Annotated in this window: 48 protein-coding genes (2 of these 48 cut by a window edge); 28 read left to right on the top strand and 20 right to left on the bottom strand. The window is 61.3% G+C overall.

Annotated features, from left to right (window positions below; genetic code table 11):
- From flgG to AC3IP0_RS07935, 3 genes are all read right to left on the bottom strand, one after another.
- Nucleotides 1-280, bottom strand: the start of a protein-coding gene (gene flgG, locus AC3IP0_RS07945) for a flagellar basal-body rod protein FlgG (protein WP_095945460.1). The gene continues 506 nt to the left of window position 1, outside the view; the window shows 280 of its 786 coding nt (coding positions 1-280); its start codon is at nucleotides 278-280; its stop codon lies off the left edge, out of view.
- A 45-nt stretch (nucleotides 281-325) separates the two neighbouring features.
- Nucleotides 326-1,066, bottom strand: a complete 741-nt coding sequence (locus tag AC3IP0_RS07940; protein ID WP_489318838.1) for a flagellar basal body rod protein FlgF — start codon at nucleotides 1,064-1,066, stop codon at nucleotides 326-328.
- A gap of 320 nt (nucleotides 1,067-1,386) precedes the next feature.
- The gene (locus AC3IP0_RS07935) at nucleotides 1,387-2,946 is read right to left on the bottom strand and encodes a sigma-54-dependent transcriptional regulator (protein ID WP_057398327.1); all 1,560 of its coding nucleotides are present in this window, start codon (nucleotides 2,944-2,946) and stop codon (nucleotides 1,387-1,389) included.
- Nucleotides 2,947-3,224: 278 nt separating this feature from the next.
- Between AC3IP0_RS07935 and phhA the strand changes: the two genes are divergently transcribed.
- From phhA to AC3IP0_RS07910, 5 genes are all read left to right on the top strand, one after another.
- Complete coding sequence (gene phhA, locus AC3IP0_RS07930) at nucleotides 3,225-4,016, top strand: phenylalanine 4-monooxygenase (RefSeq protein ID WP_223547430.1); 792 nt, start codon at nucleotides 3,225-3,227, stop codon at nucleotides 4,014-4,016.
- 104 nt (nucleotides 4,017-4,120) lie between these two features.
- Nucleotides 4,121-4,477, top strand: a complete 357-nt coding sequence (locus tag AC3IP0_RS07925) for a 4a-hydroxytetrahydrobiopterin dehydratase (RefSeq protein ID WP_046037728.1) — start codon at nucleotides 4,121-4,123, stop codon at nucleotides 4,475-4,477.
- Nucleotides 4,477-5,670: an amino acid aminotransferase gene (locus tag AC3IP0_RS07920; protein WP_489327126.1), complete on the top strand. Its 1,194-nt coding sequence runs from the start codon at nucleotides 4,477-4,479 to the stop codon at nucleotides 5,668-5,670. Before AC3IP0_RS07925 ends, AC3IP0_RS07920 begins: the two co-directional genes overlap by 1 nt.
- A 478-nt stretch (nucleotides 5,671-6,148) precedes the next feature.
- On the top strand, nucleotides 6,149-6,334 hold the full coding sequence (locus tag AC3IP0_RS07915) for a hypothetical protein (RefSeq protein ID WP_150724427.1): 186 nt from the start codon (nucleotides 6,149-6,151) through the stop codon (nucleotides 6,332-6,334).
- 99 nt (nucleotides 6,335-6,433) lie between these two features.
- Complete coding sequence (locus tag AC3IP0_RS07910; protein WP_489327124.1) at nucleotides 6,434-7,633, top strand: MFS transporter; 1,200 nt, start codon at nucleotides 6,434-6,436, stop codon at nucleotides 7,631-7,633.
- On the opposite strand, the gene arfB is transcribed toward AC3IP0_RS07910, so the two are convergent.
- The 7 genes from arfB to AC3IP0_RS07875 form a co-directional block, all read right to left on the bottom strand.
- Nucleotides 7,630-8,043: an alternative ribosome rescue aminoacyl-tRNA hydrolase ArfB gene (gene arfB / locus AC3IP0_RS07905; protein WP_057715927.1), complete on the bottom strand. Its 414-nt coding sequence runs from the start codon at nucleotides 8,041-8,043 to the stop codon at nucleotides 7,630-7,632. The genes AC3IP0_RS07910 and arfB overlap by 4 nt on opposite strands.
- Nucleotides 8,044-8,259: 216 nt before the next feature.
- The gene (locus AC3IP0_RS07900) at nucleotides 8,260-9,681 is read right to left on the bottom strand and encodes an amino acid permease (protein ID WP_489318834.1); all 1,422 of its coding nucleotides are present in this window, start codon (nucleotides 9,679-9,681) and stop codon (nucleotides 8,260-8,262) included.
- An 831-nt stretch (nucleotides 9,682-10,512) separates the two neighbouring features.
- The gene (gene rluB / locus AC3IP0_RS07895) at nucleotides 10,513-11,733 is read right to left on the bottom strand and encodes a 23S rRNA pseudouridine(2605) synthase RluB (protein ID WP_489318833.1); all 1,221 of its coding nucleotides are present in this window, start codon (nucleotides 11,731-11,733) and stop codon (nucleotides 10,513-10,515) included.
- A 295-nt stretch (nucleotides 11,734-12,028) separates the two neighbouring features.
- Nucleotides 12,029-13,018: an SMC-Scp complex subunit ScpB gene (gene scpB, locus AC3IP0_RS07890; RefSeq protein WP_489327123.1), complete on the bottom strand. Its 990-nt coding sequence runs from the start codon at nucleotides 13,016-13,018 to the stop codon at nucleotides 12,029-12,031.
- Nucleotides 13,019-13,029: 11 nt separating this feature from the next.
- Nucleotides 13,030-13,848, bottom strand: coding sequence for a segregation and condensation protein A (locus AC3IP0_RS07885; RefSeq protein WP_489327121.1), 819 nt, complete (start codon nucleotides 13,846-13,848; stop codon nucleotides 13,030-13,032).
- Entirely contained in the window at nucleotides 13,849-14,478 is a 630-nt protein-coding gene (locus AC3IP0_RS07880; protein ID WP_032829738.1) for an L-threonylcarbamoyladenylate synthase, read from the bottom strand.
- Nucleotides 14,479-14,491: 13 nt separating this feature from the next.
- Nucleotides 14,492-15,355, bottom strand: a complete 864-nt coding sequence (locus tag AC3IP0_RS07875) for a PHP domain-containing protein (protein WP_008051175.1) — start codon at nucleotides 15,353-15,355, stop codon at nucleotides 14,492-14,494.
- Nucleotides 15,356-15,442: 87 nt separating this feature from the next.
- Between AC3IP0_RS07875 and AC3IP0_RS07870 the strand changes: the two genes are divergently transcribed.
- The 6 genes from AC3IP0_RS07870 to AC3IP0_RS07845 all read left to right on the top strand — a co-directional run bounded on the left by AC3IP0_RS07870 (nucleotide 15,443) and on the right by AC3IP0_RS07845 (nucleotide 19,786).
- Nucleotides 15,443-16,039, top strand: a complete 597-nt coding sequence (locus tag AC3IP0_RS07870) for a septation protein A (protein WP_489327119.1) — start codon at nucleotides 15,443-15,445, stop codon at nucleotides 16,037-16,039.
- 1 nt (nucleotide 16,040) lies between these two features.
- Nucleotides 16,041-16,340 carry a YciI family protein gene (locus AC3IP0_RS07865; protein ID WP_057715934.1) on the top strand — a complete coding sequence of 100 codons (300 nt, stop codon included), beginning with the start codon at nucleotides 16,041-16,043 and terminating at the stop codon, nucleotides 16,338-16,340.
- Between the two features lie 122 nt (nucleotides 16,341-16,462).
- A complete protein-coding gene (locus tag AC3IP0_RS07860) occupies nucleotides 16,463-16,876 on the top strand; it encodes an SH3 domain-containing protein (RefSeq protein ID WP_489327117.1) in 414 nt (137 codons plus the stop codon).
- Nucleotides 16,877-16,883: 7 nt separating this feature from the next.
- Complete coding sequence (locus tag AC3IP0_RS07855) at nucleotides 16,884-17,561, top strand: response regulator transcription factor (protein ID WP_160388210.1); 678 nt, start codon at nucleotides 16,884-16,886, stop codon at nucleotides 17,559-17,561.
- Nucleotides 17,562-17,816: 255 nt separating this feature from the next.
- Nucleotides 17,817-18,266 (top strand): Spy/CpxP family protein refolding chaperone, encoded by a 450-nt coding sequence (locus AC3IP0_RS07850; RefSeq protein WP_458370839.1) that lies wholly within the window; start codon nucleotides 17,817-17,819, stop codon nucleotides 18,264-18,266.
- Between the two features lie 176 nt (nucleotides 18,267-18,442).
- Nucleotides 18,443-19,786, top strand: coding sequence for a sensor histidine kinase (locus AC3IP0_RS07845; RefSeq protein ID WP_489327114.1), 1,344 nt, complete (start codon nucleotides 18,443-18,445; stop codon nucleotides 19,784-19,786).
- Nucleotides 19,787-19,899: 113 nt separating this feature from the next.
- On the opposite strand, the gene AC3IP0_RS07840 is transcribed toward AC3IP0_RS07845, so the two are convergent.
- Nucleotides 19,900-20,466, bottom strand: a complete 567-nt coding sequence (locus AC3IP0_RS07840; protein ID WP_489327113.1) for an NAD(P)H nitroreductase — start codon at nucleotides 20,464-20,466, stop codon at nucleotides 19,900-19,902.
- Between the two features lie 121 nt (nucleotides 20,467-20,587).
- Here AC3IP0_RS07840 and AC3IP0_RS07835 point away from each other — a divergent pair, with 121 nt between their 5' ends.
- Nucleotides 20,588-22,042, top strand: coding sequence for a TrkH family potassium uptake protein (locus tag AC3IP0_RS07835; RefSeq protein ID WP_489318824.1), 1,455 nt, complete (start codon nucleotides 20,588-20,590; stop codon nucleotides 22,040-22,042).
- On the opposite strand, the gene AC3IP0_RS07830 is transcribed toward AC3IP0_RS07835, so the two are convergent.
- Nucleotides 21,999-23,060: an AraC family transcriptional regulator gene (locus AC3IP0_RS07830; RefSeq protein WP_489318823.1), complete on the bottom strand. Its 1,062-nt coding sequence runs from the start codon at nucleotides 23,058-23,060 to the stop codon at nucleotides 21,999-22,001. The genes AC3IP0_RS07835 and AC3IP0_RS07830 overlap by 44 nt on opposite strands.
- 159 nt (nucleotides 23,061-23,219) lie before the next feature.
- On the opposite strand from AC3IP0_RS07830, the gene AC3IP0_RS07825 reads away from it, so the two are divergent.
- Together AC3IP0_RS07825 and AC3IP0_RS07820 are read left to right on the top strand one after the other, a co-directional pair.
- Entirely contained in the window at nucleotides 23,220-23,531 is a 312-nt protein-coding gene (locus tag AC3IP0_RS07825; protein ID WP_489327112.1) for an Mpo1-like protein, read from the top strand.
- Between the two features lie 27 nt (nucleotides 23,532-23,558).
- Complete coding sequence (locus tag AC3IP0_RS07820; protein WP_489318821.1) at nucleotides 23,559-24,149, top strand: HD domain-containing protein; 591 nt, start codon at nucleotides 23,559-23,561, stop codon at nucleotides 24,147-24,149.
- Between the two features lie 133 nt (nucleotides 24,150-24,282).
- Here the strand turns inward: AC3IP0_RS07820 and AC3IP0_RS07815 are convergent, their stop codons facing one another.
- The gene (locus tag AC3IP0_RS07815; protein ID WP_085719080.1) at nucleotides 24,283-25,098 is read right to left on the bottom strand and encodes a UDP-2,3-diacylglucosamine diphosphatase; all 816 of its coding nucleotides are present in this window, start codon (nucleotides 25,096-25,098) and stop codon (nucleotides 24,283-24,285) included.
- 134 nt (nucleotides 25,099-25,232) lie between these two features.
- Here AC3IP0_RS07815 and AC3IP0_RS07810 point away from each other — a divergent pair, with 134 nt between their 5' ends.
- Together AC3IP0_RS07810 and AC3IP0_RS07805 are read left to right on the top strand one after the other, a co-directional pair.
- Complete coding sequence (locus tag AC3IP0_RS07810; RefSeq protein WP_489327111.1) at nucleotides 25,233-25,991, top strand: helix-turn-helix transcriptional regulator; 759 nt, start codon at nucleotides 25,233-25,235, stop codon at nucleotides 25,989-25,991.
- 77 nt (nucleotides 25,992-26,068) lie between these two features.
- Nucleotides 26,069-26,962: a DMT family transporter gene (locus tag AC3IP0_RS07805; protein WP_489318819.1), complete on the top strand. Its 894-nt coding sequence runs from the start codon at nucleotides 26,069-26,071 to the stop codon at nucleotides 26,960-26,962.
- Here the strand turns inward: AC3IP0_RS07805 and AC3IP0_RS07800 are convergent.
- The 4 genes from AC3IP0_RS07800 to recQ all read right to left on the bottom strand — a co-directional run bounded on the left by AC3IP0_RS07800 (nucleotide 26,956) and on the right by recQ (nucleotide 31,323).
- The gene (locus AC3IP0_RS07800) at nucleotides 26,956-27,243 is read right to left on the bottom strand and encodes an Rdx family protein (RefSeq protein WP_489318818.1); all 288 of its coding nucleotides are present in this window, start codon (nucleotides 27,241-27,243) and stop codon (nucleotides 26,956-26,958) included. The genes AC3IP0_RS07805 and AC3IP0_RS07800 overlap by 7 nt on opposite strands.
- 33 nt (nucleotides 27,244-27,276) lie before the next feature.
- Nucleotides 27,277-28,515 carry a type IV pilus assembly protein FimV gene (locus tag AC3IP0_RS07795; protein WP_489327109.1) on the bottom strand — a complete coding sequence of 413 codons (1,239 nt, stop codon included), beginning with the start codon at nucleotides 28,513-28,515 and terminating at the stop codon, nucleotides 27,277-27,279.
- A gap of 127 nt (nucleotides 28,516-28,642) precedes the next feature.
- A complete protein-coding gene (locus tag AC3IP0_RS07790) occupies nucleotides 28,643-29,077 on the bottom strand; it encodes a MarR family transcriptional regulator (RefSeq protein ID WP_007984163.1) in 435 nt (144 codons plus the stop codon).
- A 119-nt stretch (nucleotides 29,078-29,196) separates the two neighbouring features.
- Nucleotides 29,197-31,323: a DNA helicase RecQ gene (gene recQ, locus AC3IP0_RS07785; protein WP_056721452.1), complete on the bottom strand. Its 2,127-nt coding sequence runs from the start codon at nucleotides 31,321-31,323 to the stop codon at nucleotides 29,197-29,199.
- 372 nt (nucleotides 31,324-31,695) lie between these two features.
- Between recQ and AC3IP0_RS07780 the strand changes: the two genes are divergently transcribed.
- From AC3IP0_RS07780 to lapD, 4 genes are all read left to right on the top strand, one after another.
- The gene (locus AC3IP0_RS07780) at nucleotides 31,696-32,283 is read left to right on the top strand and encodes a UPF0149 family protein (RefSeq protein WP_007975277.1); all 588 of its coding nucleotides are present in this window, start codon (nucleotides 31,696-31,698) and stop codon (nucleotides 32,281-32,283) included.
- 10 nt (nucleotides 32,284-32,293) lie between these two features.
- A complete protein-coding gene (locus AC3IP0_RS07775) occupies nucleotides 32,294-32,689 on the top strand; it encodes a YbaN family protein (RefSeq protein WP_489327108.1) in 396 nt (131 codons plus the stop codon).
- A gap of 101 nt (nucleotides 32,690-32,790) precedes the next feature.
- Entirely contained in the window at nucleotides 32,791-33,498 is a 708-nt protein-coding gene (gene lapG, locus AC3IP0_RS07770; protein WP_489327107.1) for a cysteine protease LapG, read from the top strand.
- A gap of 22 nt (nucleotides 33,499-33,520) precedes the next feature.
- Nucleotides 33,521-35,461 (top strand): cyclic di-GMP receptor LapD, encoded by a 1,941-nt coding sequence (gene lapD, locus AC3IP0_RS07765; RefSeq protein ID WP_489327106.1) that lies wholly within the window; start codon nucleotides 33,521-33,523, stop codon nucleotides 35,459-35,461.
- A gap of 114 nt (nucleotides 35,462-35,575) precedes the next feature.
- On the opposite strand, the gene AC3IP0_RS07760 is transcribed toward lapD, so the two are convergent.
- Entirely contained in the window at nucleotides 35,576-44,989 is a 9,414-nt protein-coding gene (locus AC3IP0_RS07760) for a retention module-containing protein (protein WP_489327105.1), read from the bottom strand.
- A gap of 587 nt (nucleotides 44,990-45,576) precedes the next feature.
- Between AC3IP0_RS07760 and AC3IP0_RS07755 the strand changes: the two genes are divergently transcribed.
- The 3 genes from AC3IP0_RS07755 to AC3IP0_RS07745 are packed head-to-tail and all read left to right on the top strand — an operon-like array spanning nucleotide 45,577 to nucleotide 50,476.
- Entirely contained in the window at nucleotides 45,577-46,935 is a 1,359-nt protein-coding gene (locus tag AC3IP0_RS07755; RefSeq protein WP_489318812.1) for a TolC family outer membrane protein, read from the top strand.
- 16 nt (nucleotides 46,936-46,951) lie between these two features.
- Complete coding sequence (locus tag AC3IP0_RS07750) at nucleotides 46,952-49,111, top strand: type I secretion system permease/ATPase (protein ID WP_489318811.1); 2,160 nt, start codon at nucleotides 46,952-46,954, stop codon at nucleotides 49,109-49,111.
- A 9-nt stretch (nucleotides 49,112-49,120) separates the two neighbouring features.
- On the top strand, nucleotides 49,121-50,476 hold the full coding sequence (locus tag AC3IP0_RS07745; RefSeq protein ID WP_489318810.1) for an HlyD family type I secretion periplasmic adaptor subunit: 1,356 nt from the start codon (nucleotides 49,121-49,123) through the stop codon (nucleotides 50,474-50,476).
- A gap of 126 nt (nucleotides 50,477-50,602) precedes the next feature.
- Here AC3IP0_RS07745 and AC3IP0_RS07740 read toward each other — a convergent pair whose 3' ends face one another.
- Both AC3IP0_RS07740 and AC3IP0_RS07735 read right to left on the bottom strand, forming a co-directional pair.
- Nucleotides 50,603-51,199, bottom strand: a complete 597-nt coding sequence (locus AC3IP0_RS07740; RefSeq protein WP_489327104.1) for a tRNA-uridine aminocarboxypropyltransferase — start codon at nucleotides 51,197-51,199, stop codon at nucleotides 50,603-50,605.
- A gap of 5 nt (nucleotides 51,200-51,204) precedes the next feature.
- Nucleotides 51,205-52,098, bottom strand: a complete 894-nt coding sequence (locus tag AC3IP0_RS07735) for a LysR family transcriptional regulator (RefSeq protein ID WP_007972518.1) — start codon at nucleotides 52,096-52,098, stop codon at nucleotides 51,205-51,207.
- Nucleotides 52,099-52,463: 365 nt separating this feature from the next.
- On the opposite strand from AC3IP0_RS07735, the gene speB reads away from it, so the two are divergent.
- The 5 genes from speB to AC3IP0_RS07710 form a co-directional block, all read left to right on the top strand.
- The gene (speB, locus tag AC3IP0_RS07730; RefSeq protein WP_007984912.1) at nucleotides 52,464-53,414 is read left to right on the top strand and encodes an agmatinase; all 951 of its coding nucleotides are present in this window, start codon (nucleotides 52,464-52,466) and stop codon (nucleotides 53,412-53,414) included.
- A 9-nt stretch (nucleotides 53,415-53,423) separates the two neighbouring features.
- Nucleotides 53,424-53,846: a YybH family protein gene (locus AC3IP0_RS07725; RefSeq protein ID WP_489318808.1), complete on the top strand. Its 423-nt coding sequence runs from the start codon at nucleotides 53,424-53,426 to the stop codon at nucleotides 53,844-53,846.
- Nucleotides 53,847-53,901: 55 nt separating this feature from the next.
- Nucleotides 53,902-55,413: a purine-cytosine permease family protein gene (locus tag AC3IP0_RS07720; RefSeq protein ID WP_489327102.1), complete on the top strand. Its 1,512-nt coding sequence runs from the start codon at nucleotides 53,902-53,904 to the stop codon at nucleotides 55,411-55,413.
- Nucleotides 55,414-55,562: 149 nt separating this feature from the next.
- The gene (locus AC3IP0_RS07715; protein WP_489327101.1) at nucleotides 55,563-56,942 is read left to right on the top strand and encodes a sodium:solute symporter family protein; all 1,380 of its coding nucleotides are present in this window, start codon (nucleotides 55,563-55,565) and stop codon (nucleotides 56,940-56,942) included.
- Nucleotides 56,943-57,027: 85 nt separating this feature from the next.
- Nucleotides 57,028-57,671, top strand: partial view of an MBL fold metallo-hydrolase gene (locus AC3IP0_RS07710; protein ID WP_489318805.1) — the 5' portion only. The gene runs 82 nt beyond the window's last position; only the first 644 of its 726 coding nucleotides appear in the window; its start codon is at nucleotides 57,028-57,030; its stop codon lies beyond the right edge, outside the window.

Raw genomic sequence — 57,671 nt, 5'->3', positions numbered from 1 at the left:
CCAGTGGCTGCTCGGTGGTTTGCAGGCTGCCGGCGGTGAAGTTTTTCTGGGTGCCGACGATGCGCACACCGGTACCCAGTTGCAGACCCGACGGCAGTTCGCTGTCCTGGGTCGACTGGGCGCCTGGCTGGCGCTTGATCTGGTAGAGCAGGTCCTGGAACTCGGCGCGGTCACGCTTGAAACCCGTGGTCGACACGTTGGCCAGGTTGTTGGAAATGGTGGTCAGGTTGGTGTCCTGGGCGGACAGACCTGTCTTGGCAACCCATAGAGCCGGAAGCATTCGATTCTCCTCGTGCGCCTGTTTTACGGCGCGACGTTCTGGTAATTAGCTGATCTGCAAGACCCGAGCCATGGCCTGGTCATCGTCTTTGGCGGTGTTCATCATCTTGATGTGCAGCTCGAACTGCTTGGACAAGGCCAGCACCGAGGTCATCTCTTCCACGGCATTGACGTTGCTCGACTCGAGGAACCCGGACACCAGCTTGACGTTGGCATCGGCCTGCGCCGGCTGACCGTCCTTGGTGTGGATCGAACCATCCAGGCCCTTGGTCATGTTCTTGAGGTCCGGGTTGACCAGCTTGATGCGGTCGACTTCAGCCATCACCCGGGGACCTTCGCCCATCGCGCGGATGCTGATGGTGCCGTCCTCGCCGACTTCGATCTGCTGCTCCGGCGGCACGGCAATCGGCCCGCCATTGCCCATGACCGGCATGCCGTTGCCGGCACGCAACACACCCAGGGCGTCAACGTTCAGGCTGCCGGTGCGCACGTAGCTTTCTCCGCCATCGGGCGTCTGTACGGCAATCCAGCCGCCGCCTTGCACGGCAACGTCGAGGTCGCGGCCGGTTTCCACCAGTGAGCCAGGGGAGAAATCCGTGGCCGGGCGTTCGGACATGGCAAACGCACGCGCCGGAAAGCTGTCACCGAACACCGGTATCGAACGGGCCTGCTCCAGGTCTTTCTGGAAGCCGTTGGTGGAGATGTTCGCGAGGTTGTTGGCATGAGCCTTTTGCGCCAGTGCATTCTGGCTGGCGCCGGTCATTGCCACATAAAGGTACTTGTCCACACTCTTTCCTCTGCCTGCCGGACGTTTGCCGTCCATTGCTGTACTGCTGAGCCATAAGCAATTTGCAGACCAACTTGTTTTCGCCGGCGCGGAGCCCGGCAAACAGGGGACTTTGGGGATTCAGAGGGGATTTGTGATTTGTGTCAGAGACGAAAAACCGGCGGTGTCATGCCGGTGGGTGGCAAGTCTTGACCTTGGGCCATGGCCACAACCGCCATCGCGAGCAGGCTCGCTCCCACAGGAATCTTCAGTGAGGCACCGATCCAGTGTGGGAGCGAGCTTGCTCGCGATGAGGCCAGCACAAACGCAGCAGGCCTCAGCTATGACTCAGTCTTTCCCACCTCATACTCGCGCAACTTGTTGGCAATGGTGGTGTGCGAAACCCCGAGCCGCTTGCCCAGTTGCCGACTGCTCGGATGCTCGGAATACAGCCGTTCCAGCACCGCCTTCTCGAAACGCCCGACGATCTCGTCCAGCCCCCCCTCCAGCGAAAAATCGCCAAGGGGCTGACGCACACCATAATCCGGCAGGCGAATGTGCTCGGCCTTGACCGTGCCGCCGTCGCACAGGGAAACCGCCTGGAACAGCACGTTCTCCAGTTGCCGCACGTTGCCCGGCCAATGGTAGTGACTGAGCCGCTCCATGGCCGCCGGGGCGAGCTTGGGCAACGAGCAACCAATCTGCCGGCTGGCCTGGTCGAGGAAGTGCTCCACCAGCGGCGTCAAACCGTCGAGGCATTCGCGCAACGGCGGGATGTGCAGCGACAACACATTCAAGCGGTGATAGAGGTCCTGGCGGAACTCGCCGCGAGCGCACAATTCGGACAGATCGACCTGGGTCGCGCAGATCACTCGCACGTCGAGGTAAACCTCTTCGTCACTGCCTACACGGCGGAAGCAACCGTCCTGCAGGAAGCGCAGCAACTTCACCTGCAAGCGCGGGCTCATTTCCCCGACGCCATCGAGAAACAGCGTACCGCCCGCCGTCAGCTCCAGCAGCCCGAGCTTGCCTTCGGCCCGCGCTCCTTCAAAGGCACCTGGGCCGTAACCGAACAATTCCGTCTCCGCCATGGACTCCGGCAGACCGGCGCAATTGAGCGCCATCAATGGCGACTGCCCTCGAGGACTGGCCAAGTGGCAGGCCCGCGCCAGCAACTCTTTGCCGGTACCGGTTTCCCCTTCGATCAACAGCGGCGCATCCAGCGGCGCCATGCGCCGCGCTTCGCGCACCACAGCGGCCATGACTTTCGAGCTTTGGAAGATGCTGTCGAAGCCACGCAATTCCTGCTTGCGCACGTTGTAGATGCGCTCGCCCACCCGGTCGGCGCGATGCAACGTCAGCACCGCACCGGCCATGGCCTCGCTGTCGTCGTGCTCCGATTGCAGCGGCGCGATGTCGGCCAGGAACACATCACCCTTGACCTTGACCCGCAGCCCGTTGATCCGCGACTTGTTGGCGCGCACCAGTTCCGGCAAATCGAAATCCTCGGCGTAGCGTGACAGGGGAATCCCTGGCACCTCGTCGACCCGCACCCCGAGCAACTGCGCCGCCGCCCGGTTGGCCGCGACGATGGAACCGCCCATGTCGATCGACAGCACCGGAAACTCCAGCGCACCGAGCAGTGCATTGAGCTCCATGTGCCGACGCTCGCTGGGCATCAGCCCTACACGCTTGACGCCAAAGACCCCGGCAATCGCTTCGAATTTCGGACGCAAGGCCTGGAACTGAATATTGATCAGGTTCGGGCAATGCAGGTAGATGGCATTGCCATGCTCACCCCCCACCTCACCGCGGGCCACGTTGATCCCGTACTCCACCAACAGATTGAGAATGTCGCGCAGGATGCCGATGCGGTTCTGGCAGTGGACTTTGATACGCATATAAAGACCCAAAAAAACGGTGAGTAAGGTGCGCAGGGATAATTTCTGCTGAGGCGCTCAGATAGTCGTCAAGATTATGTGACAGGTGGAGGACTTTTCCCACCCGCCAATCTCAACATTTGCGCACCGACGCCCAATACGTAACGAAAACTTTACGAATATCGAGGAATTTTCCTACCCGTGACGCCGGGCACCTGCTGCAACAGTGCAATCCTTGGGGTATTTCTAGGTCCATAGCAGTACATAACAAGAACGAAATCCCCTAGCAGGAGAGCAGCATGAAGCAGACGCAATACGTGGCTCGCGAGCCCGATGCGCAAGGTTTTATCGACTACCCCGCCGAAGAACACGCGGTGTGGAACACGCTGATCACTCGTCAACTGAAGGTGATCGAAGGGCGTGCGTGCCAGGAGTACCTGGACGGTATCGAAAAACTCGGTCTGCCCCACGACCGCATTCCGCAACTGGGCGAGATCAACAAGGTCCTCGGTGAAACCACCGGCTGGCAGGTTGCCCGGGTTCCCGCACTGATTCCCTTCCAGACCTTTTTCGAATTGCTGGCCAGCAAGCAGTTTCCGGTGGCGACCTTCATTCGTACCCGCGAAGAACTGGACTACCTGCAAGAGCCGGACATTTTCCACGAGATCTTCGGTCACTGCCCGCTGCTGACCAACCCGTGGTTCGCCGAGTTCACCCACACCTACGGCAAACTTGGCCTCAAGGCGACCAAGGAAGAACGCGTGTACCTGGCGCGCCTGTACTGGATGACCATCGAGTTCGGCCTGGTCGACACCCCGCAAGGCCAACGCATCTACGGCGGCGGCATCCTGTCCTCACCGAAAGAGACCGTGTATTGCCTGTCGGACGAGCCTGAGCATCAGGCGTTCGATCCGCTGGAATGCATGCGCACGCCCTACCGCATCGACATCTTGCAGCCACTGTACTTCGCGCTGCCAAATCTCAAGCGTCTGTTCGACCTCGCTCACGAAGACATCATGGGCATGGTCAAGCAAGCGATGCAGATGGGTCTGCACGCACCGAAATTTCCGCCAAAACCAAAAGCCGCGTGATCCGCCGCTTTTAGAATCAAGTGAGCCTGTCAGAAACCATCGCTTTGGATTAGCGTGGTAGCACTGAGGGCCGATTTCCCAACATTCGATTTCAGGAACACATCATGACCGCATTAACTCAAGCCCATTGCGAAGCCTGCCGCGCCGACGCCCCACAAGTCAGCGACGAAGAACTGCCGATCCTGATCAAGCAGATCCCGGACTGGAACATCGAAGTACGTGACAGCATCATGCAGCTGGAAAAGGTCTTCCTGTTCAAGAACTTCAAGCACGCCCTGGCGTTCACCAACGCCGTCGGTGAAATCTCCGAGGCCGAAGGCCACCATCCGGGCCTGCTGACCGAGTGGGGCAAAGTGACCGTGACCTGGTGGAGCCACTCGATCAAGGGCCTGCACCGCAACGACTTCATCATGGCCGCGCGCACTGACGAAGTGGCGAAGGATGCCGAGGGGCGCAAGTAATGCATTTCGACGCCATCGGTCGAGTGCCTGGCGACCCGATCCTGGGCCTGATGGAGGCCTACGCGCAGGACCCGAATCCGCGCAAGTTCGATCTGGGCGTGGGTGTCTACAAGGACGCCCAGGGCCTGACGCCGATTCTCCAGTCGGTGAAGCTTGCCGAGCAACGTCTGGTGGATCGCCAGTCCACCAAGACCTACATCGGTGGTCACGGCGAACCGGCGTTCGGCAAGGCGATCAATGAGCTGGTGCTGGGCGCCGACTCGAAGCTGATCAGCGCACAACGCGCCGGCGCCACCCAGACGCCGGGCGGCACCGGGGCCTTGCGCCTGAGCGCGGACTTCATCGCCCAGTGCCTGCCGGGGCGCGGCGTGTGGTTGAGCAACCCGACCTGGCCGATCCACGAAACGATTTTTGCGACAGCCAAGGTCAAGGTCAGCCACTACCCGTACGTGGGCAGTGACAACCGTCTCGATGTCGACGGCATGCTGGCGGCGCTCAATGAAGCGCCCAAGGGTGACGTGGTGTTGCTGCACGCCTGCTGCCACAACCCGACCGGTTTCGACCTGTCCCAGGATGACTGGCAGAGGGTGCTGGAGGTAGTACGCAAGCGCGAACTTCTGCCACTGATCGACTTCGCGTATCAAGGATTCGGCGATGGCCTGGAACAGGATGCCTGGTCGACCCGGCTGTTCGCCGCCGAGTTGCCGGAACTGCTGATCACCAGTTCCTGCTCGAAGAACTTCGGCCTGTACCGCGACCGCACCGGCGCGCTGATTGTCTGCGCGAAAACCGCCGACAAGCTCACCGACATCCGCAGCCAGCTGGCCAACATCGCCCGCAACCTGTGGTCGACGCCGCCGGATCACGGTGCGGCCGTGGTCGCGACCATCCTCGGCGACCCGGAGCTGAAAAACCTCTGGGCTGACGAAGTGGAAGCCATGCGCCTGCGTATCGCCCAACTGCGCAGCGGTCTGGTGGAAGCGCTGGCGCCTCACGGTTTGCGCGAGCGCTTTGCACACATTGGCGTGCAACGCGGGATGTTCTCCTACACCGGCCTGTCGCCTGAACAAGTGAAAAACCTGCGGGATCATCACAGCGTGTACATGGTCAGCTCGGGCCGGGCCAACGTAGCGGGGATTGATGCCACGCGCCTGGATCTGCTGGCCGAGGCGATTGCCAAGGTTTGCGAGTAACCTCCCAAACTCTGCAAATCCCCTGTGGGAGCGAGCTTGCTCGCGATAGCGGTCTATCAGTCAACATCACCGTTGAATGACACTCCGCTATCGCGAGCAGGCTTGCTCCCACATTTGTTTTGTGTCGCTCCTCCAGTCATGTCTAGACAATCCCATCCGTCGAAACAAATGGATATAAAAGTCCGTTTGTCATTTTCAGTGCTGTATCCTGCCCAGGCTTTTTTAAAGCGCGGATCTACCAGATCTATCAACAGACTTAGCGAGGAGCGCAACCATGCACGAGATTCCTAATCTCCCCTTCCCAAGCCTGCACGTACCTGAGCAGACGACCACGCAGCAAGCCGGAGCCCAACAGCCCGAGCCGAAAGAAGTCACTGACAGCCGCCAGGCTGACAGAGAAGACTGAAACACCCGCCGTACAGACCGTGTGGAAAGCGCTAACATGCGCTTTCCACACTGCCTGAAAGAGCCTTTACCCATGACCGATGAATTCAGCGAAGCGCAGGCCAGCGTCCTGATCGGCACCGCCGAGAAAATGATCGGGATCTGGAATCGCCTCTCCCCCGAGAAACAAGCCGCCTTGCTCGCCCGCTTCGGCACCCAGGAAAATGCGCTGGCCGCCCTGGTCACCACGCAACTGGTCGCTCCCGCCAAACCTGAATGACGCCGCCCGGCAAATAGTTTTACTTTTTCACAACCTGTGACTGTCCACACCGCTATCATAAGCAGCCTATCTATCCTGCTTTACCGTGGACCTTTACCCATGCCTGAAAACCAGCGCCCCCTGGCGGTCACGCTGCAAGTTGTCTCCATCGTCCTTTTCACCTTCATCGGCTACCTGAACATCGGCATCCCCCTGGCCGTATTGCCCGGTTACGTCCACAGCGACCTGGGCTTCGGCGCGGTGATCGCGGGCCTGGTGATCAGCGTGCAATACCTGGCCACCCTGCTCAGCCGCCCTTATGCCGGAAAGATCATCGACAACAAGGGCAGCAAACTGGCAGTGATGTATGGCCTGGCCGGTTGCGGCTTGAGCGGTGTGTTCATGCTGGTCTCGGCCTGGACCCAGAGCCTGCCGACCTTGAGCCTGATCAGCCTGTTGATCGGCCGCCTGGTGCTCGGCAGCGCCGAAAGCCTGGTGGGCTCGGGCTCGATTGGCTGGGGCATCGGCCGCGTCGGCGCGGCGAATACGGCCAAAGTCATCTCGTGGAACGGTATCGCCAGCTATGGCGCACTGGCTGTCGGCGCGCCCTTGGGTGTTTTACTCGTCCATCAACTGGGCTTGTGGAGCATGGGGGTGAGCATTGTTTTGCTGGCCGTGCTCGGCCTGCTGCTGGCCTGGCCGAAAACCGCCGCGCCGATCGTTGCCGGTGAGCGCCTGCCGTTCATGCATGTACTCGGGCGAGTCTTCCCCCACGGCTGCGGACTGGCCCTGGGCTCCATCGGTTTTGGCACCATCGCCACCTTCATCACCCTGTATTACGCCACGCAACACTGGGACAACGCGGTGCTGTGCCTGAGCCTGTTCGGCGCCAGCTTCATCGGCGCGCGCTTGCTGTTCGGCAACCTGATCAACCGCCTCGGCGGCTTTCGCGTGGCCATTGCCTGCCTGTCAGTGGAAACCCTGGGATTGCTGCTGCTGTGGCTGGCGCCGGATGCCCATTGGGCACTGGCGGGTGCGGCGCTGAGCGGATTCGGCTTCTCGCTGGTGTTTCCGGCACTGGGGGTTGAGGCAGTCAACCTGGTCCCGGCCTCAAGCCGTGGCGCAGCCGTCGGCGCCTATTCGCTGTTCATCGATTTGTCGCTGGGCATTACCGGACCATTGGCCGGTGCGATTGCGGCAGGATTTGGTTTTGCTTCGATTTTCCTGTTCGCTGCCCTTGCTGCGCTCAGCGGTTTGATGCTGAGCCTTTACCTGTACCGACAGGCGCCGAAGCAACGCGAAGCGCGGGACACTCCTTAGAAGTCGACCTTGCCGCGCCCGGCCTTGATGTTGCCGCGCTTGCTCTTGGACTCGAGGCGACGGGTCTTCGAGCCGAGGGTCGGCTTGGTCGGACGGCGCTTTTTCTCGACCTTGGTGGCACTGAGGATCAACTCGGTCAGCCGCAACAGCGCATCGGCGCGGTTCTGCTCCTGCGTCCGATACTGCTGGGCCTTGATGATCAACACACCGTCACTGGTGATGCGGCTGTCGCGCAGCGCCAGCAGCCGTTCCTTGTAGAACTCGGGCAAGGACGACGCAGGTATGTCGAAACGCAGGTGCACGGCACTGGAGACCTTGTTGACGTTCTGCCCACCCGCGCCCTGGGCGCGAATGGCCGTCAACTCGATCTCGGCATCCGGCAACTGCACGTTGTTGGAAATCACCAGCATGGAAAAGCGTCCGTATTCAGAACGTGCAGGATACCGCGAATGATGGACTGACTGCCGATCGAACCCTGTAGGAGCTGCCGAAGGCTGCGATCTTTTGATCTTGGCTTTGAAATGAAAAGTCAAAAGATCGCAGCCTTCGGCAGCTCCTACGTTGCGCATGACTCAGAAACAACAAACCCGGCACATGGCCGGGTTTGTTGTTTCTGCGCTCTGCGTTTACTTCGCCGCAGAGCCGGCAGCCTGCAGTGCATGTTGCGCACTGCGCTTGTTCTTGATGCCGTAGCAGACCCACATGAACACCAGCCACACCGGAATCGCATACACCGATGTCTGAATCCCCGGAATCAGCAGCATCACGCCAAGGACGAACACCACGAACGCCAGGCAGATGTAGTTGCCGTACGGGTACCACAGGGCCTTGAACAGCGGCGTCTGTTTGGTCTTGTTCATGTGCTGGCGGAACTTGAAGTGCGAGTAGCTGATCATCGCCCAGTTGATCACCAGGGTGGCCACCACCAGCGACATCAGCAGTTCCAGCGCGTTTTGCGGGATCAGGTAGTTCAGCAGTACCGCGATCAGAGTCACGGCGGCCGAGGCCAGGATCGAACGCACTGGCACGCCGCGCTTGTCGATCTTCGCCAGACCCTTCGGCGCATCGCCCTGCTCGGCCATGCCCAGCAGCATGCGGCTGTTGCAGTAGGTGCCGCTGTTGTACACCGACAGCGCCGCGGTCAGGACCACGAAGTTGAGGATGTGCGCGGCGGTGTTGCTGCCCAGCATCGAGAACACTTGCACGAACGGGCTGCCGCTATAGGAATCACCGGAGGCGTTCAGGGTGGTCAGCAAGCTGTCCCATGGCGTCAACGACAGCAGAATGACCAGGGCACCGATGTAGAAAATCAGGATCCGGTAGATCACCTGGTTGATGGCTTTCGGGATCACGGTTTTCGGCTTGTCGGCTTCGGCTGCGGTGAAACCGAGCATTTCCAGGCCACCGAAGGAAAACATGATGAAAGCCATGGCCATCACCAGACCGCTGACGCCGTTCGGGAAGAAGCCACCGTGGGACCACAGGTTGCTGACCGCCGCTTGCGGGCCGCCATTGCCGCTGACCAGCAGGTAGCTGCCCAGGGCAATCATGCCGACGATCGCCACGACCTTGATGATCGCAAACCAGAACTCGGCCTCGCCGAACACTTTGACGTTGGCCAGGTTGATCGCGTTGATCAGCACGAAGAAGGCAGCTGCGGAGACCCAGGTCGGGATGTCCGGCGCCCAGTAGTGGATGTATTTGCCGACCGCAGTCAACTCGGACATGCCCACCAGAATGTACAGAATCCAGCAGTTCCAGCCCGACAGGAAGCCGGCAAAGCCGCCCCAGTACTTGTGCGCGAAGTGGCTGAAGGAACCGGCCACCGGATCTTCGACGATCATTTCGCCCAGTTGGCGCATGATCATGAAGGCGATGAAGCCGCAGATGGCGTAGCCGAGGATCATCGACGGGCCGGCGGATTTCAGTACCCCGGCCGAGCCGAGGAACAAGCCGGTACCGATCGCGCCACCGAGGGCGATCAGTTGAATGTGGCGATTTTTCAGGCCGCGTTTCAGCTCGCCTGATTGCGGGTTTTGTCCACTCATGAAAAGGGTCTCACGCAAGGTTTGATGATGTTCAGTAGACGTTGCTGCTCAAGAAAGGCGTTAAGCGGCACCGATCAAACCCCAGCGCAGGCACCAGGAGTTCAGCGTAATTACAACGGTCATGCGTCACCTGTTTGTTTTTATCTGTGACGAAATCGAACCCGACACGCTCGTGACGCGACGGAGTGAACAAGGCGGATAGCCTTGAGGTTTGCGCAGATGCGCAGGAGGTCACAGGTAAAACGCGGCGCATTGTACACCCGTAACCCCCTGCTGCCAGACCCGCTGGACAAGCGTGTCTATGGCCGGGATTGCCTGTGTCCGCCCCGAGAGGCTCGGGCGGCTGCAAAAAATGGGTCAGACCCTTGCGGATCATCGACGGGAAAGGCAGGAAAACCGCCCCTCGCAGAGAGATGGAGATGGAATACGGCGTTCATTGCGCCTCCTTTTTGTTATGCACCTGCACGACAGGCATGGCGCGCATAACACCCTGCATGGAGCGGTGAAACAAGCGGGCCAGCGGGCTGGAAGGAGGGAGGAAGGCGCTGATTCGTAAGCGTTTTCTTACGGCATCCAGGGAATGGCGATTCCACGGGGTTAATCGGTGGATTTCGTCAGGATTTCTTTACAGCGCGTAAATTCGGGTTTCCACACTGACGCCTTCGCGAGCAAGCCCGCTCCCACAATGGATCGCATTTCGACCAAACAACTCCGTCCCCTGTGGGAGCGGGCTTGCCCGCGAAGGCGGCCTCGAAAACAACACAGAATTAAAGCCAGTCCAAAAAAAACGCCAACCCGAAGGTTGGCGTTTTTTATGAAGCGCTCTGCCGATTACTCCGGCTTACGACGACCAAAGCCCGGACGCTGGCCGGAACCGGCCGGTGCGCCGCGGCGCTTGCCCGATGGCGCATCACCGTCGACCAGTTTGATCCCCGGACGCTTCGGCGCTGGCTTGGCCGGGCGCTTGGTGTCGGCCGGGCGATCGGCTACTGGCGTACCACGACCTTCGCCACGCTCGGTACGGCCATTGGCCGGACGTGGCGTGCGCGGACCGCGTTCGCCGTCCTGACGGGCAACTGGCTTGCGCCCTGGACGCTCGCCTTCGATCTGCGGCTCGCGGCTGGCACGAGGTGCGGCAGGTGCGGCGGCTGCGCCAGTGGCCGGACGCAGGGTACGCACGCGCTCGGTCTTGGCCATCGGACGCGACGACTTGCGCTGCATCCGGTCAAGCTTGTCTTTGCTCTTGGCGTTCATCTGCGGCATCGCGACCGGCGTCAGGCCGACCTCGGCACTCAGGATGTCGACTTCGTACTGGCTCATTTCGCGCCAGCGGCCCATCGGCAGGTCGGAGTTGAGGAACACCGGGCCGAAACGCACGCGCTTCAGACGGCTGACCACCAGGCCCTGGGATTCCCACAAGCGACGAACTTCGCGGTTACGACCTTCCATCACCACGCAGTGGTACCAGTGGTTGAAACCTTCACCGCCTGGTGCCTGCTTGATGTCGGTGAACTTGGCCGGGCCATCTTCAAGGACAACGCCAGCCTTCAGACGCTCGATCATCTCGTCATCGACTTCGCCACGCACACGTACCGCGTATTCACGGTCCATTTCGTAGGAAGGGTGCATCAGGCGGTTGGCCAGCTCACCGTCGGTGGTGAACATCAGCAGACCGGTGGTGTTGATGTCCAGGCGACCGATGTTGATCCAGCGACCCTCTTTAGGGCGCGGCATCTTGTCGAACACGGTCGGACGGCCTTCCGGGTCGACACGGGTGCAGATCTCGCCGTCGGGCTTGTTGTACATGATCACGCGGCGCACCGACTCGGCGGCCTCTTCGCGCTTGATCACCTTGCCATCGATGGTGATGGCGTCGTGCATGTCGACGCGCTGGCCAAGGGTGGCGTCTTTGCCGTTGACCTTGATGCGGCCGTGGCTGATCCAGGCTTCCACGTCACGGCGCGAGCCGACGCCGATACGGGCGAGGACTTTCTGCAGTTTTTCGCCTGCTGGGCCGATTGGCTGGTCGTCTTGCTGGTCTTTGATACTCATCTGGGCACCTCCCGGTGTGGTCTGAAAACTGGGTACTTGGGCGAAGGGATCGCCGAAGGGTCGCGAATCATACGCGCATGAGGGCGTTTGCGCATCAGAGACTAGCTGATCAAGGCAGGGTTATTTGTTTTTCCGCTGGCCGGTGGCTCGCAGCTTTGCAGTGAACACAATTCCCCTGTGGGAGCGGGCTTGCTCGCGAATGCGTCAGGTCAGCCAACAAAGATGTCGCCTGACACGCCCTCTTCGCGAGCAAGCCCGCTCCCACAATGGATCTCCACAGTTCTCAAGAATCGTATCAATCTTCGAACTCGCGGCGTTCTGCTTCGATGGCTTCGGCCAGGGCCTGGGCTTCGGCTTCTTCGTCCGAAAGCTCCGGCTCGGGTTTCGGCTGTTCGAGAGCGGCAACGGCGGCCAAGAGTTTTTCCCGGGCTTCGGCAACGCCGAGGATGTCGTCGTCCTGCTCCGGTTCAATGTCCGGTTCAGGCTCGCCTTCCGGTTCAGGCTCGGGCTGTACCGCTTCGACTTCTGGTTCGCTAACAGACTGTTCCGGATCGAACTCAGGTGCCGCACCATCACGCAGCAAATCGTCGAAGTCGGTCTTGATCCCCTCCTCCATGCTGTCCAGTTCCAGCAACAGCGTGTGGAAACTGGTCTCTTCCTTGGGCTCTTCCGGCTCGGCGCTGGCATCGGCCAACTCTTGCAACCCGGCGGGGACGGGGGCATCGTCGAAGTCGAGCACCGGATCCGGTTCCAGCTCGCGCAGTTCCGCCAGCGGCGGCAGGTCGTCGAGGTTCTTCAGGTTGAAGTGATCGAGGAACGCCTTGGTGGTAGCGAACATCGCCGGTTTGCCGGGCACGTCGCGGTAGCCGACGATGCGGATCCACTCGCGCTCCATCAAGGTCTTGACGATATTGCTGTTGACCGCCACGCCCCGCACGTCTTCGATTTCGCCGCGGGTGATCGGCTGGCGATAGGCAATCAGCGCCATGGTTTCCAGCATGGCCCGGGAGTAACGCTGTGGGCGCTCTTCCCACAGACGCCCGACCCACGGCGCAAACTTCTCGCGAATTTGCAGGCGATACCCCGAGGCCACTTCCTTGAGTTCAAACGCGCGGCCATCGCAGGACTTGGCGAGAATCGTCAGGGCCTTCTTGAAGACCGGCGGTTCCGGGCGCTCGCCTTCCTCGAAGAGTTCGAACAGGCTTTCCAAAGATTGCGGCTTTCCCGAGGCCAACAGAAAGGCTTCAAGCAAGGGTGCCAGATCACGGGGTTCAGTCAGGTTCATGTTTCGACTCGTTATTCGGCTCGGGCTCGCACGTGGATCGCGGCAAATGGCTCATTCTGCACCAGCTCGACCAGTGATTCCTTGACCAATTCAAGGATCGCCATAAAGGTCACCACCACCCCCAGACGCCCTTCTTCAGCGGTGAACAGCTCGACAAACGGCACGAAACCGCCGCCCTTGAGGCGCTCCAGCACATCGCTCATGCGTTCGCGGGTCGACAGCGCCTCGCGGCTGACCTGATGGCTTTCGAACATGTCGCCACGGCGCAACACCTCGGCCATGGACAACAGCAGCTCTGACAAGCGCACGTCCGGCAACAGCTTGCGCGCCCGAGCTTCTGGGGCGTCAAGCTTGGGCACCACCACATCACGGCCAACGCGACTCAGGCCATCGATGCCTTCGGCGGCAGCCTTGAAGCGTTCATATTCCTGCAAGCGGCGGATCAGTTCGGCGCGCGGGTCTTCCTCTTCGTTTTCGACGGTTTCGGCCCGTGGCAGCAGCATCCGCGACTTGATCTCGGCCAGCATCGCGGCCATCACCAGGTATTCGGCGGCCAGCTCCAGGCGCACAGACTGCATCAATTCGACGTAGCCCATGTACTGGCGAGTGATTTCCGCCACCGGGATGTCGAGGATGTTGATGTTCTGTTTGCGGATCAGGTACAGCAGCAAGTCGAGGGGCCCTTCGAACGCCTCGAGAAAGACTTCAAGGGCATCCGGCGGGATGTACAGGTCCAGCGGCATTTCCATGACCGCCTGGCCATAGACCATGGCGAAGGGCAGCTCCTGCTGGGCTCCGGCCTGACTGTCGACGGGTTCTACTGCGGACATCTAGGCCTCGACCATGAACGGCGCAGGGTCGCCGCAACCAACGCGAATGACTTCCGGCTCGCCGTCGGCGAGGCTGATCACGGTGGACGCCTTGATCCCGCCGAAACCGCCGTCGATGATCAGATCAACCTGGTGTTCGAGCAACTGGCGCATTTCGTGCGGGTCGCTCAACGGATCTTCATCGCCAGGCATGATCAGGGTCACGCTCATCAAGGGTTCGCCCAGTTCAGCCAGCAGCGCCAGGGCAATCGGGTGGCTCGGCACACGCAGGCCGATGGTGCGTTTCTTCGGGTGCAACAACAGCCGTGGCACTTCGCGGGTGGCGTTGAGAATGAAGGTATACGGTCCCGGCAGATGGGCCTTGAGGATACGGAACGTGCCGGTGTCGATCTTGGCGAACAGGCCCAGTTGCGACAGGTCGCTGCAGATCAGCGCGAAGTTGTGTTTTTCATCCAGCTGTCGCAGGCGCCGAACGCGCTCCACGGCCACCTTGTCACCGATCTGGCAACCTATGGCGTAGGAAGAGTCCGTGGGATAAATCACCACCCCGCCCTTGCGGATGATTTCGACTGCCTGTTTGATCAGGCGCGCTTGCGGGTTTTCCGGATGAATCTGGAAAAATTGACTCACATTCTCTACCTGTTCAGACGGCGGCAATAACTGGGTCATGTTTGAATCGACACCATAGCGGCGGCAGATCCTCCGGGAGTGGCCGGTATTCACCGATCTCCGACCAGCCTCCAGGGCCATGAAAATCACTGCCGGCGCTGACCAGCAGACCGAACTCGCGGGCCAGAATGGCCAGGCTGCCCACTTGCTCGGCAGGCTGGTAACCATTGACCACTTCGATGGCGTGGCCCCCCGCTTGAATATAGTCGGCAATCAGACGACGGCGCTTGCTTCGGGTGAATTCGTAGTGCCAAGGGTGTGCCAGGCTGACCCAGGCCTTGGCTGCGCGCAGGGTTTCGACGGTTTCTTCCAGGGTCGGCCAGTGTTGCTTGACGTCGCCCAGCTTGCCGGCGCCCAGCCATTTGCGAAACGCCTCGGCGCGATCCTTGACGAAACCTTCACGCACCATCCAGTCGGCGAAATGCGGGCGGGCCGGCGCGTTACCGCTGTCGCCCAGTTCCTGCTGGATCTCCCGGGCGCCCTCCAGCGCCCCGGGCATGCCTTTCAATGCCAGTTTGCGGCTGATTTCCTCGGAGCGTAGCCAGCGGCCATCATGCAATCTGGCGATGGCCTCGACCAACGGCGCGGCGTTCACGTCAAAACCGTAGCCCAGGACATGAATGGTCGCGCCGCCCCAGGTGCAGGACAATTCGACGCCATTGACCAGTTGCATCCCCAGCGCGGTAGCCGCGTGCCGGGCCTCGTCGAGGCCCTCGAGGGTGTCGTGATCGGTCAAGGCCAAGACTCGCACGCCTTTCTCGAACGCCCGCGCCACCAGAACCGCAGGCGCCAGGGCGCCATCGGAGGCCGTGCTATGGCAGTGCAAATCAACATTCACAGGGCTTTGTAACCTCAAATCAGCTGGCGCTATCGCGCGCCCATATGTTTGTTATTATGCCGCCACATCCTGCTTCTGGCTGCCACTGTGAAACAATTCATCGATTTCATCCCGCTCCTGCTGTTTTTCATCGTCTTCAAAATCGACCCACGGGTCGTCGACATCGCCGGTCATGAGGTCACTGTAGGCGGTATCTACAGCGCCACCGCGATGCTGATCGTCAGTTCCCTGGCGGTCTACGGCACACTGTTCATCAAGCAGCGCAAGCTGGAGAAGAGCCAGTGGCTGACCCTGATCGCCTGCCTGGTCTTCGGCAGCCTGACCCTGGCGTTCCACAGCGAGACGTTCCTGAAGTGGAAAGCCCCGGTGGTCAACTGGCTGTTTGCCCTGGCATTCATCGGCAGCCACTTCGTCGGTGACAGCCTGCTGATCAAACGCATCATGGGCCACGCGCTGACCCTGCCGGAGCCGGTCTGGACGCGCCTGAACATCGCCTGGGTCGCCTTCTTCCTGTTTTGCGGTGCCGCCAACCTGTTTGTCGCGTTCACCTTCCAGAGCTACTGGGTCGACTTCAAGGTCTTCGGCAGCCTGGGCATGACCTTGCTGTTCCTGGTCGGCCAGGGCATCTACCTGTCCCGCCATCTGCACGACGCCGATACCACATCGCCTAAAACCGAGGACTGACATGCTTTACGCAATCATTGCCACAGACGTCGCCAACTCCCTGGAAGCCCGCCTGGCCGCACGGCCTGCACACCTCGAGCGCCTGCAAGTGCTCAAGGGCGAAGGTCGCATCGTATTGGCCGGCCCACACCCGGCGATCGACAGCAATGATCCGGGCGCGGCGGGTTTCACCGGCAGCCTGATCGTCGCCGAATTCGATTCCCTGAGCGCCGCCCAGGCCTGGGCCGACGCCGATCCGTACATCGCCGCAGGCGTCTACGCCAACGTTCTGGTCAAGCCGTTCAAGCAAGTCCTTCCGTAACTTTCTTCTTTCAACTGACCCAAGCGGTGAACCATATCGGTTCATCGCGTTCTCAATCGCTCATTATTCTCGTTTGCCGGCCGACAACTTTCCCAATACTCGTATTGGAACCAGGAGTCGCCATGCGCAAGGGTCCGTTGTGCCTGATGTTGGTCACGTTGTCGATCGTGGCGCCCGCCCACGGTGAGGAAAGTGTCGAGAGCGGTAATTCGACGCCGCTTTCCTTGAGCGCCGGCAGCCAGATCACCGAATTGCAGCAACGCTTGAAAGAAAGCGAACGGCAACGGGAAGATCTGAACAAACAATTGCAAACTGCCGATAGCGAACGCGAAAGCCCGCTGCTGGCCCGGTTGCGCCAGGAGAACCAGCGTTTGAAGCTGCAACTCAAGGAAGCCCAGGCCAGCAGTCCGCTGCCGCGCCTGCTGACCGACCAGCAACAATGGTTCGTCATTGGCGCCGGGGTAGCGCTATTGGCTCTGCTCTGCGGTATCTTCGCCAGTGGAGCAAGTCGAAAACGTCGACAATGGCTAAATTGAGTGAGTCATGAGCGAGCTGTTACTTATTGATGATGATCAGGAGCTGTGTGAGCTCCTGAGCAGTTGGCTGAGCCAGGAAGGGTTTCAGGTACGTGCCTGTCACGACGGCCAGAGCGCACGCCGCGCGCTGGCCGAAACCGCCCCGGCGGCCGTGGTGCTGGATGTGATGCTGCCCGACGGTAGCGGCCTGGAACTGCTCAAGCAGTTGCGCAACGATCACCCGGATTTGCCGGTGCTGATGCTCTCGGCCCGGGGCGAGCCCCTGGACCGTATCCTCGGCCTGGAACTTGGCGCCGACGATTACCTGGCCAAGCCCTGCGACCCACGGGAACTGACCGCCCGCCTGCGCGCAGTCCTGCGTCGTAGCCACCCGGCGGCGGTGTCCAGCCAGATGGAACTGGGCGACCTGTGTTTCAGTCCGGTGCGCGGCGTGGTCAGCATCGACGAACAGGAATTCACCCTCACTGTCTCCGAAAGCCGCCTGCTGGAAGCCTTGCTCAAGCAACCCGGCGAGCCCCTGGACAAACAGGAACTGGCGCAGATCGCCCTCGGCCGCAAGCTGACCCTGTACGACCGCAGCCTGGACATGCACGTCAGCAACCTGCGAAAGAAGATCGGCCCACACCCCGATGGTCGACCGCGCATCGTCGCCCTGCGTAGTCGCGGTTACTACTACAGCCTCTGAATCCAAGCACGATCTGCAATCCCCCCTGTAGGAGCTGCCGCAGGCTGCGATCTTTTGATCTTTAGCGTCATCACTCACGCCGAAAATCAAAAGATCGCAGCCTGCGGCAGCTCCTACAGGGGAATCGGAAGTTTTGTCAGGTCAGCCGAAAATCATGTTTACCAAAGCTTTACCCTCCGCTGACCGCCGCTGACCTTGATCTGCGTAATCTGTACTCATCCGGAACGTACCGGGAACGAGACAAGGAGATACACCATGCGCAAGACTCTTATCGCTCTGATGTTCGCTGCTGCCCTGCCGACCGTAGCCATGGCCATGCCTGAAGGCGCAGGCCCCATGGATGGGTCGATGGACGGTTCGCGCCACGGCGGTCAGATGCACGGCATGCACGGCAAAGGCCCTTACAGTGAACTGGACCTGAGCCGCGAACAGCGCGAGCAGATCCGCAAGATCATGGGCGAGCAGATGCACGAGCGTAAGCAACTGGTCGACAAGTACCTGGAGAAGCTCTCGCCAGCCGACCAGAAAGCCATGAAGGACGAGATGGCCGCCAACCACAAGAAGGCTGAAGCGGACGTGCGCGCCTTGCTGAAACCGGATCAACAGAAGAAATTCGACGAGATCCAGAAAAAACAGGCTGAACGCCGCGCCGAGTGGACCGAGTTCAAGGCCTGGAAAGCGCAACAACCGCAAAAGGCGCAATAATGCGCTAACCCCGGACCCAGCGGCCAAGCACCGTTGGGTCTGACACCACGCAACTTAAATGTGGGAGCGGGCTTGCTCGCGAAGGCGGAGTATCAGTCACCATATTCTTGGCTGACAAATCGCTTTCGCGAGCAAGCCCGCTCCCACATGGATTGACGTTTGTTTGAGGATTTTCCGTGCGTTCATTGTTCTGGCGTATCCTGGCCAGCTTCTGGCTGGCCATCACTTTGGTTGCAGGGCTTTCCATCCTGCTCGGGCACATGCTCAACCAGGACGCCTGGATTCTCAGCCGCCACCCGGGCCTCAACACGCTGGCCGAAGAGTGGACGCAAACCTACGAAAGCCAGGGCGAAGACGCCGCCCAGGACATTCTCCAGCAACGCAAACGCCAGTATCACATCGACGTTCAGGTGCTAAACGAAAGCGGCGATCCGGTGGTGCGCGGCACCTTCCCAAAACGTGCGGCGGCCTTTGAGGCGCGACAGAACAATGAGGACCGGCGTCTGCCGTGGCGGCGTCTGACCGATGAGTTCACCAGCAAAAAAACCGGTGACACCTTTCTGTTCATCTACCGCATTCCGCACCCGGAACTGGACGCCTGGCACCGCGAGAGCCTGCTCTGGCCGCTGAGTGCGCTGGGAATCGCCCTGGTGGTGCTGACCCTGTTCAGCCTGCTGGTGACCTTTTCCATCACTCGCCCGCTCAGCCGTCTGCGCGGAGCGGTGCATGACCTGGGACAAACCACCTATCAACAGAACAGCCTGGTCAAGCTGGCCAACCGTCGCGACGAATTCGGGGTACTGGCCAACGATTTCAACCGCATGGGCGCCCGCCTGCAAAGCCTGATTGGCAGTCAACGGCAACTGCTGCGCGATGTGTCCCACGAACTGCGCTCGCCCCTCGCCCGCCTGCGTATCGCGCTGGCACTGGCCGAACGGGCCACCCCGCAGGAACGGGAACAGCTGTGGCCGCGCCTGACCCGCGAGTGCGACCGACTGGAAGCGCTGATCAGCGAAATCCTGGTATTGGCGCGGGTCGACTCCGATAACGCCAGTGCGGAAGAGGTGGACCTGAACGCCTTGCTCAATACCCTGCAAAAGGATGCGCAACTAGGCTCGCCCGAGCAGCTCGTCCACCTCGAAGCCGAATCGCAACTGAATCTGAAGGGATGGCCGACCATGATCGAACGGGCCGTGGACAACCTGCTGCGCAATGCCCAGCGCTTCAATCCGGTGGGTGGCCTGCCGATCGAAATGCAGGCGCTGCGTCAGGGGGAGCGGATCGTCGTGACCGTGCGCGATCACGGACCGGGGGTCAGTGCCGAATATTTGAGCCAGCTCGGTGAGCCGTTCTATCGGGCCCCGGGGCAGACCGCGGCCGGACACGGCCTGGGCCTGGCCATCGCCCGGCGCGCGGCGGAGCGACATGGCGGCAGCCTGGTGCTGGCCAATCACCCGGAAGGCGGGTTCATTGCCAGCCTGGAATTGCCGTTGGTGCCGGGGGCTGTCGTACAACCTTAAGAGTAGTGATGATGTAAAAAGATCGCAGCCTCGTTGCACTCGACAGCTCCTACAGGTGTACGCATAACCCTGTAGGAGCTGTCGAGTGCAACGAGGCTGCGATCTGTTGATCTTCAGGCTTTGCCAGGCCAGGCGCTGACGAATTCGGCCAGGTCGACTTTCTCGGCCACTCGCGGGTCTTTCTGCGGCGTGCCCAGATACAGGAAAGCAATCACCTCTTCCCCCTCCGCCAAACCCAACCCCTTGGCCACATGGGCCGAGTAAGCCAGGTCACCGGTACGCCACACCGCGCCAATGCCCTGCGCATAGGCCGCGAGCAAAATCCCGTGGGCCGCACAGCCTGCCGCCAGCAACTGCTCGGACTTCGGATACTTGACGTGATCCTGCACGCGAGCGATCACAACTACCACCAACGGTGCCCGCAGCGGACCATTGCGCGCCTTGTCGATGGCCGCTTCGCCGACTTCGCTGTCTTGCAGTTTCGCTGCTTCGGCCAGCAACTCGCCCATTTGCTCACGCGCCGTGCCTTCCACCGTCAGGAAACGCCAAGGCTGCAAGTGACCGTGATCCGGGGCGCGCATGGCGGCGCCAAACAGCACCTCGCGCTGCTCGGCAGTGGGTGCAGGGTCAATCAGTCGTGGAACGGAAACACGGTTGAGCAAAGCGTCGAGAGCCTGCATCGGCCACCTCCTGAAAAATTTGTGCGGCTATTCTAGCTGTAACTGTCGCAGCAGTGCCGGTTTACATGCCCTGCCCCGCAGGTAGAATGGCGCCCTTTCCACTATCAGCCGAGCGGACCTCATGGCGTTGCCGACCTTACGGATCATTGGTTTCATCATCGGCATCTTCCTGATCACGCTGGCGATCTCAATGGTCGTGCCCATGGCCACGCTGGTCATTTTCGACCGAACCAGCGATCTGCCGTCGTTCCTCTGGGCCAGCATGATCACCTTTGTCGCCGGTTTGGCGCTGGTCATTCCGGGGCGCCCCGAACACATTCACCTGCGCCCCCGGGACATGTACCTGCTGACCGTCAGCAGTTGGCTGGTGGTGTGCATCTTCGCCGCGCTGCCGTTCCTGCTGACCCAGCACATCAGCTACACCGATTCATTCTTCGAAAGCATGTCCGGCATCACCGCCACTGGCGCAACCGTACTCAGTGGCCTGGACACCATGTCCCCCGGCATCCTGATGTGGCGCTCCCTGCTGCACTGGCTTGGCGGCATCGGCTTCATCGGCATGGCGGTGGCGATCCTGCCGCTGTTGCGCATCGGTGGCATGCGGCTGTTCCAGACCGAATCGTCGGACCGCTCGGAAAAAGTCATGCCCCGCTCGCACATGGTGGCGCGCCTGATCGTGGCGGCCTACGTCGGCATCACCATTGTCGGCAGCCTGGCGTTCTGGTGGGCCGGGATGAGCCTGTTCGATGCCATCAACCATGCGATGTCGGCGATTTCCACCGGCGGCTTCTCCACCTCCGACCAGTCTTTGGCCAAGTGGCCGCAACCGGCGGTGCATTGGGTCGCGATCGTCATCATGATTCTCGGTGCCCTGCCGTTCACCCTGTATGTCGCCACGTTGCGTGGTAACCGTCGGGCGCTGATCAAGGATGAACAGGTTCAAGGCCTGCTCGGCATGCTGCTGGTGACCTGGCTGGTGCTCGGCACCTGGTATTGGTGGACTACCCAGCTGCATTGGCTGGAGGCGTTGCGGCATGTGGCGCTGAACGTAACGTCGGTGGTGACGACGACCGGTTTCGCGCTGGGGGACTACAGCCTCTGGGGCAATTTCTCGCTGATGCTGTTCTTCTATCTGGGGTTTATCGGCGGTTGCTCCGGCTCGACCGCGGGCGGGATCAAGATTTTCCGCTTCCAGGTGGCCTATATCCTGCTCAAGGCCAACCTTAACCAGCTGATTCACCCGCGCGCGGTGATCAAGCAGAAGTACAACGGTCACCGCCTCGACGAAGAAATCGTGCGTTCGATCCTGACCTTTTCGTTCTTCTTTGCAATCACTATCTGCGTGATTGCGCTGCTGCTGTCGCTGCTCGGCGTGGACTGGATGACCGCCCTCACCGGCGCAGCCAGTACCGTGTCCGGTGTCGGCCCGGGGCTCGGCGAAACCATCGGCCCGGCGGGGAACTTCGCCACCCTGCCGGATGCCGCCAAGTGGATTCTCTCGTTCGGCATGCTGCTGGGCCGGTTGGAGATCATTACGGTGTTTGTGCTTTGTATTCCGGCATTTTGGCGTCATTGACCGCTTCAGCCGATTGCATCAGCCGCATCCGGTACTCGCCGGGTGTGGCATCGAACCAGCGGCGGAAAGCACGGAAGAAGTTGCTCGGATCGGCAAACCCCAGCAGGTAGGCAATTTCCAGCAAGGTCATGGTCGGTTGCGCCAGGTACTGCTCGGCCAGTTCGCGCCGGGTATCGTCCAGCAGCGCCTGAAAACTCGTGCCCTCTTCTTGCAAGCGCCGCTGCAAGGTTCGCTGGGACAGATGCAGCGTCTGCGCCACGGTGTCGCGCTTGGGCTCGCCTTGGGGTAGCAGGCGACACAACACCTGCCGCGCCTTGTGGGTCACGCGGCTTTCGGAAAAGCGCGCCAGGTACTCGCCGGCAAATCGATCATGCAGCAGCGCCATGGCCTCGTTGGCCGTTGGCAGCGGCGCTTCCATATCGGCGCGTTCGAAAATCAGCGCATCGTAAGGCGCGTTGAACACCAGCGGTGCATGGAAGGCTTGTTTATAGGGTTCCAGGTTGGCCGGCTCGGCACCTTGCAGCAACACTTTGCGTGGTTGCAACGTACGCCCGGTCAACCAGCTGCATAGCGCCAAGGCACAGGCCAGTGAAGCTTCGGCGCTTTGCCGGGTCGGTGGCAGATGATCGCCATGGACCGTCAGAATCAGCCCGTAGCCTTCTTCCAGCAGCTGGAAACTCAGGTCGGCACTTTCGGCGATGATCCGCTGATAGCGCACCAGACGCTGAAAGCCTTCGGCCAGGGTCTGGCTGGACATCAAGGCGTAACCGGTCACATGAAACTGCGCCGGTCGCACCACCTTGCCCATGTTAAGGCCGATGGCCGGGTTGCCGGACAGCTCGACCGCGCGCTGCCACAGCCGTGTCATGGAATCTTGCGGGAAGCGTGCGTCCGGATCATCCAGTGCCGCGTAGTCGAGCCCCAGCTGCTTGAACAGAGCCCGGCAATCCAGGCCGTCCATCTCCAGCGCTTTGACAATCCCCATCGCCCAGCTTGCAGAAGTCGTTCGTTCGCTCATGGCGTTTTCTTACATGGTGGCCGCATGCTACGGCTATTGACCGAAGGATACTAAAGTGGCGCCTATTGTCAGTGGCTGATGCCATTGATCACTCTAGACTCAATTAAGCTACCCGCAGAACAACTTGCAGCAAGAACAATAACCACAGAGATCGCTGTCGTGGAAAACGTCAAACGATTCAACAGCTTCGCTGAGTTCTATCCTTACTACCTCAGTGAGCACAGCAACAGCACCTGCCGCCGTTTACACTTTATCGGCACGACCCTGGTTATCTTGATTCTGACGCTGTCCATTGGTCGCGGAGCCTGGATGCTGTTGTGGGCTCTGCCACTGGCAGGCTACAGCTTTGCCTGGGTCGGGCATTTCTTCTTCGAGAAGAACCGCCCGGCAACCTTCCAACACCCCGTCTATAGCCTGTTCGGCGATTTTGTCATGTACCGGGACATGGTCCTGGGGCGCGTACCGTTCTAGCTGACATCCGTCACAAGAGAGTTGCCCATGAATGCCAATGCTCGCTTCACCCACATGAAGGACGGCACACAGGAAGACTGGGCGATCATCGCCGCGGACTTCAGTGCCTACGCAAGACAATTGCCTGCACGGATTGTGGCGCACCTGAAGTTGCTGGAGGGTGATTTTGGCGGCTTCCCGGTGGATCGCCTGACCCACTCCCTGCAAACCGCCACCCGCGCCTGGCGCGATGGCCGCGACGAAGAGTACGTGGTCTGCGCCCTGCTCCACGATATCGGCGACACCCTGGGTTCCTACAACCACCCGGACATCGCTGCGGCGATCCTCAAGCCGTTCGTCAGCGCCGAGAACTTGTGGATGGTGGAAAAGCACGGGATTTTCCAGGGCTACTACTTCTTCCATCACCTGGGCATGGACCGGCATCTGCGTGAGCAATTCCAGGACCATCCGCAGTACCAGGCGACCGTCGAATTCTGCGCCAGATACGATGCTGCGGCGTTTGACCCGGCGTACGACACGCTGCCGTTGAGCTTTTTCGAGCCGATGATGGAGCGCCTGTTTGCGCACCCCAGGAATTCGATCTACAAGGCGGCGATGGAAGAACATTCGCCAGCCTGACAGATCCAGCGGGACCGCTTCGCGGGCAAGCCCGCTCCCACAGGTTTATCAGGCGGTCACAAACTTTGTGCTCACCTTCGCCCACTGTGGGAGCGGGCTTGCCCGCGAAGAGGCCAGCACAGACACCGAATGATCAGGCCAACTCTGCAACCCTCGCCGCCTTCAACTGCGCCTCACGCGCCTGGGCATCCGCCAGGCGATACAACTCGATCGAGCCATCCCAGTGCTCGATCAGCGCGGTGCACGATTCCACCCAGTCGCCGCAATTGAGGTAGTCCACCTCGCCGACCTTGCGAATCTCGGCATGGTGAATATGCCCGCACACCACGCCGTGCAGCTCGCGCTTGACGCATTCATGGGCGATGGCTTCTTCAAAGTCGCTGATGAAGCTGACCGCGGTTTTCACCTTGTGCTTGAGATAGGCCGACAGCGACCAGTAGCCGTAGCCATATCGCGCACGCCAATGATTGAGCCAGCGGTTGAGGGTCAGGGTGAATTCGTAGGCCGAGTCACCGAGAAACGCCAGCCAGCGATGGTAACGGGTGATCACATCGAACTGGTCGCCATGGATTACCAGCAGATGCCGGCCGTCGGCGGTGACGTGCACGGCTTCGTCGACCAACTGGATGTTGCCCAGGATCAGCTTCGAATAGCGGCGCAGGAATTCGTCGTGGTTGCCGGTGACGTAGATCACCTCGGTGCCGCGCTTGCTCATGGTCAACAAACGACGGATGACATTCGTGTGCGCTTGCGGCCAGTACATGCCGCCGCGCAGTTTCCAGCCGTCGATGATGTCGCCGACCAGGTAGATCTTGTCTGCGTGGTAGCTCTTGAGAAACTGCGACAGGTGTTCAGCCTGGCAATCCCGGGTGCCCAAATGCACGTCGGAAATCCATAAAGTCCGTACGCGTTGTTTACGGGTGGGTTTGGCGAGCTCGGCGCTGGTCATGGGCAACCCTCTGGCAAGTTTTGCCAAGTCTGCCCCGAGCCGGTTAATGGTCCATGACAGCGTCAAGTCAGTCCTGTGACAGCGCTTGTTGGCCCGCTCGGTGTAGACTGACGCCCTGAACCGGGAGACCTGCGATGAGACCGATCCTCACGCTTCGCCAATACAGCCACGACCTGATCGTCCACAGCCACGAACACGCGCAACTGGTGTTCGGGCTTTCGGGCGCCCTGGATTTCGAGGTCGACGGCCGTGGCAGCCAGGTGGTCCAGCAGAGTTTCGTGGTGGTGCCCTCCGGAGCGCACCACGCGTGTGGCAGCGCCAATGGCAGCCGCTGCCTGGTGCTGGATGTCCCCGGCGAGCAATGGGTCGCCCAGTCGTTGGGCGATCACGCCGAGTCCAGCCGACGCCTGCTCGACAACGCCGGGCGCCTGCCCCTGGACGCCGGGCAAAGCCAATTGGTCAGTTGGCTTGCGAGCAGTCCGGTCGATGATCCGCTGATCGCCCAACAAGGCGCTGTGCTGTTGCTGGCCAGTCTCAACAACGCCAGGCCCGAGGCCATCGGCGGTCGGCGCCTGCCCTATGCGGCGCTGAATGCACACATCGATCAGTACGCGGCGTACCCGCTGCAAGTGGCCGACCTGGCCCGGGTGGCCGGCCTTTCCAGTGCCCGTTTGCATGCACGTTTCGTGGCCGAAAGCGGGCAGACGCCGATGGACTACATTCGCAGTCGACGCCTGCACATCGCGGTGGGCTTGCTGCGCAACTCGGCGCTGCCCATCGGCGAGATTGCCAGCCGTGTCGGCTACAGCTCCCAGAGTGCCTTCGCGGCGGCGGTGCTGCGCGAGTTCGGGGCATCCCCCGGAAAACTGCGGCGCGAGGCTGGCGACAAATAACGCGAGTTTGCCGACAGACTTGATGGGCCATTACGCGCTTCAATGAGGCCTCTGTTCGTTTGTCGTTAAGGATTGCAATGACTCCCCGTACCGCCCTTGGCGCCTTGCATATCGGCGCATTGATGTTCGGCCTGACCGGCGTGTTCGGCAAACTGGCTGCCGCGTCCCCGGCGATCATCGTTTTCGGCCGTGCCGCCTTTGCCGTGCTCGCGCTGGCGTTCTTTGCACGGTTCGCCAGTCAGACTCGCTGGCAGAAACTCGAGGCCGTGGACTGGCGTCGGCTGTTGCTCAGCGGCTTGTTGCTGGCCGGTCACTGGGTGAGCTTCTTCATTGCGGTGAAAGTCGCAGGCGTGGCGATTGCTACGCTCGGCTTTGCCAGCTTCCCGGCCTTTACCGTGATCCTCGAAGGGCTGATCTTCCGCGAGCGCATTCGCGCCAATGAAATTGTGCTGGTACTGCTGGTGAGTGTCGGGCTGGTGCTGGTCACGCCTGATTTTGACCTGGCCAGCGGCGCCACCACCGGCCTGCTGTGGGCTGTGGGTTCCGGTTTGTTGTTCGCCCTGCTGTCACTGACCAACCGTGCCAGTTCCGGGCGGGTCCCGCCGGTCCAAGCGGCGCTGTGCCAGAACGTGGTGGTTGCCCTGTGCCTGCTGCCGGTGGCGGCGCCTCAATTGAGCGAAGTGCGCGCCATCGACTGGCTGTGGATCGGCCTGCTGGGTGTGTTCTGTACCGGTGTCGCCCACAGCCTGTTCGTCGCCAGCCTCGCGGTGATCAAGGCACGCACTGCCGCCGTAGTGTTCGCCCTGGAGCCGGTCTACGGCATCACCGTTGCCTGGCTGCTGTTCAACGAAAACCCGACCCTGCGCATGTTACTGGGGGGCGCGCTGATCATTGTGGCAATTGTTGTGTCCAGCCGGTTCTCAAGTGGCACAAGCAAGAAAGTCGTTGCAGCCGAGGCCACGTCTCACTGAGTGCGGTCGTTGTGCCCCAGGTCGCGGTCCGGGTCGATCCGGTCGCGGACCCGCTGCTTGAGCACTTTGGCCTCGGGGAAGCCACCGTCCGCCTTGCGCTCCCAGATCTGCACGGCGTCACAGTAGATATGAAAGACCCCGCCGGTGCCCGGCACCAGGGAGACTTTGCCCAGGTCATCACCAAAGGTGCTGAGCAGTTCCTGGGCCAGCCAGGCCGCACGCAACAGCCATTGGCATTGCGTGCAATAGGTGATGATGATTTCCGGTTTGCTGACGGTCATGATGGGACCTGACTCCAGAGATTGACGACGCCGCTATGATAGCCCGACCGGAGGCTGTCGAGACGGCGGAGCGAGTTGCGCCTCCAACTCGAACCCAGGCTCGATCATGGCCAGAGCAGCCGACTGCGGGTTCTCGCTTGGGCTGATCACGTCCCAACTCGACGCCATGGACAGCTCCTCCAGATTGAGCCGGTACTCATCGTCAGTGGCGGACTCACCGGATATCGCCAGACCCGGAACCTGCGCCACGGCAGCAGCGACCGGGATGGAATGACCGCTATTGACCCGCTCAAGCTCATCGTTGGCCGGCACCGCGACTGGTTGCCTGACGGTGGGCCACGTCACTGGCTCGGCATAAAGCTCCGCCAACGGTTCCGGCTGCGACGGCAGCGCCTCTGAAGCTGCGGCCTGATGCTGCTGGCGCTGGCGGCGAACAAACCAGCCCAGCGCCAGCAACGCTATCAGCGCCGACACACCGGCAATCGGCAGCCAGCCAATCCCGGGGTTTTCAGCAATGGCGGGGGCTGGCGCCACTGCTTCGGATGCAATGGGTTGCGCTTTGACCTTCTTGAGCTCCGTCAGTTGGGTTTGCAGTTCGGCCAACTGTTTTTTCTGGTCGGCGATCAGCTCATCCTGGTCTTGAAGCTTCGCGTTGAGCTCATCGACAGTGGTTTGCAACTCGTGGTTTTGCAGGGTGCTGGCGGCCAGTTGCTCGACAGCGGGATCAACCACGGCAACATCCGCTTCTGGCATCGTCCTGGACATGGGTGACGGCACCACGACCGGTTGAACACGGGGAAATGCGGACGCCGGGGAGCTGGAAACCGCTTCATCGGCGGCGGGAACAATACCTGGCGCACCCGGCGGATCGATCAGAACCGTGTACTCGCGCAGCAATCGCCCATTAGGCTGATTGAGCTGCAAGAGAAAATTCAGGAAGGGTTCACTGACCGGTTTGCCGGAGGTCACCTGGATCACGCTGCGATTACCGCGCAGCACCGGGGTGAACTTCAGGTCGTTGAGGAAAAATGCCCGGTCGACCCCGGCACGGCTGAACTCGTCCGCCGTTGCCAGGCTCACCGACAGCTGGTTTTCCTCCAGGCCGGCGGCATCCACCAGTGCGATATCGGCACGCAGCGGTTGATTCAGCGCCGAATGCAGGGTGATTTCACCCAGGCCCAACGCAGGCGCCCATGCCGAGTAAGTGACTGCGGCACCGGCCAGCAACCACTGAGACCCACCGCGTAAAACCAATCGCCAACATTTGAGCATGAGCATCCTTGAGATCTACAGAAACCATCCGCACGGGTTCGTACATCCGTTACGAACACGATATTGCCGAGTAGTTCTTATAGTCTGCCCAATGCGGTCTCTCAAAAGCCTGGCGTTCGGTTATGCCTCAAGACTTTTCAAGGTTGCCCAGGATGTGCCCGTGAACCCGCATGCACACCTTCAAATCCGCCTCATCGACGCCTTCGAACAGTTCATGACGCAGTTGCGTGGCAATGGTTTCAATTTGTTCGATCAGGGGACGCGCCGGGGCGCAGAGCACGATTTTCTTTGCCCGACGGTCTTCCAGTACTGCCTGGCGTTGCACCAGGCCCTGGCTTTCCAGGCTGTCGAGCAAACGGGCCAGGGTCGGGCCTTCGACGCCAACGCTTTGTGCCAGCTCACGCTGGGTTGGTGCTTCTTCGAAACGGGCCAGGTGCAGCAGCACCAGCCAGCGCGCCTGGGACAAGCCCATGCCCGCCAGTCGGCGGTCCAGTTCGGCACGCCAGCCACGGGACATCTGGGCCAATTGCATGCCAAAGCGGTGTTGATCGGTTAACGGCATAAAACACTCATGATTAGACTGAAATAAATAAAAACTAATTATTAGTCAGCTAAGCATGAGCCTCGATTTGAGGCAAGGCTTGATCTGTAGTGAATCGTTACATCAGCACTACAGATGTCTCAAATCTCGAACTCCGACTGCAAGGCAGCACGAACGCAGTACAACACCCCTTCCGGCACCCTGCCCGCGAACAACGCGGCAATCTCGGAAACCGGCGGCAACTCGCCTTCGCCGTCGAGGAAGGCATCCTGCACTTCGCCCATCAGGTCTTCAGGCAGATCCAGCGCCTGTTCCAACGACAACTGCTGCTTGCCAATCGCTTCGGCCAGCATGGTGTAGACGTTCTTTTCCGAGCACTGCAACTGACCGGCGATCTGCACCGGCGTCATCCCGGCCCGCGCCAATGTGATCAGTTCGTGACGTACGTCGGCCACCGGTTTCGGCGCCTCGACCTGGCCACCGAGCACTTCGAGGAAAGCCTCGCCGTAGCGCTCCAGCTTGCGCGCGCCGACACCGCTGACCGTGGCCATTTCCGCCAGCGAGGTCGGCTGGCTGCGCAGCATCTCCAGCAAGGTCGAATCGGGGAAGATGACGTACGGCGGCACACCATGTTCTTCGGCGAGCTTGCGACGCAGGGCGCGCAAAGCTTCCCATTGTTCGCGCTCCTCGCCACGGACCAGCTGGCTCGCCTGGCTCTTGCTGCTTTTCGCCACGGTTTGCGCCTTGAGGTCGCGGCGCAACTCCAGGGTCACTTCGCCCTTGAGCAGCGGCCGGCAACTGTCGCTCAGGCGCAAGCCGCCGTAGCCTTCGAGGTCGATGTCCGCCAGGCCACGGGCCACCAGTTGGCGGAACAACGAGCGCCATTCACCCTCCGCCATCGTCTTGCCAACACCATACACCGACAGGTGCTGATGGCCGAAGCTACGGACTTTTTCGTTGTCCTTGCCCAGCAACACATCCACCAGGTGCCCGACGCCATAGCGCTGACCGGTACGGTAGATCGCCGACAGCGCCTGACGCGCCGGCTCGGTGGCATCCCAGGTCTGCACGCCGTCGACGCAGTTGTCGCAATGACCGCAAGGCTCGGGCATGTCTTCGTCGAAGTAGGCCAGCAGCGTTTGCCGCCGGCAGCGGGTTTCTTCACAGAGCGAGAGCATGGCGTCGAGCTTGTGTTGCTCCAGGCGTTTGTGGCGCTCGTCGCCTTCGGAGTTCTGCAGCATCTGCTTGAGCATCACCACATCTTGCAGGCCGTAGGCCATCCAGGCATCCGCCGGCAGGCCGTCACGGCCGCCACGACCGGTTTCCTGGTAATAGGCCTCAAGGGATTTCGGCAAATCGAGATGCGCGACAAAACGCACGTTGGGCTTGTCGATGCCCATGCCGAACGCCACCGTCGCGACCATGATCAGGCCTTCCTCGTTGAGGAAGCGTTTCTGATGGTAGGCCCGCAGATCGTTGGGCAGGCCGGCGTGATACGGCAGCGCCGGGAAGCCTTGTTCGCTGAGGAACGCGGCGACTTCCTCGACTTTCTTGCGCGACAGGCAATACACGATGCCCGCATCGCTACGGCGCTCGGCGAGGAACGCCAGCAACTGCTTGCGCGGTTGTTCCTTGGGCACGATGCGATAAAAGATGTTCGGCCGGTCGAAGCTCGACAGGAAGCGCTCGGCGTCTTGCAGGTGCAAACGGGTGACGATTTCTTCCCGGGTGCGCTTGTCGGCCGTGGCAGTCAGGGCGATGCGCGGCACGTCGGGAAACATTTCCGCCAACTGGCCCAATTGCAGGTATTCCGGGCGGAAATCGTGGCCCCATTGCGATACGCAGTGTGCTTCGTCGATGGCGAACAGGGCGATGTCCAGCCCCTGCAGGAAGGACAGCATGCGCGGCTGGACCAGACGTTCCGGCGCCAGATAGAGCATTTTCACTTCACCGCGGCGGATGCGGACGGCGAGGTCGCGCTGTTGCTCGGCGCTGAGGGTGGAGTTCAATGCGGCGGCGGCCACGCCCAGTTCTTCGAGGGTGGCGACCTGATCGTCCATCAATGCGATCAGTGGCGAGACCACCACGGCCAGGCCTTCGCGCAACAGCGCCGGGACCTGGAAGCACAGGGACTTGCCGCCGCCGGTAGGCATCAGGACCAGGGCATCGCCGCCGCTGGCCACGCGCTCAATGATTGCACCCTGGCGGCCACGGAAACTGTCGTAGCCGAAGATGTCCTTGAGGACGCGTTGAGCCTGTTCGAGCATAGAAACTCCAAAAATCACCAAAACATCCCTGCAAGGCTGGTTCAGAACCCGCGACGCTGCACCGACAAATCGTAAGTGCGCATTGCATGACGCTTCACATTTCAGCCGTGACGCCAGCAGGGCATCACAAAACGCGCGAGTATACCCGAGCCCCGTCCGGCAAAGGGCACCGCTGATAAGACTCACACAATCGGACTGTGGGAGCGGGCTTGCTCGCGAAGAGGGAGTGTCAGTCGACATTAATGCAGCCTGGCACACCGCCTTCGCGAGCAAGCCCGCTCCCACAAAGGTGCAAATATGCCGTGCGGCTGGCCCAAGTGCTCAAGAAGGCCTAGAATTCCCGCATCGAACATTCCCCAAGGTAGTCCTTTAATGTCCTTCGCTGAGCAACTAACCCGCCTGCAAGTCTTCCTCGATGCTGATGAACTGCATGACGAGGCGCTGGACTACGTGGCCGCCCACGGCTACCTCACTGCGCTGTCGATCTGTTCGGAAGTGGTCCCGGACCGTGAATGGATCGATGCTCTCTTCGCCGAAGAACCGCACTACAGCGGCGAAGCCCAGCGCGAAGAGATCGAAGCCACGCTGATCGGCCTCAAGGCCCACATCGCCCGCCAACTGGCCTCCGACGAAGAGTTCGAGCTGCCGTGCGACCTCGACCTGGGCGACGACCCGGATGATTCCGAACTGCGCGGCTGGTGCATCGGCTTCATGGAGGGCGTGTTCCTGCGCGAAGAAGCCTGGTTCGAAACCGCCGAAGACGAAGTCAGCGAAATGCTGCTGCCGATCATGGTCGGTTCGGGTCTGTTCGACGAGCAACCGGAGTTCTCCGACATTGCCGCCGACGCCAACCTGATGGACGACATGATCGTACAGATCCCGGAAGCCCTGACCGCGCTGTACCTGCTGTGCAACGCGCCAGACGAAAAACCGGCGATTCTCAAGCCTCGCCACCACTAAGGTTCTGCCTATGGACAACCCCATAGGCAACCGTCCCCTGATGTTGCGCTACGTGCTGCTGGCCATCGGTTGGCTGAGCGTGGCGCTGGGGGTGATCGGGATTTTCCTGCCGGTATTGCCCACCACCCCTTTCCTGCTACTGGCGGCCGCCTGCTTCGCCCGTAGTTCCCCGCGCTTTTATCAATGGCTGGTTGAGCATCCACGGCTTGGCCCGTGGATTCGCGACTACCTCGACGGCAACGGCATCCCGCTCAAGAGCAAGGTCTACGCCATCAGCCTGATGTGGGCGAGCATCCTGCTCTCCTGCTACCTGGTGCCGCTGCCCTGGGCACGGGGGTTCATGCTGACCAGTGCGGTGCTGGTGACCGTCTACATCCTCAAGCAGAAAACCCTGCGCAAATCCTGAAGTCTCCCATAGCCATTTGTGGCGAGCCCCGTCCGACGACCTGCCCTGCCGCGCCCAAAACACCACCTAAACTTCACAAACCTACACTCGAGCAGCCAGACATGGCCCGCAGTCTGCGTAGTCCAGGATGGCCAACGCTCCGACTTCGGCTCGGCAGCTGGTTGCTGCTGGCTGGTTTGCTACTGATCGTATTCAACGGTGTCCGGGCCGACTGGGATTTTGCGCAGATTCTGCAAACCGTTGAACAACGCTACGGCCCACTGGGGCCGGCGCGAGGTCGGATCGAGGCGTGGAGTCAAATGCTGCAAAGTGCACGCGGCGCCCCCGAACGCGAGCAGCTCAACGCGGTGAACCGCTTCTTCGATCAGCAGCTGAACTTCCAGGACGACACGCGCATCTGGCAACAGACCGATTACTGGGCCACGCCCGTCGAAGCCCTGATCAAGGGCGCCGCCGATTGCGAGGACTACGCGCTGGCGAAGTATTTCAGCCTGCGCCGGCTCGGTATTCCCAGCGAAAAATTGCGCATCACCTACGTCAAGGCCCTGAGCCAGAACCAGGCGCACATGGTGCTGACGTTCTACAGCACCCCCACGAGCGACCCACTGGTGCTGGACAACCTGATCGGCGATATCCGCCCCGCCTCCCAACGCAAAGACTTGCTACCGGTATACGCCTTCAACGCCGAAGGCCTGTACCTGCCGGGCAAAAACGGCGGCCAGCGCAGCAGCGACTCGAAAAAACTGTCACGCTGGCAGGAGGTGTTGAAAAAGATGCAGGCCGAAGGGTTCGACATCGGCGACGGCTAACCGCCTTGGCAAGGAGCGAAGCATGACACTGCGTAAACAGTTGTTCCTGGCCATCTGCCTGTTCCTGCTGGTGGCGTTCAGCGGCAGTTTTTTTGCCAGCCTGGAAAGCTCCCGCGAACAAACGCTCAGCCAACTGCGCGCCCACGCCCAGGACGCGGCCACCGCGCTAGGGCTGTCGCTGACGACACAGGTCGATGACCCGGCAATGATGGAGCTGATGGTCAGTTCGATTTTCGACAGCGGCTATTTCAGCAGCATCCGCGTCATCAGGCTCAAGGATCAGCAAACCCTGGTGGAGCGCTACGCACCGACGAAAATCGAGGGTGTACCTGACTGGTTCGTCAACCTGGTCGACCTGCGCCCGGAAGGTGGCGATGCCCTGATCATGCGCGGTTGGGAACAACTGGCACGGGTCGAAGTGCTGAGCAATCCGCAATTCGCCCTGGCCAAGCTCTGGGACAGCACCCTCGGCAGCCTGATCTGGTTGCTGTTGTGCGGGCTGTTCAGCGCCGTGATTGGAGGATGGATGCTGCGCCGGCAATTTCGCCCACTCGACAGCATGGTCCGGCAAGCCGAGGCCATCAGCAAACGCGAATTTCTCAGCCTGCCGAAACTGCCGCGCACACCGGAACTGAAACGGGTCGTGCTGGCGATGAACCAGATGGTCGAAAAGCTCAAGGCGCTGTTCGTCGAGGAGGCTGCGCGCAGCGAAAAACTGCGCGCCGAATCCTACCTGGACAGCATCACCGGCCTGGCCAACCGGCGCCTGCTCGACGAGCAACTGGCCGACCATTTACGCGTGTGCGAACAGAGCCGCGATGGCCATTTGCTGATGTTGCGAATCAACGACCTGAACGGCCTCAACCAGCGCCTGGGTGGCCAACGGACTGACGCACTGATCACTGCCGTCGGCGAATTGCTCAAGCGCCTGACTCAATTGCCGGAGCGTCGCACCTGGCTGGCGGCGCGCAATCGTGGCGGCGAATTCAGCCTGCTGACACCAGGTCTGGATGCTGAAAGTGCCGCTCGCCTGGCCGCCGATATCAGCGTCAGCCTGGAGAACCTGCGCCTGACCGGCGCCAGCGATTGCATGCCGGTCGCCCATCTGGGCGTTGTCGCCTACCACCCCGGTGAGCCGATCAGCACCGTACTCCTGCGCCTTGATCAGGCGCTGACGGAGTCCCGGCAACATCCCGAACGACCCTGGGTTCATTTGAGCCATCGTGACACGGCACCGAATCACTCCCAGCACGACTGGCGCACCTGGATCGACGATGCCTTGACCGAAGGCAAAATGCAGCTGTACTTCCAGCCCGTCGTGCAATGCGCCGACACCCGCCAGGTGCTGCATCACAAAGTGCTCGCACGCCTGCTCGACCCGCAGGGCGAGGCGATTGCCGCAGGGCATTTCCTGCCGTGGATCGAGCGTCTCGGCTGGTCGGGACGGTTCGACCTGGCGATGCTCGAAGCCACGCTGGACGACCTGGTGGTCAACCGCAGGCCCCTGGCATTGAGCCTGTCCGGGAGCACCCTGCGCGACCCGGAGCAATGGCGAACAATCCTCGACCTGCTCGACTCCCTTCCCGAACTGGCGCCGTTGTTGACCCTGGAAATCGACGAACGCCAGTTGCCATCCCCCGAAGTGCTGCAGAACCTTTGCAGCACATTGCTCAAGACCGGTTATCGCATCGGCCTGCAGCACTTTGGCGGGCGCTTCAGCCAGATCGGCAACCTCACCCAATTGGGCTTGGCGTACCTGAAAATCGATGGGGCCTACATTCGCGACATCGACGAGCAGCCTGACAAGCGGATGTTCATCGACGCGATCTTTCGCGCGACCCACAGCATTGATTTGCCGCTGATAGCGGAGATGGTCGAGACCCGTGGGGAACTGGAGGTAATCAGGGAGTTGGGTGTATTCGGGGCCATGGGGCGCTTGATCGGGGCGCCAGAGCCGATGTGATGATGGGTACATAAAGGTTCTGTAACCACTGGCCGGACATCGAGCTTTGTCCCGGGCAACAAAAAACCCGCCACCCCTTCACAGGGATAGCGGGTTTCTTAGTTGGTTTTCAGGTCACACGGTATCCACCTTCAACGAATGATCGTTGAGCATGCCGTTGATAATGGTTGCCGTGTCATGCCCGCCCGCGATCACCCCTCCCGCCCCTGGCGTTACACCATAGTGGCTGGCCAGGTCGACGCCGGCCAGGTCGATGGTCTGGTTCGGCGCGGCGCCGACCATGGCGCTGACATCGATGCTGGTCACTGTCGACGGCCCGCTGCCGGTGACGGTGAAGTGCAGGTAGTCATCCAGCGAAGCCGTGGTGCCGTTTTCCCCTTGCAGCAGTTGCGACAGGTCGAGCTTGTCGGTGCCGGGCGTGAAGTCGGTGATCACGTCATGGCCACTGTTGCCCTTGAACCACTGGAAGGTATCGGCCCCCGCTCCGCCGGTCAGGGTGTTGTTGCCCAGGCCACCGATCAGCAAGTCATCGCCGTCCCCGCCGCTGAGGATGTCGTTGCCAAGGCCGCCATTGATCACGTTGTTAGTGTTGTTGCCGGTCAGGGTGTCGTTGAAGTTCGAGCCGATGAGGTTTTCGATACCGGTCAGGGTGTCAGTGCCGGCACCGAGAGTGTTTTGCCCACCCGGCAGGCTGAGGTCGACCGTCACCCCGGCGGTGGCGTGGGCGTAACTGGCCGTGTCGATACCCGTGCCGCCATCGAGGATGTCATTGCCCGGGCCGCTGAAGAGCAAGTCATTGCCGGCGTCGCCGTGCAGCTCGTTGTTGCCGGAACCGGCGGTAAGCACATCGTTGCCGTCGCCGGCATTGATGATGTTGTTGCCCGTGCCCGCCACCAGGACGTCATCGCCGCTGGTGCCGGTGAGGGTGAGGCCGTCCTGATAGCTGATGGTCAGGTTGGCCGAGTCGCTGCCGCCGTGGTTGTCGTTGGCGGTGTAGGTGCCGTGGTAGTCCGTGGTGACGGCCTGTACCCCGGCGTAGTTTACGGTCATGGTCAGCTGATAGTTTTCCGCCGAATTCGCATCGCTGCCACTGGTGTTGGTGATGTTGGTCAGGTGGATCTGGTAAGTGCCATCCGCGCTTGCGGTGATGGTGCCGCCATCGGCGATGCTTACGAACGCCCCACCGTTGAGCGAATACTCCATCGTGACGTGCCCAGGGTCCAGGTTGTGATCGAGGTTGAGCGTCTCACCCTGTTTCAGCTTGACCGTGATGAGGTCTTCATTGTTGCCATTGGAGTTGTTCGCCGCGCCAAGATAGCCACTGACCACCAGCAGCGCCGTCATGGTCGCCGCGTTGGCCGCAAAGGCGTTGCGCACGTTGGCCAGACTCTTGTTGGCGGGGTTGTTGTTTTCACCGGCGAAGCCGATCGCGCCGGTGCCGGTGAAGTCCGCGTCCTTGGCGATCCAGCCGGTGTTGAACGAAGTCGGTGTCGCCGAGAGTTGATCGCCATTGGGGTCGGTGTCGTTGGCCAGCAACAGTTCGCCCGGCACCACGACGGTACCCGAGAGCACGTTGGTGATGACGTTATCATCGGCGGCCACTGGCGGTGCGTTCGGTATGATTTTGATCGTCAGGGTGGAGCTGGCCAGATCGCCGTCGTTGTCGCTGGCGGTGAAACCGATGTTTTCGGTGATCAACACCGACGTGGTTTTCTGCGAAATGTAGGCGTATTCACCGGTGTCGAGATTGATCTGCAAGGTGCCGCTGTTGTTGGTGGAAATGCTCAACGTGTTGTCCACGGTGTTGAACGTGCCGTGGTTGAGCCCGCCGCTGAAGTTCAGAGAACCCTGATTCGTGTTGCCGCTTGGATCGTAGGTGTACGTGGTGCCGTCCACCGTGATGGTCTTGATGAAGCCGCCATCGGCGCCGAATGCACCGCCCTCGCCCAGTAGCGAACCGGTCACAGGTGCGCCGATCACAGTACCGGACAGCACCGAGTTGAGCTGGTTGAGATCGGTCACCACCACCGCATTGGTGTCGGTGTGGCTGCTGCCGTCATAGGCCAGTGGATTGAGATTGTCATTGCTCACACCGCTGCCCAGGCCGATCGCGTAGTTCTTGATGTTGTTGGCATTGAGGAAGACTTTCAGCGCGGTCTCGTCGGCGGTGCCGATTTCCAGGCCAGTGTTGGGCTTGCCGTCGGAGAAGAAGTAGCCGACGTTTTGCGCCCCGGTGAGTTTGCCCGAGGTATTGAACGCGGTCTGCATGGTCACCACGGCCGCATCGTAGTTGGTGCCGCCGTTCGCGATGAGACCGGCCAGCAGTGTCTTGGCGGTCGCGACATCGACCCACACCGAGGTCATGTCGGTAGCGCTGCTGCTGAAGGTGACGAGCTGCACTTTCACATCGCCCAGGTCGTCGTATTTATCCAGCAAGGCACTGATGGCCTGCTTGGCCAGGGCCAGGCGCGACAGGCTCGCGCCCGACGCGTCCAATACGCCGGAAGGATCGGCCATGCTGCCGGAGACGTCGAGCACGATCAGCAGGTTGGAGTCGATCTCCACCGCCGCCACCGAGCGATCCGTTGCCACAGCCTTGGGCATGTCATCGACAATGTTGACCACGATGGTGCTGGTGCTGCTGTTGCCCAGCGCATCGGTGGCTTTGTAGGTGAAGCTTTCACTCAGGCTGTTCGGCCCGTCGTTGGCGTTCGGCGAGGTTTTCGGTGCCGAGGTCAGGGTGTAGGTGTAGCTGCCGTCGGGGTTGATCAGGATCTTCCCGTAGGTGCCGGTGGCGCTGCCGACCAGGGTGTAGGTAAGCGCGCCGCTGGCACCCGAGACCGAACCGACCAGGGTCCCGGACGCGGTTTCGCCAGTGTTGCCCGGGTCGCTGCCGGTGACGGTACCGGCGGCCAGGTCCTGCCCGTCCTTGCTCAGGTCGAGGGCTTTTTCGTAGACCGTCACGTCGCTGTCGGGGTTGGCCTTGATCGTGCTGTTGGCGACGTCGATGGTGATGGTGGTGGTGCTTTCATCGCCATCGGAATCACGCACGGTGTAGGTGAACGTGTCAGTGGCGTCCGAATCGCCGACGGAATTCTGGTTGCTGTGATACACCGCGTTGCCGTTGGCATCGAGGGTCAGGTAGCCATAGGTACCGTTGATCTGGTTGCCCAGCCCGCCGATGGCCGGGGTCAAGGTGTTGCCACCGGCACGCACGCCGACCACAGTCGCCGGACCATCGGCGCCGCTGACATCGTTGCCCAGCACACTGATGTTGACGCTGCCGCCCTCCACTACCGACGACGAGTCTGGTTTGGCGCTTGGCAGGTCATCGACGATCTTGACGTTGATCTGCCCGGTATCGCTGTCGCCATCGGTGTCGGTGGCCACGACGTTGATGTTCTCGATGAGGTTGTTGGTGCCGTTGGCCGTTGGATGGGCTTCGTTATCGTTGAGGGTGTAGCTGTAGCTGATCACGCCCTGGCTGAAACCGGTGATGGTCAGGGTGCTGCCCATTGGTGTGACGGCGGTTTGCGGGAAACCGGCGACCACGCCACCGCTGATGACCGTGATGCCACCCACAGTCAGGGTTTGCAGGCCATCGAGGGCGGCCACGGTGAAGGTGCCACTGCGGGTCAGGGCCGACGTGTCGGGGCTGGTGCCGTCGCTGAGATTTTTCTCGTAGACCGTCAGCTCACCGCCATACACGTCGAGACCGTCGAGGGTGACCTTATCGTCGTTGTTGTGGACTTTCAGCACCAGGTTGGAGGTGTTGATGTCACCGTCGGCGTCCGTGAGGGTGTAGGTGAAGGTTTCGGTGCCGCTGCCACCGCCATGCAGGTTTTTGAAGTCCGCATTATCGGGATCCAGCGTGTAGGTGTAGGTGCCGTTGGCATTCAGCACCAGGGTGCCATAGGTACCGGTGAAGGTGCCTGGGGTGACCGGGCCGGCATCCGGGCCGATGGCGACTTTATCGGCGCCGATCACGTCGTTGCCGAACACATCGCCGCTGAGGCTTGGCACTGCCTCCGAAGCGGTGCCGAGGTTGCTGTCGTTCATCGCTTTGGGCACGTCATCGACAATGTTCACCACGATGGTGCTGGTGACGATATTGCCCAACGAATCGGTGGCCTGGTAGGTAAAGGTTTCGTGCATCACGTTCGGGCCGTCATTGGCGTGCGGCGTGGTGCTCGGTGGCGTCGTCAGGGTGTAGGTGTAGGTGCCGTTGGCATTGAGCTGAATCTGCCCGTATGCCCCGACATTGCTGTCGACCAGGGCGTAGGTGATCGCGCCGACGGCTTGAGTGACCGAGCCCACCAGTGTGCCGGAAGCGGTTTCGCCAGTATTGGTCGGATCGCTGCCGGTGACGGTGCCGGCGACCAGGTCCTGGTCTTCCTGGTTCAGGTCGAGGGCTTTTTCCAGAACCGTCACGTCGTTGTCGCTGACGGCTTTCAGGTAACTGTTGTAGACGTCGATGGTGATGGTGGTGGTGCTTTCGTCACCATCGGAGTCGCGCACAGTGTAGGTGAACACATCCACCGCGCCGGGACCGCTTACTGCGTTAGGCGTGCTGTGATAAACGGCGTTGCCGTTGGCATCGAGGGTCAGGTAACCGTAGGTGCCGGCGATCTGGTCGCCGAGCCCGCCGATGGCCGAGGTTGATGTGTCGCTACCGGCACGCACACCGACCACCGCCCCAGTGACAGCCGGGCCATCGGCCCCGTCGATATCGTTGTCCAGCACATTGCCGCTGACGGTGCCGCCCTCCTGCACCGAATCCGCGTCGGGTTTGGCGCTCGGCAGGTCATCGATGATGTTGACGTTGATCTGCCCGGTCGCGCTGTCGCCATCGGTGTCGGTGGCCACGACATTGATGTTCTCGATGAGGTTGTTGGTGCCGTTGGCCGTTGGATGGGCTTCGTTATCGTTGAGGGTGTAGCTGTAGCTGATCACGCCCTGGCTGAAACCGGTGATGGTCAGGGTGCTGCCCAGTGGTGTGACGGCGGTTTGCGGGAAACCGGCGACCACGCCACCGCTGATGACCGTGATGCCGCCCACAGTCAGGGTTTGCAGGCCATCGAGGGCAGCCACGGTGAAGGTGCCGCTCTGGGTCAGGGCCGGCGTGTCGGGGCTGGTGCCGTCGCTGAGATTTTTCTCGTAGACCGTCAGTTCACCGCCATACGCGTCGAGGCCGTTGAGGGTGACCTTATCGTCGTTGTTGTAGACGTTCAGCACCAGGTTGGCGGTGCTGCTGTCACCGTCGGCGTCCGTGAGGGTGTAGGTGAAGGTTTCGGTTCCGTCGCCACCGCCGTGCAGCGCCTTGAAATCGGCATCGCTGGTGTTGAGGGTGTAGGTGTAAGTGCCGTTGGCATTCAGCACCAGGGTGCCGTAGGTGCCGGTGAAGGTGCCGGGGGTGATCGGGCCGGCGTTTTCGCCGAGCGTCACGCGGTCGGCGCCCTGCACGTCGTTGCTCAGCACGTTGCCGTTGAGGGTCAACAGGGTTTCCGAGGCGGTGCCATTGCTGTCGTCCACGCCATAGGGCCGGTCGTCGACGATGTTGACGTCGAGTGAGCCGGTCGCGGTGGTGCCATTGTCGTCGACCACGGTCACGGCGAATTGCTCAGGCAAGGTGTTGGCACCGTTGGCGGTCGGGTGCGCTTCGTTGTCGTTGAGGGTGTAGCTGTAGCTGACCACGCCGGTCGCCGCGTTGAACCCGGTGATGGTCAGGGTGCTGCCCAACGGGGTGGTGATCGATTGCGGGAAGCCGGCGGCCACGCCAGCGGTGACCACGGCAATGCCGCCGACGGTCAGGGTGGTTACACCGTCGAGAGCCGTGACGGTGAAAGTGCCATTCTGGGTCAGGTCTGGTGCGTCCGGGTTGCTGCCGTCGCTGAGGTTTTTTTCGTAAACCGTCAGTTCACCGCCATACACATTGAGACCGTTGAGGATCACCGGATTGTCGTTGTTGTGGATCTGCAGCACCAGGTTGGCGGTGCTGCTGTCACCGTCCGCATCGGTGAGGGTGTAGGTGAAGGTTTCGGTGCCGTCGCCACCACCGTGCAACGCCTTGAAATCGGCATCGCTGGTGTTCAGCGTGTAGGTGTAAGTGCCGTTGGCATTCAGCACCAGGGTGCCGTAGGTGCCGGTGAAGGTGCCGGGGGTGATCGGGCCGGCGTTTTCGCCGAGCGTTACCCGATCGGCGCCTTGCACGTCGTTGCTCAGCACGTTGCCGTTGAGGGTCAACAGGGTTTCCGAGGCGGTGCCATTGCTGTCGTCCACGCCATAGGGCCGGTCGTCGACGATGTTCACGTCGAGTGAGCCGGTGGCGGTGGTGCCGTTGTCGTCGACCACGGTCACGGCGAACTGCTCAGGCAGGGTGTTGGCACCGTTGGCGGTCGGGTGCGCTTCGTTATCGTTGAGGGTGTAGCTGTAGCTGACCACGCCGGTCGCCGCATTGAACCCGGTGATGGTCAGGGTGCTGCCCAATGGGGTGGTGAGCGATTGCGGGAAGCCGGCGGCCACACCCGCGGTGACCACGGCGATGCCGCCCACGGTCAGGGTGGTTACACCGTCGAGGGCGGCGACGGTGAAGGTGCCGTTCTGGGTCAGCGCGGTGGCATCCGGTGCGCTGCCGTCGCTGAGGTTTTTCTCGAAGACGGTCAACTCGCCTCCCTCAGCATTCAAACCGCCAATCGTGATCGGGTCATCGTTGTTGTGGATCTGCAGCACCAGGTTCGCGGTGCTGCTGTCGCCGTCCGAATCGGTGAGGGTGTAGGTGAAGGTTTCGGTGCCATTGCCGCCGCCGTGCAGGGCTTTGAAATCAGCGTCGCTGGTGTTGAGGGTGTAGGTGTAAGTGCCGTTGGCATTCAGCACCAATGTGCCGTAGGTGCCGGTGAAGGTACCGGGAGTGATCGGTCCGGCGTTTTCGCCGAGCGTCACGCGGTCGGCGCCTTGTACGTCATTGCTCAGTACATTGCCGTTGAGGGTCAGCAGGGTTTCCGAGGCGGTGCCATTGCTGTCGTCCACGCCATTGGGCAGGTCGTCGACGATGTTCACGTCGAGTGAACCGGTCGCGGTGGTGCCGTTGTCGTCGACCACGGTTACGGCGAATTGCTCAGGCAGGGTGTTGGTACCGTTGCCGGTCGGGTGGGCTTCGTTATCGTTCAATGTGTAGCTGTAGCTGACCACGCCAGTCGGCGCGTTGAAGCCGGTGATGGTCAGGGTGCTGCCCAACGGGGTGGTGATCGATTGCGGGAAGCCCGCGGCCACGCCAGCGGTGACCACGGCAATACCGCCGACGGTCAGGGCCGTAACACCGTCGAGGGCGGCGACGGTGAAGGTGCCGTTCTGGGTCAGCGCGGTAGCATCCGGTGCGCTGCCGTCGCTGAGGTTTTTCTCGAAGACGGTCAGCTCGCCGCCCTCAGCATTCAAACCGCCAATCGTGATCGGGTCATCGTTGTTGTGGATCTGCAGCACCAGGTTCGCGGTACTGCTGTCGCCGTCGGAATCGGTGAGGGTGTAGGTGAAGGTTTCGGTGCCGTCGCCACCACCGTGCAATGCCTTGAAATCCGCATCGCTGGTGTTGAGGGTGTAGGTGTAAGTGCCGTTGGCATTCAGTACCAGGGTGCCGTAGGTGCCGTTGAAGGCCCCGGGGGTGATGGGGCCGCTGTTTTCCCCGAGCGGCACCCGGTCGGCGCCTTGCACGTCGTTGCTCAGCACGTTGCCGTTGAGGGTCAGCAGGGTTTCCGAAGCGGTACTGGCGTTGCTGTCGTCCACGCCATTGGGCAGGTCGTCGACGATGCTCACGTCCAGCGAACCGGTGACAGTGGTGCCGTTGTCGTCGACCACGGTCACGGCGAACTGTTCAGGCAGGGTATTGGCGCCGTTGGCATTTGGATTGGCTTCGTTATCGACCAGGGTGTAGCTGTAGCTCACGACGCCGGTCGCCGCGTTGAACCCGGTGATGGTAAGGGTGCTGCCCAGCGGCGTGGTGATCGATTGCGGGAAGCCCGCGGCCACACCCGCGGTGACCACGGCGATGCCGCCCACGGTCAGGGTCGTGACACCGTCGAGGGCGGCGACGGTGAAGGTGCCGCTCTGGGTCAGCGCCGTGGCGTCCGGTGCGCTGCCGTCGCTGAGGTTTTTCTCGAAAACGGTCAGCTCGCCGCCCTCAGCATTCAAACCGCCAATCGTGATCGGGTCATCGTTGTTGTGGATCTGCAGCACCAGGTTGGCGGTGCTGCTGTCGCCATCGGAATCGGTGAGGGTGTAGGTGAAGGTTTCGGTGCCATTGCCACCGCCGTGCAACGCCTTGAAATCCGCATCGCTGGTGTTGAGGGTGTAGGTGTAAGTGCCGTTGGCATTCAGTACCAAAGTGCCGTAGGTGCCGGTGAAAGTCCCGGGGGTGATGGGGCCGTTGTTTTCCCCGAGCGTCACGCGGTCGGCGCCTTGCACGTCGTTGCTCAGCACGTTGCCGTTCAGCGTCAGCAGAGTTTCCGAGGCGGTGCCATTGTTGTCATCGACTGCTTGCGGCACGTCGTCGATGATGTTGATTGTCACTGTACCGGTAGTGCTGTCGCCATTGCTGTCGCTGGCCACCACGGTGACGTGTTCGACAAGACTATTGGCACCCTCGCCGCTCGCGTGGGGTTCGGCACGGTTGAGGGTGTAGCTGTAACTGACCACGCCCGTGGCCGGGTTGAAACCGGTGACGGTCAGCGTGCCGCCCAACGGGGAGGTTAGCGACTGCGGGAAACCTGCCGCCACGCCGCCGCTGATCAAGTTGATCGCGCCGATGCTGAGGCTGCTCAGCCCGTCTGGCGCATTGATGGTGAAGGTGCCGCTTCGCGTCAGCGAGCCTTCGCTCCTCGCCGAACCGTCGGCCAGGTTGGCTTCATTGACGGTCCGCTCGCCGTTCTGCTGCGACAGGCCGTCGAAGGTCACCGGATTGTTCGGCACCTGCGGAACCTCCGGCGGCACAACAGGGACTTCGGCCGCAACAACGTCATTGTCCGGATTGGCGTTCAGGCGTTCTTCGGGAAGTTCAGGAATGCCATTGAATCCGGCAGTGGGGAAGCCGATGACCGGATCGACTCGCCCGCCCACTTCTTCGAGCATGACGAAACTATGGCCACTGCCCGGGATGCCACCCGGTACACCGGTAGTCGTGGCGGGCCCGGCAGCGGTGGCTTCAGCGGTCTGGGTCGGGTCGTCGCCCGCCGCAATGGCTTTTTGCAGCTGTTCGACATCGGTCAGTTGCGCTTCGCTCGGCGTCAGCGCTTCAGGCGAGTTCACATGGGGAATCTGATTGGCGAGCAGCTGCGGTGTCATCTGCATGCTGCTGCCGCGCCCGAGGGTCAGCTCCTGGCCATTTTGCAGATGCACCGCCACCGCGCCTTCAGCGCCAGTGCTCAGTTGGTCGCCGGCGAACAGCCGGTCCCCTTCGACCAAAGCACGCCGGGAGCCGTCGCTCGCAACCGCGAACACCTGACCGATGACCTTACTGACGATACCGATGAGCGTAGCCATGTGCACTTCCTCCGCTGCCAACCGCTGTCGGCACCTTGATTGTGCGAAGAACGTGCTCATGGCTCGAGCGGGTTGCCTGGCGGATCGTGTTCCGGGTGCCGGTTTACTTGAGTAAGCCGTGGACCCGGCAACGATCTCGCCCAGCCAGTCGCTCACGGCGCTGTTTACGATTTCGGGAAAAACCCTCTGCAATCAATGGCATCGGATCCCTGTTCGCAACAACGTTGCCTGTGAGCGATGCGTAACGATCTCGAAGCACTCAAGTGACAAAAAACCGTCGCCATCAGATCGCTCGCATCCCTCCCCTCCAGCACTTCTCCGCTCTATTTCGATAAGTGGATTGGAACTTTCCTCAAACCCCGATGAGCGCCCTAGAGCCCATAAAACAAGGGCTTTCCAATTGAACAATGTGCTGGATTTCACAGAGCGCATAAGTTTTTTTTGGCATATCCGTTATGAAAAAAATTTCTTGGCTACGCTCCAGAATGTTCTTAGCTCTTTTGTTAAAGATGTGAAACAACTTTACCTATAAATATCGTCAAATAATTGGCGACTGATAAGCACCATCAGGAATCAGGGAGATGTACATGCGCCTATTAACCCCCCTCTGCAGCGCGGTTCTTTTGGCCATGGCCTGCTCGTCCCAGGCTCAGGCCATGTCGCTGACCGAAGCGATCCAGAGCACCATTGCGACCCACCCGGAACTGGCATCCCGGGTAGACAGCCGACTGTCGGCGGATGAGGACGTGAAGGTCGCCAAAGGGGGCTTTTATCCATCGGTTGATTTGAACGCCGCCTACGGGCGCGGGTACAGCGATAACACCAATACCCGGGCGTTCGGCAATCACCACACCGAAATCCTCAACTACACCCAATCGGAGTTGCGCCTGCGGCAAATGCTCTTCGACGGGTTCAACACTTCCAATGAAGTCGAACGCACCAAAGGCGTGGTCAACTCGCGAGCCTATTACGCTCAGGGTACGGCTCAGGACCTGGCCCTGCGCACCACCGAGGTTTACCTGGAAGTCCTCAAGCGCCGCGAACTGGTGACACTGGCCAAGAACAACCTGCAAGCGCACTTGCGGGTCAACGACCAGATCGGCCTGCGCACCCAACGCGGCGTGGGCAGCAACGCCGATGCCGACCAGTCCAGCGCTCGCCGGGCTCTGGCGGAAAACAACCTCGACACCGCCGAAGTCGATCTGGCCGATGCCGAGTCGAACTTCTACGCCGTTGTGGGGCGCATGCCCGATGAACTCGAAACCCCGCCGTCGATTCGCGGCGAAGTCCCTACCTCTCTGCCTGAAGCCCAGCAGAGCATGGTGGAGAACAACCCTTACCTGAAATCCGCCCAGGCCGACGTGCAATCGTCCGAAAGCCAGTACGAAGTCGCCAAGTCGCCGTTCTACCCACGCTTCGATGCCGAGGCGGCAGTCGGCGCGAACAACAACCTGCAGGGTGACGAAGGCCACGACAACGAATGGCGGGTCGGCGTGGTGATGAACTACAACCTGTTCCGCGGCGGCAGCGACAAGGCGCGCCTGGCCTCCGACTCGCACAAGATCAACCAGGCCATGGACATCCGTAACAATGCCCTGCGCCAGCTCAACGAAAACATTCACCTGGCCTGGAACGCCATGGTCAATGCCAAGAAACAAACCCCGACCGCCCGTGAATATGCCGAAACCAGCAAGCGCGTACGCATTGCCTACCAGGACCAGTTCGGCCTCGGCCAACGGACCCTGCTGGACCTGCTCGACAGTGAAAACGAGCTCTACAACGCCAACCGTCGCTACACCGAAGTGCGCTACACCGAAGAGTTCTCGATGTACCGCATCCTGGCGGACATGGGTCAGTTGTTGAGCAAGCAACGGGTCGTACTGCCCGCCGACGCGATCGCCCAGACCGAAGTGAAAAACGAAGCTCGTCTGCCTGAAATGAAGTAGTGCCCGGGAGGGTTCAATGACCAGCATGGAACCCGGCAACACCGGTATCGATCCGCGCCTGAGCTTCGATGACCCGCTTCTGGACGGTCTGTTGATCCTCTGCAAACTCCACGGCGCGACGGTCAGTCGCGCCAGCCTCAGTGCCGGGCTCCCCATGGCACATCAACGCCTGAGCCTGGACCTGCTGCCCCGTGCAGCGGCCCGGGCCGGTTTGCAGGCGCGCTTGCTGCGCCGTGACCTCAAGGACATCTGCGCGCTCAACCTGCCCGTGCTGCTGTTGCTCAACAACGGCCGCACGGCAGTCCTGCGCCGTTATGGCGAGGACGGCAAGGTGCTGATCCTGCCCAGCGAAGCCGACGGCGGCGAACAATGGCTCAGCCCCGAAGAGCTGGCCGAACACTACAGTGGCCAGGCGTTGTTTGCCCGGCCACGCCACGAACTCGAAGACTTGCGCTCGCCGCTGGTACCTCGGGTGCAGGCCTGGTTCCGCGACACGCTGAAGCTGTCGAAATGGCTGTACAGCGATGCGATCCTGGCGAGCTTCCTGATCAACCTGCTGGGCCTGATGGTGCCGCTGTTCGTGATGCAGACCTACGATCGCGTGGTGCCGAACCAGGCCACTTCGACCTTGTGGGTACTGGCGATCGGTCTGCTGATCGGCACCGCTTTCGAACTGGTGCTGCGGGTCGTGCGCGCGCACTTGCTGGATACCGCCGGCAAGAAAACCGATGTGATCCTGTCAGCCACCCTGTTCGAGCGCATCACCGGCATGGCGATGAAAGCGCGACCGGCGACCATCGGTGGCTTCGCCCAAAGCATTCATGACTTCCAGGGCCTGCGGGAATTTCTCACCGCCGTGACCCTCACCAGCCTCATCGACCTGCCCTTCTGCCTGCTGATGCTGCTGGTGATCGGCCTGCTCGGTGGCTGGCTGGTGGTGATCCCGATACTGGCGTTTCCCATCACTATCATCTTCGCCATGGTGATCCAGGTGCGCCTGCGCGATACCGTGCAGAAAAGCCTCAGCCTCGGCGCCGAACGCCAGGCACTGTTGATCGAAACCCTCAGCGGCCTGGAAACCCTCAAGGCCTGCAGCGCCGAAAGCGAACGCCAGCACAAATGGGAAAGCACTCACGGCGCCCTCACCCGCCTCGACAGCCACGCGCGCAACCTCTCGGCCCTGGCCACCAACGGCACGCTGTTCATCCAGCAACTGTCCGGCATGGCAACCATCGTCGCCGGGGTCTACAGCATCATCGCCGGCAACCTCAGTGTCGGCGCCCTGGTGGCCAGCTACATGCTCGGCAGTCGGGTACTTGCACCACTGGGCCAGATCGCCGGCCTGATCACCCGCTACCAGCAAGCGCAACTGACCATGAAAAGCACCGACGCGCTGATGGGCCTGCCCCAGGAGCGCGACGCCAGGCAACGGCCGCTGGAGCGCACCCAACTGCAAGGCGCGCTGGATGTCGTCGGCGCGACCTTCCACTACAACGGCCAGAGTTCTCCCGCCCTGGCCAATATCAGCTTCAGTGTGAAGCCCGGCGAGCGCGTCGGCATCATCGGCCGCAGCGGCTCCGGCAAAAGCACCCTGGCGCGGCTGGTAATGGGCTTCTACGAACCGGATGAAGGCCAGTTGCTGCTCGATGGCCTGGACCTTCGGCAACTGGACGTCGCCGACCTGCGCCATCAAATCGGTTACGTCGCCCACGACCTGCCGCTTCTGGCCGGCAGCCTGCGCGACAACCTGACCCTCGGCGCGCGCTACATCAGCGACTCACGCATGCTCGAAGTGGCGGAAATGACCGGCGTGACCGAGCTGGCCCGACAACACCCGCAAGGCTTCGACCGGCCCGTGGGCGAACGCGGGCAACTGTTGTCCGGCGGCCAGCGCCAGGCCGTATTGATGGCCCGGGCGATGTTGCTCGACCCGCCCATCATGCTGCTCGACGAGCCCACCAGTGCCATGGACAACAGCAGCGAAGACGTCCTGCGGCAAAAACTTCACGGCTGGGTCCAGGGCAAAACCATCCTGCTGGTCACCCACCGCACCTCGATGCTGAGCCTGGTGGACCGGTTGGTGGTACTGGACAGCGGACGGATCGTCGCCGACGGTCCGAAGGAAGCGGTCATCGATGCACTGCGCAAGGGCCGTGTCGGCTCTGCGGCCGTCTAGGAGTCCTCCATGTCTGCCGATCAAGGATCCCGTGGCTACTTCGACAGTTTCAACAAAAGTGCCGAAACCGAGTTCATGCCGGAAACCGCCGGCGCCTCGTTGCAGGACTCACCGCGCTGGTCACGAATCACCGTATGGCTGGCCGCCGCGCTGGTGGTCAGCGCAGTGGTCTGGGCCAAATTCGCCGTGTTGCAGGAAGTGACCATGGGCGAAGGCAAGGCGATTCCGTCGAGCAAGGTCCAGGTGATCCAGAACCTGGAGGGCGGCATCGTCACTGAAATTTTCGTCCGTGAAGGACAAATGGTGAACAAGGGCGACACCTTGCTGCGCCTGGATGACACCCGCTACCTGTCGAACAAGGGCGAAAGCGAAGCCGATCGCTATGCCTTGACCGCGCAAGTCGAACGGCTTTCGGCCGAAGCCGAAGGCCGGCCGTTCAAGCTGTCAGAAGAAGTGATCGCCAAGGCCCCGCAAGTGGCCGAAGACGAGCGCTCGCTGTACGAGCAACGGCAACGGCGCCTGGCCAGCGAGCAGCGCACCCTGACCGAGCAACTTCGGCAAAAAACCCAGGAGTTGGCAGAGTTCCGTTCGAAACAGGGGCAGTTCAGCTCCAGCCTGGCGTTGCTGCAACAGGAAATGAACATGTCCATGCCGCTGGTGGGCACGGGTGCGGTATCACCGGTGGAAATCCTGCGGCTCAAACGCAGCGCGGTGGAGATTCGCGGCTCATTGAACGCCACCACCCTGGCGATTCCACGGGCGGAATCGGCGATCAACGAGATCAAAAGCAAGATTGATGAATCGGAACAGACCTTCCGCTCGGAAGCCGCCAAAGAGCTGAACGAGAAACGCACCGACCTGTCAAAAATCACGGCATCGAGCATCGCCATCGACGACCGTGTGACCCGTACCACCGTGGTCTCGCCGGTGCACGGCATCATCAAGGTATTGAAGGTCAACACCATCGGCGGCGTGGTCCAGCCCGGCAGTGACATGGTGGAAATCGTGCCGCTGGAAGACAACCTGCTGATCGAAGCCAAGGTGCGGCCACAGGACGTTGCATTCCTGCATCCGGGCCAGAAAGCCATGGTCAAGTTCAGTGCCTACGACTACACCATTTACGGCGGCCTGAGCGCCAAACTGGAACTGATCGGCGCCGACACCATCACCGACGACAAAGGCAACAGCTTCTATCTGATTCAGGTCCGTACCGACAAAAACCATTTGGGCGGGGATGTGAAACCGCTGCTGATCATCCCGGGGATGGTGGCGACGGTGGACATTATTACCGGGGAGAAAACGGTGCTGGATTACTTGCTTAAACCGGTGCTCAAGGCCCGGACCGAGGCGATGCGGGAAAGGTAGTTTTCTTCAAACATCTGCTGTGATCTTACTACTGCCATCGCGAGCAAGCTCGCTCCCACAGTGTCCGCGTCGAACGCAAACCTGTGGGAGCGAGCTTGCTCGCGATGGGGCCATGACAGGCACCGACTATTTCGACCCATGGTTACGCTGGTAAGTCTCCTCCCCCATCGCCGCAATCTGCCCCTCGATCAACGCCTCGAACGGCTTCAGCAACGGCGCAAACGTCGCCGGCGCTTCGAGGGTTTCCAGCGCCTGCACAATTGCCTCCACCGTCGATAACGCCCCCGGTCCCGGCGCCTTGCGCAGGCGATAGCGGGACACGCCGCCCTCGGCCAGCGTCACCCGCGGCAACGCCACCAGCAATGGATTGAGGTGCAACATCTTGCGCGCCTTGCGCCAGGTGCCGTCGGGGACCACCAGCAACAAGGGGTCGTCTGTCGCGGCACAAGCCTGCATCGGTTGGGCCTCTTCGCCGGGAAACAGCAACCGCGCCCGATACCCCGGCTGATTCAACATCGCCGGCAAATCCTCAAACACCTCGCCGACGATCAACTCGGCATTCCTCAACCCAAGCGCCGCCAGACGCGCGGTGTTCAACGCATGATTCACTTCGCTCGGATGCTGCAACAACAGTACCCGGGTGCGGCTGTCGAGGCTCGGGATCAACGGGCACAGGCAGTGGCTTTGCGGGCGCAGGCAGCGCGGACATTGAATTCTGGACATCGTCTTTACGCCTGATTCAGTTGTGCTTTGAGCAGATCACGAAAAGTCTGGATCAGCGGCTCGCGGCTACGGCCCCGACGCACGATCATCGAGAACGGCGCCTGATAACCGAAGGTCGCCGGCAGCAACACCCGCAAGTCACCCTTGTCGGCCCAGGCCTGGGCGTAGTGCTCCGGCAGGTAGCCGATGTAGGCGCCGGACAACACCAGAATCAACTGGGCCTCCATACTTTCCACCGTCGCGGCGCTGTGCTTGAAACCGTGGCGCGCCAGTTCGGCCTGGCTCCAATAACCACGACCGACCATGCGCTGCTGGGTGATGACCTGCTCGGGAATGCGCCGCTCGTTGAACAGCGGATGCCGCGTGCTGCAATACAACCAGTGTTGTTCACGGTACAGCGGCATGTACACCAGGCCGCTCATGCGCGTGGAAAACGCGCCGATGGCGAGGTCAAGACGGTTGTCCTGCACGCCGAGTTGCAGTTCGTAGGGACTCATCACCGACAGGTGCAAATGCACGGCCGGGTGTTCCTGGCTGTAGGCGCCGATGGCTTCGGCGAACGGCAGAGCCTTGTCGCTGACGGTGGAGTCGATCACCCCGAGGTTCAAGGTACCGCGCAACTCGCCCTTGAGGGCGGCGGCGTACTGCTCGAAGCCTTCGAGTTCACCCAACAGACGCAGGGTTTCCTGATGGAACAGTTCGCCCTTGCTGGTCAGGCTGAAACCGCCACGGCCGCGATGGCACAGCACCAGGCCAAGGGCTGCTTCGAGTTGGCTCATGTAGGTGCTGATGGCCGACGTCGAGAGATTGAGCTCCTGCTGGGCGTTGGCGAACCCCTGATGGCGCACCACGCTGACGAAGATGCGCAATAGTTTCAGGTCGGGTAAAGCGTTGGCCATGGAAATGCTCCGATCTCGGGGTAACGCACACTGCTGAAGGTAATGAAGATCATTGTGGGAGCGAGCTTGCTCGCGATAGCGGTGGGTCAGTCAATATTGATGTTGACTGACACTTCCTCATCGTCGGAACGCCGCCCGGAGCAAGCTCACTCCCACAGGTACTGCACAACTCATCACATTGAAGCGTGAGGCAACAAGTCTATCCCCGCCTCCGCCATTAGTTTAGAAAAATCTGAACTAAGTATTTGCCCGTAGCGATTCTTCCCGGCCACTACATTTCGCAGAATCGGCGCCACAAGGTTCGCCCGTCCTCCCGTGAACGGCGCAACCGACATAAATAAAACAACGACGATGAGGCCCTACCCGTGGACAAGATTCTTCACCAACCACTGGGCGGCAACGAAATGCCGCGCTTCGGCGGCATCGCCACCATGATGCGACTCCCCCATTTGAATACCGCTGCCGGCCTGGACGCTGCCTTCGTAGGCGTGCCCCTGGACATCGGTACCTCGCTGCGCCCTGGCACCCGTTTCGGGCCTCGCGAAATCCGCGCCGAATCGGTGATGATCCGCCCGTACAACATGGCCACCGGTGCTGCGCCGTTCGACTCGCTGTCGGTTGCCGACATCGGCGACATCGCGATCAACACCTTCAACCTGCTGGACGCCGTACGGATCATCGAAGAATCCTACGACAACATCCTCGAACACGATGTGATCCCGCTGACCCTGGGCGGCGACCACACCATCACCCTGCCGATCCTACGTGCCATCCATAAAAAGCACGGCAAGGTCGGCCTGGTGCACATCGACGCCCACGCCGATGTGAACGACCACATGTTCGGCGAGAAGATCGCCCACGGCACCACCTTCCGCCGCGCCGTTGAAGAAGGCCTGCTGGACCCGGACCGTGTCGTGCAGATCGGTCTGCGCGCCCAGGGCTACACCGCTGACGACTTCAACTGGAGCCGCAACCAGGGCTTCCGTGTGGTTCAGGCCGAAGAGTGCTGGCACAAATCGCTGGAGCCCTTGATGGCTGAAGTCCGCGAGAAAGTCGGCGGCGGCCCGGTGTACCTGAGCTTCGACATCGACGGCATCGACCCGGCCTGGGCACCTGGCACAGGCACCCCGGAAATCGGCGGTCTGACGACCATTCAGGCGATCGAGATCGTTCGTGGCTGCCAAGGCCTCGACCTGGTCGGTTGCGATCTGGTAGAAGTCTCGCCCGCTTACGACACCACCGGCAACACCTCGCTGCTGGCCGCCAACCTGCTGTACGAAATGCTCTGCGTACTGCCTGGCGTAGTCCATCGCTGAGGATCGGTCATGAACGAACGTGATCAGGTGCTGAAAGCCGCCGCCGATCTGGTGTCCGCTTTTGCCCGTAACGATCGCGAAGCCTACTTCGGCGCGTTCAGCGCCGATGCCAGCTTCGTCTTCTACACCCTCGAACAGCCCCTGCTGTCGCGCGACGCCTATCAGGCGATGTGGGACGGCTGGCGCTCCGAGGATGGCTTCGAGGTGCTCTCGTGCACCTCAAGCAACGCTTTCGTCAGCCTGCAGGGTGACGTGGCGATATTCATCCATGACGTAGCCACCGAGTTGCGCATGCAAGGGGAGCAACACTTCAGCCAGGAGCGCGAGACGATTGTTTTCAAGAAACAAGCGTCTGGCCAAGAACAACAAGGCCTATGGCTGGCCTGCCACGAACATTTGTCCGCGATGCCGGAAGGGCTGCCAACCCCTTAGCCAACACAGGCGACGCTCACATACGATGAGCGCGCCTTTATGATCGGAGCTGATCATGAATAACAAAAACAACGAAAAAAGCCTTAGCAGCATCGAAACAAACGGGGTCGAACAGATCCCGGACAATGAGCGTGACGCCAAGCCCAGCGATCTGTTTCGCCTGATCTTCGGCGGCGCCAACACCTTTGCCACCGCCGTGCTCGGCAGTTTCCCGGTACTGTTCGGCCTGTCCTTTCAGGCTGGCGTCTGGGCGATTGTGCTGGGCGTGGTGCTCGGCTCGCTGATCCTGGCACCGATGGGCCTGTTCGGTCCCATCAACGGCACCAACAACGCCGTATCTTCCGGTGCACACTTCGGCGTACACGGGCGAATCGTCGGTTCCTTCCTGTCGCTGCTGACCGCTATCGCGTTCTTCTCGCTCTCCGTCTGGAGTTCGGGCGATGCGCTGGTGGGCGGTGCCAAACGCCTGATCGATCTGCCGGAAACCGATCTGACCCTGGGCCTGGCCTACGGTCTGTTCGCGCTGCTGGTATTGACCGTGTGCATCTATGGCTTCCGCTTCATGCTGTGGGTCAACCGCATTGCGGTGTGGGCAGCCAGCCTGCTGTTCCTGCTGGGGGTTTTCGCTTTCGCCCCTGCATTCGACAGCCAGTACGCCGGCACCGTAGCCATGGGCCAGGCCGGTTTCTGGGCTGCGTTCATCGGGGCAGCATTGGTTGCCATGAGCAACCCGATCTCCTTCGGTGCGTTCCTCGGTGACTGGTCGCGCTACATCCCGCGTGATACGCCCAAAGGCCGGATCATGGTGTCGGTGATTGCCGCGCAACTCGCCACGCTGATTCCGTTCCTGTTCGGCCTCGTCACCGCCACCATCGTAGCGGTCAAGGCACCGGACTACATCGCGGCCAACAACTATGTCGGCGGCCTGCTGGCGGTATCGCCGAGCTGGTTCTTCCTGCCGGTGTGCCTGATCGCGGTGATTGGTGGCATGTCCACCGGCACCACCTCGCTCTACGGCACCGGCCTGGACATGTCCAGCGTGTTCCCACGGGTGCTTTCGCGGGTCAAGGCCACGCTGTTGATCGGTGTGATGTCGATTGCCTTCATCTTTATCGGGCGCTTCGCGGCCAACCTGGTGCAGAGCGTGTCGACCTTCGCCGTGCTGATCATCACCTGCACCACCCCGTGGATGGTGATCATGATCATCGGCCTGCTGGTGCGTCGCGGCTTCTACTGCCCGGATGACCTGCAAGTGTTCACCCGCGGCGAGAAAGGTGGCCGCTACTGGTTCACCCACGGCTGGAACTGGCGTGGCCTGGGCGCCTGGATCCCGAGCGCGGCCGTCGGCCTGTGCTTCGTGAACCTGCCGGGTCAGTTCGTCGGGCCGCTGGGCGAAATGGCCGGTGGCATCGACATCAGCCTGCCGGTGACCCTGGGCCTGGCCTCGCTGGTGTACCTGGCGCTGCTGAGCCTGTTCCCGGAATCGAGCGCAGTGTTCGGTCCGGACGACCCTCGCAGCAAGAGCGCAAGCATCACGGCGAAACCAGAACTACGTCAGCCTGCCTGACACAGATACACCTGCTCGCGAAGACGGCGGCACATTCAACATCAATGTGACTGACAGACCGCATTCGCGAGCAGGCTCGCTCCCACAGAGAGCAGCCCCACAAAATCGCCTTTGTTCCACATAAAAAAGACAATCGGAGACACGCCATAATGGCTTTGGATTTATTCGTCGTACTCATCTACGCCGCCGCGATGCTGATACTCGGCTACTACGGCATGCGCAAGGCCAAGACCAACGAAGACTTTTTGGTCGCCGGTCGCAACCTCGGTCCGAGCCTGTACATGGGCACCATGGCTGCCACCGTCCTGGGCGGTGCGTCCACCGTGGGTACCGTGCGTCTGGGCTACGTGCATGGCATCTCCGGTTTCTGGCTGTGTGCGGCCCTGGGTTGCGGGATCGTGGCGCTGAACCTGTTCCTCGCCAAACCGCTGCTGAAGCTGAAGATCTACACCGTTACCCAGGTCCTGGAAAAACGCTACAACCCGATGGCCCGCTCGGCGAGCGCGGTGATCATGCTGGCCTACGCGCTGATGATCGGCGTGACCTCGATCCTGGCAATCGGTACCGTGCTGCAAGTGCTGTTCGGCCTGCCGTTCTGGATCTCGGTACTGCTCGGCGGCGGTGTCGTGGTGATCTACTCGGCGATCGGCGGCATGTGGTCGCTGACCCTGACCGACATCGTCCAGTTCGTGATCAAGACTGTCGGCCTGATGTTCATCCTGTTGCCGATCTGCCTGTACCGCGTCGGCGGTTGGGATGAGTTGGTGTTGAAACTGCCGGCGGCGAGCTTCAGCTTCACCACCATCGGCTGGGACACCATCATCACCTACTTCATGATCTACTTCTTCGGCATCCTGATCGGTCAGGACATCTGGCAACGGGTGTTCACCGTCAAGACCGCCAAAGTGGCTCAGGTTGCCGGTACCGCTGCCGGTATCTACTGCATCCTCTACGGCCTGGCCTGCGCCCTGATCGGCATGGCTGCACACGTACTGATCCCGGATCTGGACAACGTCAACAACGCCTTCGCCGCAATCGTGAAACTGTCCCTGCCGGACGGTATCCGTGGCCTGGTGATCGCTGCCGCACTGGCCGCCATGATGTCCACCGCCAGCGCCGGCCTGCTCGCCGCTGCCACCACCCTGACCGAAGACCTGCTGCCGAAACTGCGCGGCGGCAAACAGTCGAGCCTGGCGATCAACCGCCTGTTCACCCTGTTGACCGGCATCGTGGTACTGGGCATCGCCCTGATCGTGAACGACGTGATCAGCGCCCTGACCCTGGCCTACAACCTGTTGGTCGGCGGCATGCTGATCCCGCTGATGGGTGCGATCTTCTGGAAGCGCGCTACCACCGCCGGCGCTATCGCCAGCATGGGCATGGGCTTCGCCACCGCGCTGCTGTTCATGTTCAAGGACGGTCTGGATGCCAACACCCCGATCTACTACAGCCTCGGTGTAGGCCTGGTGAGTTTCGTGGTGGTGAGCTTGATGTCCCGCCGCTCGGCAGCAGTGGCCAGCGCCGCCTAAGCTGAACATAACGACTTGATGCTTTCTTCGACGGGTGTGGCGTCGGTTGCCACACCCGTTTTTTTTCGTCTGGAGAAAACATTTCATGAAGATTGTTTCTCGCAACCAGTGGTTCGAGGTGAAACCACTCAGCGACGGCATCCGCCTGATTCACGAGCCGTACATCCGGCCCTTCTACCGCTGCAACCTCTGGCACATCCAGGGCCGCGACAAAGACCTGCTGCTCGACAGCGGCTCGGGCCTGGTCAGCCTGCGCGAACAACTGCCGTGGATCACTGAACGGCCGCTGGTGGCCGTGGCCAGCCACTGCCATTTCGATCACATCGCCGGCCATCACGAATTCGCTGAACGACTGGTGCATCCGGCCGAGGCGGACATTCTCGCCGCGCCCGATGGCGACAACGACCTGAGCAAAGCCTTCGTCGGCGACGACATGTTCGAGGCGCACCCCGATTGCCCGCTGTGCTACGCCGAATATCGGGTCAAGGCCGCACCGGCCACGGGGTTTGTCGAAGATGGGGATGTGCTGGACCTGGGCAACCGGATGTTGCAGGTCGTGCACACACCGGGACACTCACCGGGCGGCATCTGCCTGTACGAAGCCGCCACCGAAACCTTGTTCAGCGGCGACATCATCTACGACGGCCCCCTGGTCGAAGACGCCTACCACTCCAACCTCGATGACTACGCCCGCAGCCTGCAACGCTTGCTCGCGCTATCGATCCGCAC

The sequence above is a fragment of the Pseudomonas sp. GL_103 genome (assembly GCF_057835175.1).
The sequence above is the reverse complement of the archived record's forward strand: the minus strand, read 5'-3'. Positions and strand labels throughout refer to the sequence as shown.

Excerpts from the sequence above, each read along its gene's own strand:
- AC3IP0_RS07900 (WP_489318834.1), bottom strand. The coding sequence starts at position 9,681 with ATGAGTGGACAAAACCCGCAATCAGGCGAGCTGAAACGCGGCCTGAAA.
- AC3IP0_RS07735 (WP_007972518.1), bottom strand. The coding sequence starts at position 52,098 with ATGGCCAACGCTTTACCCGACCTGAAACTATTGCGCATCTTCGTCAGC.
- AC3IP0_RS07780 (WP_007975277.1), top strand. The coding sequence starts at position 31,696 with ATGTCCTTCGCTGAGCAACTAACCCGCCTGCAAGTCTTCCTCGATGCT.
- AC3IP0_RS07850 (WP_458370839.1), top strand. The coding sequence starts at position 17,817 with ATGCGCAAGACTCTTATCGCTCTGATGTTCGCTGCTGCCCTGCCGACC.
- arfB (WP_057715927.1), bottom strand. The coding sequence starts at position 8,043 with ATGCTGGTGATTTCCAACAACGTGCAGTTGCCGGATGCCGAGATCGAG.
- AC3IP0_RS07805 (WP_489318819.1), top strand. The coding sequence starts at position 26,069 with ATGACTCCCCGTACCGCCCTTGGCGCCTTGCATATCGGCGCATTGATG.
- AC3IP0_RS07915 (WP_150724427.1), top strand. The coding sequence starts at position 6,149 with ATGACCGATGAATTCAGCGAAGCGCAGGCCAGCGTCCTGATCGGCACC.
- AC3IP0_RS07800 (WP_489318818.1), bottom strand. The coding sequence starts at position 27,243 with ATGACCGTCAGCAAACCGGAAATCATCATCACCTATTGCACGCAATGC.
- AC3IP0_RS07720 (WP_489327102.1), top strand. The coding sequence starts at position 53,902 with ATGAATAACAAAAACAACGAAAAAAGCCTTAGCAGCATCGAAACAAAC.
- AC3IP0_RS07860 (WP_489327117.1), top strand. The coding sequence starts at position 16,463 with ATGCGCAAGGGTCCGTTGTGCCTGATGTTGGTCACGTTGTCGATCGTG.
- AC3IP0_RS07745 (WP_489318810.1), top strand. The coding sequence starts at position 49,121 with ATGTCTGCCGATCAAGGATCCCGTGGCTACTTCGACAGTTTCAACAAA.
- AC3IP0_RS07810 (WP_489327111.1), top strand. The coding sequence starts at position 25,233 with ATGAGACCGATCCTCACGCTTCGCCAATACAGCCACGACCTGATCGTC.
- scpB (WP_489327123.1), bottom strand. The coding sequence starts at position 13,018 with ATGAACCTGACTGAACCCCGTGATCTGGCACCCTTGCTTGAAGCCTTT.
- AC3IP0_RS07760 (WP_489327105.1), bottom strand. The coding sequence starts at position 44,989 with ATGGCTACGCTCATCGGTATCGTCAGTAAGGTCATCGGTCAGGTGTTC.
- AC3IP0_RS07835 (WP_489318824.1), top strand. The coding sequence starts at position 20,588 with ATGGCGTTGCCGACCTTACGGATCATTGGTTTCATCATCGGCATCTTC.
- AC3IP0_RS07790 (WP_007984163.1), bottom strand. The coding sequence starts at position 29,077 with ATGCCGTTAACCGATCAACACCGCTTTGGCATGCAATTGGCCCAGATG.
- AC3IP0_RS07725 (WP_489318808.1), top strand. The coding sequence starts at position 53,424 with ATGAACGAACGTGATCAGGTGCTGAAAGCCGCCGCCGATCTGGTGTCC.
- AC3IP0_RS07855 (WP_160388210.1), top strand. The coding sequence starts at position 16,884 with ATGAGCGAGCTGTTACTTATTGATGATGATCAGGAGCTGTGTGAGCTC.
- AC3IP0_RS07815 (WP_085719080.1), bottom strand. The coding sequence starts at position 25,098 with ATGACCAGCGCCGAGCTCGCCAAACCCACCCGTAAACAACGCGTACGG.
- AC3IP0_RS07920 (WP_489327126.1), top strand. The coding sequence starts at position 4,477 with ATGCATTTCGACGCCATCGGTCGAGTGCCTGGCGACCCGATCCTGGGC.
- AC3IP0_RS07775 (WP_489327108.1), top strand. The coding sequence starts at position 32,294 with ATGGACAACCCCATAGGCAACCGTCCCCTGATGTTGCGCTACGTGCTG.
- AC3IP0_RS07830 (WP_489318823.1), bottom strand. The coding sequence starts at position 23,060 with ATGAGCGAACGAACGACTTCTGCAAGCTGGGCGATGGGGATTGTCAAA.
- AC3IP0_RS07935 (WP_057398327.1), bottom strand. The coding sequence starts at position 2,946 with ATGCGTATCAAAGTCCACTGCCAGAACCGCATCGGCATCCTGCGCGAC.
- lapG (WP_489327107.1), top strand. The coding sequence starts at position 32,791 with ATGGCCCGCAGTCTGCGTAGTCCAGGATGGCCAACGCTCCGACTTCGG.
- AC3IP0_RS07885 (WP_489327121.1), bottom strand. The coding sequence starts at position 13,848 with ATGTCCGCAGTAGAACCCGTCGACAGTCAGGCCGGAGCCCAGCAGGAG.
- AC3IP0_RS07910 (WP_489327124.1), top strand. The coding sequence starts at position 6,434 with ATGCCTGAAAACCAGCGCCCCCTGGCGGTCACGCTGCAAGTTGTCTCC.
- AC3IP0_RS07865 (WP_057715934.1), top strand. The coding sequence starts at position 16,041 with ATGCTTTACGCAATCATTGCCACAGACGTCGCCAACTCCCTGGAAGCC.
- AC3IP0_RS07740 (WP_489327104.1), bottom strand. The coding sequence starts at position 51,199 with ATGTCCAGAATTCAATGTCCGCGCTGCCTGCGCCCGCAAAGCCACTGC.
- AC3IP0_RS07755 (WP_489318812.1), top strand. The coding sequence starts at position 45,577 with ATGCGCCTATTAACCCCCCTCTGCAGCGCGGTTCTTTTGGCCATGGCC.
- AC3IP0_RS07715 (WP_489327101.1), top strand. The coding sequence starts at position 55,563 with ATGGCTTTGGATTTATTCGTCGTACTCATCTACGCCGCCGCGATGCTG.
- rluB (WP_489318833.1), bottom strand. The coding sequence starts at position 11,733 with ATGAGTATCAAAGACCAGCAAGACGACCAGCCAATCGGCCCAGCAGGC.
- AC3IP0_RS07795 (WP_489327109.1), bottom strand. The coding sequence starts at position 28,515 with ATGCTCAAATGTTGGCGATTGGTTTTACGCGGTGGGTCTCAGTGGTTG.
- recQ (WP_056721452.1), bottom strand. The coding sequence starts at position 31,323 with ATGCTCGAACAGGCTCAACGCGTCCTCAAGGACATCTTCGGCTACGAC.
- phhA (WP_223547430.1), top strand. The coding sequence starts at position 3,225 with ATGAAGCAGACGCAATACGTGGCTCGCGAGCCCGATGCGCAAGGTTTT.
- AC3IP0_RS07820 (WP_489318821.1), top strand. The coding sequence starts at position 23,559 with ATGAATGCCAATGCTCGCTTCACCCACATGAAGGACGGCACACAGGAA.
- AC3IP0_RS07750 (WP_489318811.1), top strand. The coding sequence starts at position 46,952 with ATGACCAGCATGGAACCCGGCAACACCGGTATCGATCCGCGCCTGAGC.
- AC3IP0_RS07925 (WP_046037728.1), top strand. The coding sequence starts at position 4,121 with ATGACCGCATTAACTCAAGCCCATTGCGAAGCCTGCCGCGCCGACGCC.
- AC3IP0_RS07840 (WP_489327113.1), bottom strand. The coding sequence starts at position 20,466 with ATGCAGGCTCTCGACGCTTTGCTCAACCGTGTTTCCGTTCCACGACTG.
- lapD (WP_489327106.1), top strand. The coding sequence starts at position 33,521 with ATGACACTGCGTAAACAGTTGTTCCTGGCCATCTGCCTGTTCCTGCTG.